Origin of the sequence: Rhodococcus sp. RD6.2 (assembly GCF_001040705.1) — a bacterium.
Lineage (GTDB): Bacteria > Actinomycetota > Actinomycetes > Mycobacteriales > Mycobacteriaceae > Rhodococcus_G.
The window spans coordinates 1-57,671 of record NZ_CVQP01000005.1; the positions used below are offsets into that span (position 1 = coordinate 1).

The following is a 57,671-nucleotide window of genomic DNA, read 5'->3' on the forward strand; positions in this document are numbered from 1 at the left end:
GCCGTAGCCGGTGACGACACCGTCGCCGGCGGGGCGGTTGTCGCCGAGACCGAAGTTCGTGGACCGGTGCCGCGCCAGCGCGTCCAGTTCGACGAACGATCCCTCGTCGAGCAGCGCCTCGATGCGTTCACGGGCCGTGAGCTTGCCCTTGGCGTGCACCCGCTCCACAGCGGCTTCGCCGGACGGGAAGTGTGCCTCGGCCTGGCGGCGGTGCAGATCCGCGAGCTTGCCCGCGGTGGTGTGGATATCGGGGACGTTCGACGCCGCGGTGGCGGCGGGTTCCTGGACGGTGGTCACGGGCAGAACCTCTCGACTTAACTCGGATGTGCGACTCGATTGTGGGTCACGATACATGGCCCCAGTTAGTTAACTAGGTTGTATTTGTTAGCTGATCAGGGGCCATATCTTCGCTGTACAACGTGCAGTCTGACGCAACAACGGCCCTGACCGCCGCACTTTCGGCAGTCCGGTCCGCTCACGAATCCACTACGTCGGACGAGCTCCGGGCTCGGGGCCCGCCGCGACGGGAATCTTGTACTGGAGCACCCGGTACGGCCATCCCACCTCGGTGTTCCACTGACTCAGCAGAATGTGGAATCCCCCGCCCGGCCGGGAACCGGGCACGATCGACGGCCCGTACAGCTGGGCGACCGCGTCATCTCCCTCCTGCCCCCAGGCGACTCCCCGGATCGGGGTGCTCGTGTGCACGTCGTAGAGGTTGTCGGTGATGTTCGGAAACACCCTGACGTCGATGTCGTACCCGTCGACGTCGGACGAATCGAAGTTGACGAGAACCCACACACCGTCGATACGGCGCAGGCACAGTTCCCCGAATTTGCCTGCGGCACCGCCCCCTTCGAGTACGGGTGTCGGCTCGTTGCCCCACGCCCACACGCCGTCACGCCACCCCCAGCCCTCGTAGGCCCCTGGGTCCGCGACCCGGCCCCTCGGGACCCGACGCAGGATCAGCGGTGCGTCGCGCTGAAAGCCGGTGGACATCACGTACACCCAGCCGTCCTCGGCGACGTCCCAGGTCCACAGCTGCGCCAGCCCTCGGTGCAGGCCGGCGTCGAACTTCGCTCCGGTGTGCTGCCAGGTGCGGCCGTCGTCGACCGACCGCCAGATCTCGGTCCACACGACGTTGCCGAGGCCCTTGTTGACCATCACGTGCAGATACATCGAATCCCCGACGGTGAGGACGTCGGACGGCAGCACGGTCGAGAACACCGGGTTGTCGTGCGGGTAGTCCCACAGCTGCCGGGCGTAACCGAGGTCGCTGCCCGCCGCCTCGCTCCACACGATGCCGTCGTCGAGATTCTTCGTGTCCGAGAACAGCGCGACCGGCGCGCGCCAGTCCCCGTCACCCACGGCGGGTCCGGTGAAGGTGTCGCCGAACACCGCCAGGATCCGCCCCGACGGGGTTCGCGCCATGACACCGAGATCCGTCGCCGCCATGCCGAACCGATCGGTGAGACCGGGACCGGTGACGGCCTTGACCCTCCTCGACTGTCCCACCGGCGGTCCCGGGTCGATGGGTGACGCCTGCGCCGGCGAGGGCAGCCTCCAGCCGTTCCGGACGACCTCGTTCCACTCGCCCTCGGCGACGTGTCCGGTGATCGGCCACCCGAACGCCCTCTGCATTCGGATGGCCGCGTCGCGGGTGGCCTCGTCGTAGATGCCCGAATGCGGAATGCACAGGGCCGCCTGCCACCGCGCGAGCGCGTCCTTCGAGTACTGGGGTTCGGTGCCGAAGGAGTTGGACCACGACTCGTTCGGACCGTCGAGCGGCCCCCAGTAGTGGCCGGGCGGTAGCGGGAACCCGTCCGGGTCGTCGAACATGGCCGCGTAGCGACGCGCGGCAGCCAGCACCACGTCGTACGGGAAGGTGTCCGGCACGTCCCAGTGCGTCCCGTCCTTGAACCCCTTCAGTGCCACCGATCCGTACGTGTAGTTGTTGTGACTGCTCACGCCGCGGCGGTTGGCGCCGACTCCCGCGACGTCCACTCGTTCGATCGGCACACCCCGTTCCCGTGCGACGGTGGCGATGACGAACGCCACCATGTCGAGCATCTTCTCGTGCTCGAGCCACTGCGCTCGGGACTTGGGCCGGTCCTCCCGGTTCGGGTTGGGACCACTCCAGTTCCCGACTGCGCCCGACGTACCCACCATCGCGATCTGCACGCTCACAGGGTTGTCGTCGAGCACACCCCACGCGGTGTTCCCGATGTCGACGGTGTTGACGATGTGCGAATCGTCGACGAGGTAGTGGTAGCTGCCGTCCCGCACGCGGGCCTGGTAGTCGGCGACGTCCTCGGCGCGGGTGATCCAGTCCTGATTCTCGGTGGTGTGCAGGTAGATCCGTAGGTACGGGCCGTGACCCGGCGTGTAGCCGGGCCCTGGATACCGGGTGATCGGGTATCCCTGCATGGTGACCTCGCCAGTCGGTCGGGGACGGTGTCCGAGTCGCGCTCCCATCATCCCCGCGGACACCGACACTGTAGAACCCGCGATCGGCTATCGGACCGGGTCGGGTGCCGCCTCGAACTGCTCCACACCGCCGCGTACGACTTGGTGAACGGCACCCGCGGCAACGAGGTCGTCGAGAATCGGCACGGCAAGTTCGGGACGGACGGATGTCTCGGCGAGCAATTGACCCAACTGCATCGATTCGCCGCCGAGCGCCCTCTCGACCGCCTTGCGGCGGGCCGCCGTGAGAGCCCTGTCGACGCTCAGACTGCCGGGCTTCGTGCCTGCGCCCGTGGCGATCGGCGACGCTGAGGCGATGAGGATGTCGCGGACCTCGCCTGCCGCCAGGTCGCGATCGGTCGCCCAGACCAGCATGGCTGCGACCGCGACGTAGAGCGCGGCGCACGTCGTGCCCTCCAACTCGAGTACGGGAGTGGCTGATTCCTTCGTACTGGTCCTCGGCGCGTACAGATACGACGTTCCTGTCGCGGTACGGCCACCGTCCCCGCGACCGAGGAACATCGGTGCATCGGGCTGATCCCCGGATTCGATGACAATCTTCCCGTTCGCCGCGGCCACCCGGACCAGCGCGTCGCCGTGGTCGGTCTGTTCGCTCTCGCCGTGATCGACGACGACGATGTCCGCACCGGCCTGCGAGGCGTCGCGCAGCAGACGATCGGCGTCGCATATTTCCTCGTCGTGGAACGCCTGCTCTGGCGGAACCAGCTCCCCCAGTGCAGATTCGCCGTGCCCTGTCGCCCCGGACACCACCACCCGCCCGGGCACACCCTGCGCGATGGCGCACTGGGTGACCACGGAGGCGATCTCGTCGTGACGGTCCGCCGTGTGCGGTCCAGCGACCGCCAGCCGAAGGGGACGCCGGAGCGCCGCCCCGTAGGCCTCACCACCCTTGGGCGTCGAGGCCGCCTCGTGCACGACATTCACACTGAAACGACGGACCAGTTCCCTCAGATCGTCCCCCCTGTCCAGATCGTCCTCGGAAACGGCGCCTGCCAGCCGCTCCCAGTCTTCGAGATGACGAATGTCGTCGTAGTACCGGCGCAGATCCGCTTCGCCGAATCGTGCGAGCGCGGGCAGGTTTCTCCGGATCCACTGCCACACCTCGGACCATGACAGCGGATCGAGCCGGATGATGCGGACCTCCGAATCCTTCATGCCCTTGGTGAGGCCCTCCAACTGCTGTGTCGCGACCACAGCCAGCCGGGCGCTGCCACGCCGGGAAGTCAGTACACCGAGCGCCTCCAGTACGTCCTTGCCGCCGGGTTCGCCACCCGCCAACAGGTCACCGTCGTCGATCACGATCGCCAGACGTACCTTGTCCAATCCCCCGACCACCCGGTCCCACCATTCACTCGAATCGCGGTCGCCCCGCGGCACGGTGGACACCCCCTTCATCTCCAGCACCTCGACGACGAGTTCGGCGAGTTTCGCCACCGGATCGGTTTTGTCGAGCAGGGTTCTGGAACTGATGAACAGGTACGCGATCGAGGGGTCGAACTCCTCGATCACCCGGTCCAGCAGCGCGCTCTTTCCCGTCGCGGGCATGCCGACGACGTGCAGCAGTCGCGCGGGGGTGCGCCCCGACAGGACGTCGACCGCCTCACGCAGCTCGGCGAGTCGAGAGATGAACCGCAACTCCCCTTGCCGGACTCCGAGCCGCAGTCCGACCTGCTCCCGCGGTGCCACGGGCGTCGCTGGAGCGTCCGGGTCCACGACCGGTCCGGGCGCGCTGCCACCGACCAAGAGGGAGGGCACCGCCCAGTTGAGCAGTGGGCCTCCGCAGTCCTCGTCGCCGTCGATCGCCAGCCGGGCGAGGCGCAACGACTCAGCCACCGAATGCCCCGCGGTCAGTGCCTGGTAAAAGAATCTGGTGAGCAGCCGCTCCGTCCCGAACGGCAGGACGGCCCGCATTCCGATCACCATCGGGCTGGCGTCCCGGACACACAGGTCGGCCGTGGACACCGGACCCGCCCACCCGTCGTCCGCCCCCGCCTTGTCCGGCGCTCGGGCGGTCTCGCAGCCGGCGAACACCGCGAGACGCAGATCCGGAAGTTGATGCAGCAGCATGGCGAACTCGCGGCCGTGTACCAACGTGCCCCGCCCGTTGGGCCGTTCCAATTTGAGCCCACTCGGGTTGGCGTGACCCAGGTAGTGAAGTAGGTGAAAACCGTTGCGCTGCTGACCCATCAACGCACGTAGACCCTCGACGGTCGGGCGGTCCTCGACCACGACACGCAACAGTCCCGCCTGTTCGAGCGGTTGGAGTTCACGGAGCAGACTGCGTTTCTCGGCGTACAGGTCGAAAGGCGTCTCCGAGTCCGCAGGCCCTTCCTTCGGAGGGCTCGACATGACCAGCAGCAGGTTCAGCGGTGGCGCAACGGGCTCTTGCCGGACCGGGTAGGTTCGCGATCGTCCCGATCGCACGACGTGCACATCGCGTGCCATCGTCAGGCACCGACCCGGCCGCTCGGGATCACGCATCAACTCCCACGGCCAGGCACTCACTTCGTGCGGTGCGGCGAGAACACGAACCAGCACCTGTGCACCCGAGGTCCCGGCCACCCCACGCGTGCGCTGAAGGAGCGCCCCGATCTCCGGTACACCGAAGACGAGGTCGGTCAGGGCCGTTCCAACCGACCGAGCGTCCTCCGCGAGCGTGGCGTCCTTGCGGGCGTATCGGACCGCGTCCCGCAACCAGCACGCAGGCGACGGCCTCCCGTCGACATGCAGGACACGGGCCCAGTTGGGTGGCCGGCAACGCACCGCAAACACGGAGCCGAGCCGCGACTGCGCCGACACCCAGACGTCACGGCCGGCGGAGAGGACGCTGATCTCGAGTTCCTCGAACCCCACCATCGCGAGTCACCTAGATCCCGACGGAATGCTCGACCTCGGCGAGGTCGACGACGCTGGCGACATCGGTGACCGGTCGCACGCCGTCACCGTGCACGGTGATCCGGTAATCCTGGGCGGCGAGCCCCTCGATCGTCGCCTCCTGCCACCCGTCGCCGTGCAGCGGAACCTGGCTTCGCTTTCCGGAGGCCCCCTCGACCGTCGCCGTCAGCGCGGCGCCGCCACCTTTGACCTTGGCCCGGACAACCATCGGTTCCATGGTCGTGACGTCGTCGACCTCGAGTGACACCGCGAGGTAGTCCGCGGGAAACACATCCGGGCCGGTGAAGTCCGCCGCTGTCAGCAGCCCACCGAGGTGATTGATCACCGCGTCGTCGTTCTGCAGTGACGCGTGCCGCTGCCCGACGAACGTCGCGTTGCGCCACCCGTCCATCGCCTCGTGCGGGATCGCGGAGACCTTCGGCACCGTCCCGTCACCCAAACTCTTGTCCGGGCCCATCGTGAACACCGACTCGATCGCGGTCCCGTCGAACCGGGCCGCCCACCTGGTGCGCTGGAAGTCCCCGATGACCGACCGGATGTCGTATCCGGGTTCGTCGGTCTGCAGTCGCTCGTCCACTCGGGCACGCAACTGCCGGTGCAGGGTCACGGCGTCACGCATCCTGGTGCCGTCCAGTGCGGTCCCGGCCCAGTCGATGCTCGGGTCGTCGAGATTGAGCCACGAACCGGCGGGCCCCTCGACGCAGCGGTACGACGGCAACAGTTGATAGATGGAGGTGAACGACCGGATCAGGTCGCCCAGGTCGATGCTGAGCGGACCCCAGCCCTTGCGGAAGCCGTTGACGAGGAACTCGAGCGCATTCACCGAGCCGGAGTACGGCGTCCCGAACGTGACGAGGGATTTCGTGTCGCGCCACCCGTCCAGCATCTCCAGGTACAACCGCGCGACGATCCCTCCCATCGAATGACCCACCAGGATCAACTTGGCATCGGAGTTGCCGGACTTCTCCCGCCATGCGGCGAGCCAGTCGCGGGACAGCCGGGCCAGGCGCCGTGCAGCGACTCGGTTGTCGCGACGCCAGTCGTAGGGGAACTCGAAGTAGTTCTCCCCCGGCACCGCACCGAACCTCTCCACGAGTTCGTTCCGGACCCTGGTGTAGCCGTCGATCTTCCAGTCCAGCCCGGGCAGGACGTGCAGGTCCGGGACCAGGCGGGGCGCGACGACGCCGTCGCCGAGGTCGTCGGCATCGGGGTCGTCCCCGTCGAGTTGCAGTTTCTTGATGCTTCCACCCAACGACAGCGCCGCTGCCAGCGCGGCGCCGGGCGTGGGCGCCCACACCTCCTTGCCATCCTTGGCGAGTACGGACCCGGTGATTCCGGGTATGAGGACCACGATGTCTTTCATGCGCGCTTCTCCGATCCCAGACGATCCCCCCATCGCTTTCCACTACCAGCGTCCGCCGCGTTGTCCGCGACCTCACGCGTAGCCGACTACTCGTTTCGTTCGTCCACCGGGGATCTGTTTCCGAGTGGCGACGACGCGCCGAATGACCGCGAAAAACCGCCCCAGCGTCGACACAAGCGTCGCAACCTGGCATTCTGTATGTGAGACCCGCTCTCCTCCTGAGGGCAGGCTCGCAGTAACAGGAGCAAAAAAGTGGCACAAGGCACCGTCAAGTGGTTCAACGCGGAAAAGGGATTCGGATTCATCGAGCAGGACGGTGACGGACCCGACGTCTTCGTCCACTACTCCGAGATCCAGACCAACGGCTTCAAGACCCTCGACGAGGGCGCACGTGTGGAGTTCGAGATCGGCCAGGGCCAGAAGGGCCCGCAGGCCACCGGAGTCCGCACCATCTAAAGCGACTTCCACCCGAAGGGCGTCTCCATCTGGAGGCGTCCTTCGGCGTGTCCGGACCGTTTGTGCGCGCCGTTATTGGACGGGCGTACATATTTTTCCCATTCCCCGGTGCCGGGGCGGGTCGACGTGCTGCAATCGCGGACAGTTTGTGCCCATCATTGACACGAAAGACCCGGTACACCGATGCATCGACCTTCCCTGCGCGGCAGCGTGGCGCCTATCAGCGCCGTAGCCCTGGCCGCGGGACTCGCCCTGATCGGCACTCCCGCCTCCGCAGGCACCGTGAACTTCCAGACGTCCTGCCAGGCCACCCCCTCGACCTCGCTGGCAGGCCCCCAGCACAAGGTCGTCGCGGCGTCCGCCATCGTCACCGCGCCGGCGACGGTCAACGCGGGGCAGACTTTCACCTACCGCATCCAGCCCGGACCCGGCTCCTACCCGGACTCCGAATCCGGCGGCACCACGGCAGGCCTGTCGCGGCTCAAGTTCGACTTCGAGATCCCCGCGAACACCACATTCGTCGACGCGACCGTCGTCGCGGGCACGGGCAGCAACCTCGCAGGCGTCGCCCCCAACGTGCTGCGGATCGGTACCTCGGGCAACGTCGACGCCGCAGGTCCCCTGCTGCGCCTGTCCGGCAACAACCAGGTCATCGGCAACAGCCCCACTTCGAGCGGCAACAGCGAGGGCGGCATCACCGCCCCCAAGCTCAAGAAGAACCTCGATGGCACCGCCAACTCGGGCGGCAACAGCATCTTCCAGTTGCCCGCCGTCGACGTCACCGTCGTCGCCGGGTCCGCAGGCACCATCACCCCGAAGCTCCGGGTGGCCGGGAACGCCGCGAGCTACAACTCGGACGAGAACTACAGCACCTCCCTCGCCAAGGCCAGCGCCCCCTTCGTCGGCACGGTGTGGGCTCCCACCCGCTGCTCCCCCAGGGACTCGAGCTCCGGCGCGCTGAACGCAGGTGGCGGCGCCCTGGCCACGATCGCCGTCTCCACCCCCGAGGTCTCCACCACCACCGCCGTCACCGTCCCCGCGACGGCGACCGCAGGCGCCCCGGTCACACTGTCCGCGACGGTGTCCCCCGCCCCGAACGGCGGCACCGTGCAGTTCAAGGACGGTGACGCGAACATCGGCGCCCCGGTGACGGTCACCGGCGGAACCGCGACCCTCAACCACACCTTCGCCACCGCGGGAGCGCGCTCCGTCAGCGCGGTCTTCGCCGGAGTGGCCGGGTTCACCGGATCGACGTCGGCCCCGCAGACCGTCGACGTGCAGCCGGCTGCCGTCGTCGCCGTACCGACGTCGACGACCGTCACCCTGCCCGCAACCGCGACCACCGGTTCCGCAGCAGGCCTGACCGCGACGATCGCACCGGTCCCGGCAGGCGGCACCGTCCAGTTCAAGTCCGACAACACGCCGATCGGCGCACCGGTCGACGTCGTCGGCGGGGTCGCCACGCTGGCCCACGCCTTCACCACCGCGGGACACCACAACATCACCGCGTCGTACAGCGGGGCGATCGGGTTCGCGCCCTCCCAGTCCGCTTCGGCGACTCTCTCCGTCGACGCCCCGGCGCCGTCCGATGTCGCGACCGTGACCACCGTGACCGCGCTGCCGAACGCGACCGCCGGCACCAAGGTCGACCTGTCCGCCACCGTCGCACCGAGCACCGCAAGTGGCACCGTGCAGTTCAAGGACGGCACCACCCCGATCGGTGGCCCGGTCACGCTGGTCAACGGCGTCGCCATCCTGCCGCACACCTTCACCGCCGAGGGTGGTCACTCGATCACCGCCGAGTACAGCGGGGCCAACGGCTACGTCGCGTCCACCTCGTCCGCGTTCGCCGTGACGGTCACCGGCGCATCCACTGGCGGCGGCAGCAGCAACCCGTTCGGTTCGTGACCGCTCGACCTCTTCGCACCACCACATTCGGCAGTTCCCCTATCCCACGTGAAGCCTGTGCTTTGAACAAGCCTTCGCTTCTCGTTGGTCGTTCCCATTGAGAGGTTCGAGAGAATGCAGAACAGAAAACTGCGTCGGCTGGCAGCCGCCGCGAGCACGGCAGCGATGGCGGCGGGTTTCGCCGCATCGTTGGGCGTCGGGGCGGCATCCGCTGCGCCCGTGAGCCAGTCGACGAACTCCGGTGACTGGACGTTCAACCGGACCATCAGTAACGGCACGCCGGCCCCGGGCGAGACGATCACCGTCACCAACAACATCCGTTGGAACGGCGGCCTCGCGCCGACCATCTCCTCCTTCAAGGACTACCACCCGGCCTGCCTGACCTACGTCGCAGGTTCCTCCCGAGTGACCGGCAAAACCGTCACCACCAACGTCACCAACACCACCCTGGTGACCATGACGGGATCGTGGATTCGTAGTGCCGTCGACCGGAACATCGACTACACCGTCCAGTACACCGTCGGCGCGGACTGTGGCCGTGACCTCGCCCTGACCACGGGCGCAGGCATCTCCGCGAACCAGGGCCTGAGCTCCGAGAATCAGACCGCCGGTCCGTCGCTCACGGTTCCGAAGTCCGCCTCGACCTCCAGCGTCGCGGTGTCCCCGGCCCCCAAGGCCGGTGCCGCCTCGACCCTGACGGCCACGGTCACCGCGGGCGCCACCGGCACCGTCGAATTCGCCGACAACGGCACCGTCCTCGGCACCGGCACCGTCAACAACGGCACCGCCACCTACGCCTGGACCCCCAGCGCCGCCCAGCCGTACTCCATCACCGCGAAGTACCTCGGCGACGCCGCCTACCTGCAGTCCACCTCGGCTCCGCAGACCGGCACCGTCTCCGCACCCGATGTTGCGACGGACACTGCCCTCGCCGCGCCGGAGACCGCGAACAACGGTGCGCCCGTCGACCTCACGGCCACCGTCAGCCCTGCCCCGGCCGGCGGCACGGTGCAGTTCAAGGACGGCGCGGCCAACATCGGAGCGCCCGTCGCCGTGACCGGCGGCAGCGCCACCCTCTCGCACGCGTTCAGCACCGACGGCGCGCACGAGGTGACCGCGGTGTACAGCGGCGCCGACGGATTCTCCGGATCCACCTCGGCGGCGCGCACGGTGACGGTGAGCACCCGTGCTGCCGACACCACGACCGCACTGACCGCGCCCAGCCACGCGAAGACCGGTGTCGCGGTGAGCATCGCGGCCACCGTCGACCCGGCGCCGAACGCGGGCACCGTCCAGTTCCTCGACGGCGGCACGCCGATCGGCGACCCGATCGCCGTCGCCGGCTCCGTCGCGGTCCTGGCCCACACCTTCGAGACCGCCGGATCGCACTCGATCACCGCAGTCTTCAGCGGCGCAAAGGGATTCGCGACGTCGACGGCCGCAGCCGCGACCGTCCAGGTCGCCGTCCCGGCACCGAACGAGGTGGCCACCACCACCGCGCTGGCGGCGCCGGCGACGGCAGGTGAGAACGAGGCGGTGACGCTGACCGCCACCGTGGATCCCGCGCAGAACGGCGGTACCGTCCAGTTCTTCGACGGCACCACCGCGATCGGTGGCCCGGTCGCCGTCAGCGGCGGCAGCGCGACCCTCTCGCATGCCTTCGCCAGCGCAGGCGCACACGGAGTGACCGCGGTCTACAGCGGCACACCGGGCGTTCTTGGATCGTCCTCGGACGCGCGCGTGGTCAACGTGTCCGCGCCGACCGATCCGGGCACCGGCGGCGGCACCGGATCGCTGGGCAACCTGTTCGGCTGACCTGCTCCGCAGTACAACGGCGGCGGGCACCTTCACACGAAGGTGCCCGCCGTCGTTTCGTTCTCCGCGCAGGTCGGAGGGGCATTTCCGGGCTATTCTGGACTGCGACCGCACGACGAAACGACCCATCATGACGACGGAACCCCTTGACACCGGGTCCGCGCAGGTCACCGCGGAAAGCCGGGGGCCGCGATGAACGCGGACGGCACGGGCGCGACCGGACGAGATGCCCTCGGCGGCGTCCCGGAAGACCTTCTCGCGGCCGGATTCGCCGATGCCGAGGAGATCGGCCGGGGCGGCTTCGGGGTCGTGTACCGGTGCGTCCAGCCGATGCTCGACCGAACGGTCGCGGTCAAGGTCCTCGGCGGCGATCTCGACGCGGACAGTCGCGAGCGGTTCCTCCGCGAACAGCGAGTGATGGGCGCCGTGTCGGGGCATCCGCACATCTGCAACATCCTGCAGGTCGGAACCACCGCGGCGGGGCGGCCCTACATCGTGATGCCGTATCACCGGCACAACTCCCTCCAGGAACTCATCCACTGCACCGGCCCCCTCGACTGGCCCGACGTCCTGGTGCTCGGAGCGAAGATGGCGGGTGCGTTGGAGACCGCCCACCGGTCTGGCACGCTCCACCGGGATGTGAAACCCGCGAACATCCTCCTCACCGAATACGGAGAACCCCAGCTCACGGATTTCGGGATCGCCCGCACCACAGGCGGATTCGAGACGGAGACCGGCCTCATCACCGGGTCGCCCGCATACACCGCACCCGAGGTCCTCGAAGGACGCTCGCCCAGCGTGCGCTCCGACGTCTACAGCCTCGGCGCAACCCTGTTCTGCGCGATGACCGGGCACGCCGCGTTCGAGCGACAAGAGGGAGAGCAGGTCGTCGCTCAATTCGTCCGCGTCACCACCGAACCCGTTCCGGACATTCGCGGCGGGGACGTTCCCGCCGACGTGTGCTCGGTGATCGAACAGGCGATGGCACCGGATCCCGCGGATCGACCGGCAAGCGCCGCAGACTTCGGCGTGCAACTGCAGGGCCTCGCCGCAGCACACGGACTCGACCCCCTCGACATGGCGCTCCCCTCGTCCGACGCGGGATCACCCGGCGTCACCGGAGCGCCGACCCTGACGCGCGGACGCACCGGGACGCGATCCGACGCGGTGCCATCGCCCCTCCGCGGTGCGCGATCCGGAACCACCGCCACGTCCAGCACCGGCGCCTCGTCCGGCACCGGCGGCACCGCCGCCCTCGGACCGCCGACCCCTGCCACCCGATTCCGCGCACCCGTGATCGGTCGCACACTCGTCACCCGGCAGCGGCTGGTCGACATGCTGCGGGCGGGAGAACGCCGTCGGCTCACCGTCATTCACGCTCCGGCAGGGTTCGGGAAGACGACTCTCGCCGCACAGTGGGGAGGCGCCCTCGTCGACGAGGGCGTCACCGTCACCTGGTTGACGGTCACCGCCGACGACGACAACGTCGTGTGGTTGCTCACCCATCTCGTCGAATCCGTTCGCCGGGCCGCCCCGGAATTGAGTGCCGAACTCGACCAGGTCCTCGAGGACCACGGCCGCGACGCGGCCGACTACGTGATGTCCACCCTCATCAATCGAATCCACGACGCACGGCGTCGCGTCGCCGTCATCATCGACGACTGGCATCGCGTCACCTCACCGGAATCCCGTGCAGCGCTCGACTACCTGCTCACCAACGGCTGCCACCACCTGCAGATCGTCGTGACCACCCGCACCACCACCGGCCTCCCGCTCGCCCGGATGCGCGTCCAGGACGAACTCGTCGAGATCGATTCGACCGCACTGCGATTCGAGGAGGACGAATCCCAGCAGTTGCTGGTGGGACTCGGCGGACTCCACCTCACGGACACCGACGTCGCGGGACTGTGCCGCTCGACGGAAGGTTGGGTCGCGGCACTTCAACTCGCCTCGTTGTCCCTGCGCAGCGGCGACCGCCCCGAAGACCTCATCGACACCCTCGTAGGCAGGCACGCGGTCGACGAGTTCCTCACCGAGAACGTCCTCGACACACTCGAACCCGACGTCCTCGACTTTCTGCTCGCCACCTCGATCACGGAGCGGATCACCGGGTCGCTGGCGTCCGCGCTCGCGGGCGTCACGAACGGTCGCGCACGACTCGAGGACGTCGCGGGCCGCGACCTGTTCCTGGTGAGACTCGGCGACGACGAGTCGACGCCTCTGTCCACGGGCCCGATCGACACCTGGTTCCGCTACCACCACCTGTTCGCCAAGTACCTGCGCCGACGCCTCCAACGCGACCATCCGGAGCGGTACCCCGCGCTGCACAGGATCGCGGCCGACTGGTTCGCCGACCGCCACCTGCTCAGCGAGGCCGTCGACCACTGCCTCGCCACGGGTGACGCCGACGCGGCGGTGAATCTCGTCGAACGTGACGGGGTCTTCCTCATCGAGCACTCCCGGATGACGACACTGCTCGGACTGGTCGACAAACTGCCCGCGACCACAGTCGTCGGACGCCCGCGACTCCAACTGATGCTGGCCTGGTGCAACGTCCTGCTGCAGCGTCCCGGCGCGGGCCGCCGCGCACTTGCCCTCGCGCGCGGCGCGCTCGAGGGCTCACCCGAGGGCGCCGACGGCGAACTGTCCGTGGAGGCCGATGTCGTCGAGGGTGTGGTCGCCGCCTTCACCGACCACCCCGCGGGCATCGAGCACTTCACCGAACGCTGCCTCGCGGCGCCGCAGCGACACAACCCGTGGGTGGTGACCGCCGCCGCGAACACGCGAACGTTCGCGGCGCTGTACCGATTCGACTTCGACGACGCACGCCGTTGGCAGAAATGGGCGACCCCGTACCACGAGGCGATGAGCGGCCCGTTCGCGACGATGTACAGCTACTGCATGGTCGGGATGGCCGCGAACGAGGAGCTCGCGACCGAATCCGCCGAGGACTGGTTCCGGCGGGGCCTCCGGGTGGCCCGCGAACTATCCGGTCCGCGTTCGCATTCCGCCCGTCTGGCCGCGGCGATGCTCGGCGAACTGCTGTACGAACGAAACGAACTCGTGGAGGCCGAGCGCCTTCTCGACGAGGGGTTCGAACTCGGCGGCGAAGGCGGGATCGTGGAGTTCATGATCGCGCGGTACGTCACCGGTGCGCGGCTGAAGGTGTGCCGCGGCGACCGGGAGGCCGCCGCGCAGCGCCTGGCGGAGGGCGCGAGAACCGCGGACAGCCTGGACATCCCGCGACTGCGCGCACGCATCGACAACGAACGGATCCGGCTCGGCTTCACCATCACGACCCGCACCCGGACGCCGCGCTACCCGACACTTCCTCCGGTCGATTCCGTCCCCGACGGGAGCGCCGAGATCACCGCGCAACTGGAGGATGCGACGACCGCGCGACTGCTGACGGGCACCGGAACGGGGGCGAACACCGCACAGGCCTGCGAGATCGCCCAGGCGTGGGTGGACCGGCTCGCCGAAACCGGCCGGGCTCGCGCCCTCCTCATGGCCGACCGACTGCTCATCGCCTGCCTGTTCGCGGCAGGACGGGACGAGGAGGCCCTGGTCGCGCTCGCGCGGCTGACGGCGCAGTGCGCTCGGCACGGACTGGTCAGGTACCTGCTCGACGGAGGTCCCGCTGTGGTCGCCGGCCTGGCCGTGCTGCAGGCCAGGGCGACAGCAGGCACCTGGGATCCGGGGTGGGAGCCTGAACCCGCCGGGTTCATCGACGACTGCCTCGAGGTCGCGAAGGCAGACGGCGCGATGTGACTCCCACCCGGTCCGGTGGGATCGAGAAGAAGTGCCCTAGCCTGCGAGCACCGGCATCGTGACGACCTGGCCCGCGTAGGCGAGGCCGGCACCGAACGCGAGGAGCAGGGCCGTGTCGCCCGGCTTCGCCTTGCCGGTGCGCAGCATCTCTTCCATCGCGAGCGGAATCGACGCGGCGGAGGTGTTGCCGGTCTCGGCGATGTCGTTGGACACCGCGACCGTCTCGGGCAAGTGCATGCTGCGGGCGATGACCTCGGTGATGCGGGCGTTGGCCTGGTGCGGGACGAACGCATCGATGTCGTTGACGGTCATTCCGGTCTTGTCGAGGATCCGCTGCGCGACCTTGCCCATCTCGAAGGCGGCCCACCGGAACACGGAGGTGCCCTCCATGACGATCCACGGGCGCTTCTGCGTCGGGTTGGTCGCGAAGTCGACCCAGTCGGGCTCCTGGCGGATGGCCCGGCCCTGGGCGCCGTCGGAACCCCAGACGACGGGACCGATACCGGCTTCCTCGCCGCGGCCGACGACGACGGCTCCTGCGCCGTCACCGAAGATGAATCGCACGGACCGATCGGTCGGCTCGGTGGAATCGCTCATCCGCTCGACGCCGACGACGAGGACGTACTCCTCGCTGCCGGAGCGGACGAGGTCGTTGGCGAGCCCCAGTGCGTAGCAGAAGCCCGCGCATCCGGCGGCGACATCGATCGCACCCGCACCACCCGTACCCAGTTCCTCCGCGACGAGCGCCGAGCACGCCGGGGTCTGCACGGGGTAGGTCGAGGTCGCGATGATGACGGTGCCGATCTGCTCACCGGTCAGGCCCGCGGCCTCGAGCGCCTTGCGCCCGGCCGAGATCGACATGGCCAGCACGCTCTCGTGCGGACCGGCGAAACGTCGGGTCTTGATTCCGGAGCGGGACTGGATCCACTCGTCGGTGGAGTCGATCTGCTGGCAGATCTCCTCGTTCGTCACGACACGCTCGGGCCGGTAGACACCGAGCCCGAGGATCGAGGTGTGCCGAAGCTCGGTGGGGTTCGTGATCGCTGCACCCATTGACCTTTGTTCTCCTTCTTTCTCCGGATGCTCGGGCGAATCCACGAACGCTCCTCGCCCGACACGGTACTGCGCGTCGGTCGGCCGTGGTGACGCCTTCGCAGATGAACTGGACGGTTCACCATTTCCGTGTGCAGTTTCCCGCCTGTCGGATGCGCGTTGTCGCACCCGAAGCGTGGGTCCGACGCGATCTGCGGATCGCCACACCCGTCACTCCAGTCGACACCCGTCTCACTCATCCCCACAAAGCACGAAGGAGTTCATTAGCATCGTGCTGCGGCGGGAGTCACATCCTCCAGTCCACGCTATTCGTGCAGCACGACCGAGAGCGACGCAAGTCGAAGGGTGAACGAGCATGGATCAACGTGTCATTGGCCACCGCATTGCGGCGCGTGCGGGCGCAGTCGGCGCCACCGCGACGCTGGTCGCGGGGACATTACTCGCAGTAGCCGCTCCTGCGGGCGCGAATCCGAACACCGTCAATCCGATTCCCGGCCTGAACGGAACCAGCGGCCTTCCGCAGCTCCCGGGCCCGGCCAACGCGGTCGCCCAGGCCACCGGGATGCTCAGCCCGAACCGGACGCAGGACGAGAACGTGCTCGGCACGGATCTCGGCATCATGTGGGACAACGGCAACGGTGAGATCCTCACCGCGTTCGGCGACTCCGCCGGTCTCGGAGTACCCAATCTCCTGGCGGGCAGCCTGTGGTCGTGGCGGAGCAACACCCTCTTCCGCAGTGCGGACCGGGACCTGTACGACGGGATGACGTTCGACAGCACCCCCAGGGACCTCCTCGGCCAGTCCAAGGAACTGATCTTCAGCCCGAAGATCCCGTACGTCGAGATCAGCCGCATTCCCACGGCAGGCGTGGCCGTCGACGGCGTGCAGTACATGTCGACGATGTCGGTGAAGAACTGGGGCGACCCCGGCAAGTGGGAGACGAACTTCGCGGACATCGCCGTCTCGACGGACAACGGCGAGAACTGGGTCGAGGCACCGGAGACGAGGCGTCCGAACGTGGAGGGCAACCGGAACTTCCAAATGGGTGCCTTCATGAAGGACGGCGGCTACGTCTACCAGTACGGCACCCCGCCCGGACGAGGACAGTTGGCGTACGTGGCGCGGGTGCCCGAGCGGGAGATCCGGAATCTCGGCGCGTACGAGTACTGGAACGGCGGGGAGTGGAAGAAGGGCGACGTGAATGCCGCCGCTCCGATCGTCTTCGGCGGCGTCGGGGAGCTGTCGGTCCAGTACAACCAGTACCTCGGCCAGTACCTGATGCTCACCACCGACAACCTCAACTCGGTGGTCATGCGCCGTTCTCCGACACCGACGGGCCCGTGGGGACCACCGGAGGTACTCGTGGACACCCGCGCCCTTCCGTCCGCGTACGGCGCGTACATCCACCCGTGGTCCAGCGGCCCCGACCTCTACTTCCTCACGACGGTGCACTCGAACTACAACGTCCTGCTGCTCCGCACCACCCTGAACCGCTGACGCGGACCGGGACGTCGGGGTCGCTACGGTCGCGGCATGGACGCACACGAGTGGGATCTGCGGTATCGCGAGGAAGTGCCGGCGCCCGGGTCGGCGCCCGACCCCGACGTCGTCGAGTTCGTGACCGCACTACCTGCGGGTCGGGCGCTCGACCTCGGTTGCGGCGCGGGAAGGCACGCGCTGTGGCTGGCGCTGCACGCGTGGCAGGTCCACGCGGTGGACTTCTCGACCTCGGCACTCGCCGCGGCGGTCAGGGCCGCCTCCCCGCTTCCGCGCGCAACGCGCGACCGGCTGACCTGGGTCGATGCGGACGTCACGACGGTCGAGTACCGCCCCGAGTACGACCTCGTCCTCGTATGTGACCTGCATTTGTTGCCGGAATCACGCCGGGGCCTTCTGCGCCGCGCGGCGGGCGCGCTCCGACCCGGCGGCACCCTGATCGCGCGGACCGAAACCATCCGGGAGGAGGAGACCGGCACCCACGGATCACCTTGCACCCCCGAGGAACTCGCGGACGACGTCCGCGACCTCGTGACGATCGTGGCATCCCGTCCGGCATCGGTGGAGACACCCGCCGGAATCGCCGGGACAGGCCCGCACCAGCCGCGGGCCGGTGCCCTGTTGGTCGCTTTTCGCCGATCTGTTGGCAGCTAACTGAATCGCGAGTAACATCGGCTAAGTTACCGACGAGTAGCCGCTAGGGCGGTACTACGCAGGCTGGACCAGACCAGAACGTGGTCACCCACCAAGGCTGGACCGCACCATCTCAGGGAGACAGAAGACATGGGGCATTACAAGAGCAACGTTCGTGACCTGGAGTTCAACCTTTTCGAGGTCCTCGACCTCGAGAAGCCGCTGAGCGAAGGAACGTGGGGCGACCTCGACGCCGACACCGTCAAGAACATGCTCAGCGAGGTCGCGCGGCTCGCCGAGGGACCGCTGGGCGAGTCCTACGCCGACGCCGACCGCAACCCGCCGGTCTTCGATCCGGAGACCCACGAGGCCACCCTCCCCGAGTCCTTCAAGAAGTCCTTCAAGGCGATGTGGGACGCCGAGTGGTACCGCATGGGCCTGAGCGAGGAGATCGGCGGCGTGCCGGTGCCCCGGTCGGTCGTGTGGGCCATCGCCGAGATGATGCTGGGTGCGCAGCCCGCCGCCTTCATGTACCAGGCAGGCCCCTCGTTCGCGGACGTGTTCTTCAAGAACGGCACCGACGAGCAGAAGAAGTGGGCCGAGACCTGCGTCGAGCGCGGCTGGGGCGCCACCATGGTCCTCACCGAGCCGGACGCCGGCTCCGACGTCGGCGCGGGCCGCACCAAGGCGATCAAGCAGGACGACGGCACCTGGCACATCGAGGGCGTCAAGCGGTTCATCACCTCCGCCACCTCGGACGACCTCTTCGAGAACATCTTCCACCTCGTGCTCGCGCGCCCCGAGGGTGCAGGCGCAGGCACCAAGGGCCTGTCCCTCTTCTTCGTCCCGAAGTACCACTTCAACTTCGAGACGAACGAGATCGGCGAGCACAACGGTGCGTTCGTCACCAACGTCGAGCACAAGATGGGCCTCAAGGCCTCCGCCACCTGTGAGCTCACCTTCGGTGGCCACGGTGTTCCCGCCGTCGGCTGGCTGGTCGGTGAGGTGCACAACGGCATTGCGCAGATGTTCGACGTTATCGAGCACGCCCGCATGATGGTCGGCACCAAGGCGATCTCCACCCTGTCCACCGGTTACCTCAACGCACTCGACTACGCCAAGCAGCGCGTCCAGGGCGCCGACCTGACCCAGATGACGGACAAGGCCGCCCCGCGCGTCACCATCACTCACCACCCCGACGTTCGCCGCTCGCTGGCAATGCAGAAGGCGTACGCCGAGGGCCTGCGCGCCGTGTACCTGTACACCGCCGCCCACCAGGACGTCGAGGTCGCTCAGCAGGTCTCCGGCGCCGACGGCGACCTCGCGCACCGCGTCAACGACCTGCTGCTCCCGATCGTCAAGGGTGTCGGCTCCGAGCGCGCGTACCAGTACCTGACGGACTCGCTGCAGACCTTCGGTGGCTCCGGCTTCCTGCAGGACTACCCGATCGAGCAGTACATCCGCGACGCCAAGATCGACTCGCTGTACGAGGGCACCACCGCGATCCAGGCGCAGGACTTCTTCTTCCGCAAGATCGCCCGTGACCGCGGCGTCGCCCTGGCGCACGTGGCCGGCCAGGTCAAGAAGTTCATCGACCTCGAGGGCGGCGACAACCGCCTGAAGACGGAGCGCGCCCTGCTCGCCACCGCGCTCGAGGACGTCCAGGCGATGGTCGCAACCCTCACCGGCTTCCTCATGGGCGCCCAGGAGCAGCCGACCGAGCTGTACAAGGTCGGCCTCGGATCCGTCCGCTTCCTCATGGCCGTCGGCGACCTGCTGATCGGCTGGAAGCTGCTGGAGCAGGCCGAGATCGCACTCGGCGCGCTCGACGCAGGCGCGTCGGACAAGGACAAGCCGTTCTACGAGGGCAAGGTCGCGACCGCGTCCTTCTTCGCCAAGAACGTGCTGCCCGAGCTGACCGCCTCGCGTGGCATCGTCGCGAACGTCGACAACGACATCATGGAGCTCGACGAGGCTGCTTTCTAAGAGCAACACCACAATTCGGGCAACAGACCCGAACAGAACCGTGGCCGACGATGCCGCCCACCGAATTTCGGTGGGCGGCATCGTCATTCCCGCGCCAACAGAATGCGAACGCCGCTCAGACCGCCCCCGAGGCGCCCGCGCCGGTGGGCTGGAGTGTCACAGGCGAGGCCAACCACGTCCTCGTCGACACCACCGCAGGCTCGCTCACGACCGAGGGCGATCACCTCGTCGTCCGCGACGGCGCGGGCAACCTCGTCGACTCCGTGCCGCTGACCTTCACCTTCGACGGCACGGCGCACCCGATCTCGGCTCAGGTCGACGGCACCCACGCGGCCCTCACGCCGAACCTCGACCCGGCTGCTGCCAAGCCGGTCGCACTGCCGGTGAAGGACATCGACCTGCCCGCCGCAGTCTCGGGCGTCAAGGACAACCTCAGCCTGACGGCGTCCGTCGGCGGATTCGTCGGTGGCGCTGCGGGTCTGGTGACCGGCTGCGTGCTCGGCGCCACCGCCGCCGGAGTGGTGTCGGCTCCCGCCGCACTGCTGTTCGGTGCGGGCCCCCTGGCCGGTTGTGTGGGTGGCGCACTGTTGCTCGGTTCCGGCGCCTCACTGCTCGGGACCGCGGTCGGCGGCCTCGGCGCCGTCGCGGCGAACGCCCAGCCGTTCATCACCCTGCTGAACGCGCCGCCTGCCGCGAAGAAGTAGTCGCAGCCGAAACCGGATCGGCCCGCCTCCCCTGTCAGGGAAGGCGGGCCGATCTGTGCGCAGGGACAGCCCCCGTCGTTCGTCAGTCTCCCGTCAGTGCCGCGTCGATCCGCTCGAGGTCGGCGTCGGTCATCCCCTCGGGCTGCAGGACGGCGTTCCAGCCGTCCACGTACTCGGTCGTGTAGTGATGCCCGTGCCCACCGGGGACGCCGGTGGAGAACGGAAGGTCCGCGGACACCTGCCAGAAGGTGACGAACGGCAGCCACACCATGTCCTCGAGGACGTCGTCCCCCGGCACCTCGCGAATCCAGTCGGGTTCGCTGAAGATCAGGTCCGGGCTCCACCACACGATGGGGTCGGACGGGTGCATCAGGTACAGGACGCGGGTGCCGTCCCAGGGCTTGTCGGCGGGCGGGATGTCGGCGGCCGCGTCGTTGGCGAAGCGGACCGTCCGGCCGTCCTTGTAGACGGGCTCGCTCGCGCGACTGCCCGCGTCACGCCCCTCCCGGAACTCTGCGAACAGGGTGTTGAAGTTGGGCGGGCCCGCGAAGAGCGTGCCCGACGTCCGGTTGCGCAGGTCGTACTCCCCGCTGAAGGCGGTCTCGCCACCGAAGGAGCCGAGCGACTCGCCCGCGACGTACAGGCGCGGGCGCTCGTCGGCAGGCAGTCGCAACCACCGGTCGTAGACGGCGTCGAACAGGTCCCGGCCCGCATCGCGCGCCTTCGACTGGTCGACGAGATACGAGATCCACGACGGCAGGTACGAGTACTGCATCGAGACCGTCGCGGAATCGCCCGCGGTGATGTACTCGAACGAGTCGACCGCCGCCGGGTCCACCCAGCCGCTGCCGGTCGTGGTCATCACGAGCAGGTTCTCGCGCTCGAAGCCGCCGGCGCGAGCGAGGTCGTCCACCGCGAGCGCGGCCCGCGCCTCGCTGTCGTCCGCCGATTCCAGGCCGGCGTACGCCCGAATCGGCTCGCTCGCCGGACGCCCGATCACCTCGGTGATCTCCTGCGCGGACGGACCTCCGGTGACGAACTTCTGCCCTTCGTAGCCGAGCGTGTCCCACGGCACGAGACTGTCGGGTCCACCGGATCGGAGCCCGGTCGTCGGAGCTTCGACTCCCTCGGCGGTCGTGTCGTTCTTCACCGAGAACGCGCTGTTCGCCATGTCGGACAGCGTGCTCAGGAGCACACCGGACACCACCAGCCAGACCGCGACGGCGACGGCGATCCACCCGACCACGGCTGCGGACCTGGCGCCGATCCACCGCTCGAGCAGCGTCGCGAGCCGGCGATACGCGCTGCGGATGCCGCGGCCGAGGGCCAGGAGGAGGCAGAACACGATCACGGCGATCACCGGAGACGCGACGACGAGAACGAGGTTGTACTCGGTGACGCCCATCAGGGCCCGGATCTCGTGCTGCCAGTACTGACCCGCCGCGAACGCCGCGACGACCGCCACGGACCCGACCACCACGAACACCAGCCACGACCGCGGCCTGGCCGGACGAGCCGGACGGTCCGCGAGCGCTCGCCACATCGCCGCGAACCACACGCCCAATCCGTACCCGATCGCGGCCGTGATGCCGCAGAGCAACCCCTGGAGGAATCCACCGCGAGGCAGCAGCGACGGGGTGAACGAGAAGCACGCGAGGATCAGCGCACCCCAGCACCCCGGCAACGTGAACCGTCCCACGTAGCGGCGCCACCAGGACGGGCGCGCCGCCGCATCCCCACTCCCCGGGCCATCTCCACCCGGACTGCCACCACTCGGACTTCCACCACTCGGACTTCCACCACCCGGATCGACACCGTCGACCCCGTCGTCACCCGGTGGCGCCACCTGAACCCCGACCGACCCGGTTCCGTCCATGCGTCCTCCTCGCGATCAGTACCGCCATCCAGATCTGGTACATGGTCGCGTGGAATCCCTTCGGACGCGCGGCAACATGCAGGAGTGTCGAGCATTCAGCGTGGATCACGTGCGGGTGGCGGGGTCAGCGTCCCGGTGGCCGGTAGTCCGCGGGGCGCTTGACCGCCTCGTCGATCTCGGCAGGTGTCAGTAGCGCGATCGTCTCGGTATGGGCTCCACCCGCCGCAGCGGTGCGGATGCTCATCGCCGCGGCCGCGACCGCGTCGGGTACGTCGCCGATGACGTACAGGTCGTCGGTGCCGAACGCGAAGTAGCAGCACTCGACGGTGCCTCCGACGCTCTCGACGGCGGTGCGTATCGCGTCGCGGCGGGCGGTCCCGCCCTCGGCGAGCAGTCCGCCCGCGCCTTCCGCGGTGTAGCCGACCCGCCACAGGTACTTGGGCATGATCCTCGACCTCCTCGGTTGCCGGAGATTCCATCGTGCTCCTCCGAGGCGCTCGCGGCAGTGACAACAGATGTTGTCAGTTGCGCGGCGAGATCGCGGACGTGGCACCGCTTCCGTCGGTCGATTCCCACCGACCGGAGCTACGTGCCGATGCGCACGCGGCGGGTCACTCGTCGTCCCGGTCGCGTTCCCGTTCGCGCTCCCGCTCCTGTGCCCGTTCCTGCCTGCGCTCGGCCGCGGACGGCTGCGAGGTGTTCGCGGCCGGCGCGGCGGGAGCGGCAGCCGCCGCGGGGGGCGCAGCCGGAGCGGGTGCGGGTTCGGGACTCACGCAGCGAACGATCGGCACCGGGTCGTACTTCACGGTCCGCGTGTCGCGGGACAGTTCCGCACCGGTCTCGGCGTCGGTGATCACCCGGGTGTCGCTGGTCGTGAAGCCCTGCGCACCACCGGAGGCGATGCAGTCGGACCCGGCGGGCAGTGTGATCGTGTTCGGCGACGTGGCCGCGTAGCGGTCCCCGGTGATCGACTCGACGTCGACACGCTTGGTCCCCCACAGCCTCACGGTGATGTCGGAACTCGTGCCGATCGTCTGGATGAGAACGCCTGTGTCCGTGTCGTTCTTGAACTTCAGATCGATCGCGCCCTCGAAGACCGTCGCCTCGCGCGCCTCCGGGTAACGCGAGATGTAGTAGCTGTGCTCGGTGTGATCCACGTCCTCCATGCCCGCGAAGTAGGAGGCGTTGTACAGGGTGGTCGCGAGCTGGCTGATGCCGCCACCGACGGCACGGTCCGGCCTGCCGTGGTTGATGATGCCCGACGCGACATAGCCTTCCGCCGTCCCACGCGGGCCCGTGTGGCCGTTGAGAGAGAACGTCGCACCCGGCTTGACCAGTGCACCGTCGATCTCGCTCGCCGCGAGGCGGATGTTGACTCCGGATGCGTATTCGAAACCGCCCGAGGTGAATTCGCCGATCACCTCGTTGATGCCGAGCTTGTTCGCGGCCTCCGTCGTCAGCTCCGGCTGCTTGGGCTCGTAGACCGCCGCGACCGTGCGTGGACCGGACTGCGCGAGCAGTGTCGGCAGCGATTCGAGCGTCTTGTGCCACTCGATCATCTCCCCTGCCACTGCAGGAACCACCGTCGGCGACCCACCGGCGAGAGTGAACGACGCATCCTTCGGTGCCACCTCGGTGCCCACCAACTGCGGGCCGAGCACACCTGCCGCCGCATCGACGTCGAACTGCGGCGCGAGGCCACCGTCGCCGTCGGGCGCGAAGGACAGCACGGTCCCGACCTGATCGCGCGCGAGTACTGCCTTCTTGTCGTCACGGCCCGTGACCGTCAGGTCGGCAGCGACCGCGGGTGTCGCCACGTCGTTCAGTGCGCGGTCCACGCCGGACTGGGTGACGGTCACGGACGCGACCGTCACCGGCACCTCGACGCCGTCGACCGCGGCCCAGCCATCGGCCAGCGCGTCGGCCGCGGCGCCTGCATCGAGCGCCTGCCCTGCCTGCGGGGCCACCCCGACCGGCTTCGCACCCTCGAACACGACGGTGCCCTCCACCGGCGACCGGTCGACCCGGGGCCGAAGCCCCTCGACCGCCGCCGAGAGGGCCGCGTCGTCACGCGTCGACGTGACACCCACCTCCTGGTGGGTGAAGTACGAGGTGAGTCGGGTGATCGGATTGAGCGGCTGGGATCCGACACGGTCCACGGTCGCCTGCCAGTCCACGGCGAGCCCCGCCTCGGCGGGAACCAGCTCCGTCGTCACGTCACCGGCCCGCACCGTCACCGGCTGCTGGGCGCGGGGATCGATCGCGGCGCGCAGGGTGGCCTCGGCGTCCGCATGGGACTGCCCGCCGACCGCGACACCGGCAACAGTGACACCGCGTGGCACCTGACCCGATGACGTTGCGAGGTCAACGACGTACCAGGCTGCCCCGACCGCGAGGACACCTGCAGCAGCGCCGATGGCGATCCGTCGCCGCTTGGCGGAGTCGACGCCGCCAGAACCATCGGAGCCGCCGGAACCATCAGAACCGGCGGAATCGGCGCCGGGCGCCGGGGGTGCGGGCGGAGGCGGGACCACCCCACCGGGCGGGGGCCCGGACGGTGCCGGTTGGCCGGTCGCGACCCGAGGAAGGACGGTGGTGGGCACGTCCTCGGGGCGGACGTCTTCGGCGGTGGGGGCCTCGACGGTGATCGCCTCGGTCACTCCATCCGAGCCGCTGGTCGCGGCGACGGGGGCGGGGGCGTCGGCCGGGGCGTTCGCGTCGACCTGGTGATCCGATTCGGCGAATTCGGCACCCTCGCGTTGCACGGCGTCCGAGGACTGCCCGTGCGGAAACCCCGGGCGCTGCTGGGCACCCGAATGCTTGCCGATTCCGCCTGACATTCGCGGACCTCCCGGTATCGTCGTTCTGCTGGGCCAGGACCCGCTTCGACTGCCAGGGTAGCCGGGCGACGGTCGGCGCGGCACCGAGGTGTGCGCCCGCAAAGCCGACGCGACGCCCACGAAACAAAGGTGTCCCGCGCTGCAACCGGGTCGGGGGTCTGGCTGCAACGCGGGACGACCTGACTATCGACACCCCCCAACGTGGCGTTACACCGCGTCCGAAGAAAATCCGTGCGCATCGTTACCGGTCCAGGTGAACCAGGGCCCACCTGGGCGAACGCTCGATTCGGTCGAGGGAAACGTGTCCTAGCTCACGTCGGTGGGCCGCACTCGAGGCAAGGGAAGGACCAGCGCCCCCGAGGCGCCTGCGGGCACAGCGGGCCGCCGCGGCGCGACCGGGTCGACCCTCCGGTAGGGCGCACCCGGCGCCGGCCGGACGTCCACATCACCCCGGTTGGGCCACAACGCGAAGGCACGCTCGGCGAGCGCGGTGATCGTCAGCGACGGGTTGACGCCGAGGTTCGCGCTCACCACCGACCCGTCCGAGACGTGCAGACCCGGATATCCATGGACGCGCTGGTACGGGTCGACGACACCGGACTCCGCGGTGTCCCCGATGGGACACCCGCCGAGGAAGTGCGCCGTCATCGGGATGTTCGCCAGATCAGCGAAGGATCCGCCGGGATCGCCGTCGATCTTGTCGGCGATCGACCGGATGACCGCGTGACCTTGCGGGATCCACGTCGGCGGCGGCTCACCGGGTCCACGGCGGCTCACGAGGCGGAACCCACCCCTCGGCCCCTTTTTCACACCGAGTTCGAGCGAGTTCTCACCGGTCTGCATGACCAGGGCGATCACTGTCCGCTCCGACCACCGACGCACGGACAGTCCCCGGGCGAACGTGACCGGATGCCGGACCACCGCGGCCAACGCCTTGAGCGGGCGCGGGACCCGACCCCCGCCGTCGACGAGCAGTGTCTGCAGCAGTCCGATCGCGTTGCTGCCCTTGCCGTACCGGACCGGTTCGATGTGGGTGTGGTCGTCGGGGTGGAACGACGACGTGATCGCGACACCACGGTGATAGCCCGCGGGTTCTCGTGCCGTCGCCGCGAGCACCGCCTCGGAGTTGGTCCGGACCTGGGTACCGAGCCGATCGGACAACGCAGGCAGCTCGCCTCTCACCTTGGTGCCGAGGAGCAACTTCTGGCTGCCGTACGTACCGGCCGACACGACCACCTGCGCGGCCGTCAGGACCGTCTCGCGCCTGCGCAGCGATCCGGTGCGCCGGGTGCGGACCTCGAAGCCGCCGCCGGGCAGTGGCCGCAACCCCGCGACCGTGGTCAGCGGGTGAATCCGCGCCCCCGCCCGCTCGGCGAGATGGAGGTAGTTCTTCACCAGGGTGTTCTTCGCACCGACCCGGCACCCCGTCATGCACGACCCGCATTCCGTGCACCCGATACGGTCCGGACCCGCGCCGCCGAAGAAAGGATCGGACACCGCCCGGCCCGGTTCGTCGAAGAACACGCCGACGGGTGTCGCCGTGAACGTGTCCTCGACCCCCATCTCCCGGGCGACGTCCCGGACGATCCGGTCGGCGGTGGTGACACCGGGATAGGTTCGGACGCCGAGCATCCGGGCCGCCTGGTCGTAGTAGGGGTCGAGTTCGTCCTCCCAGTCGGTGATGTGTCCCCACTGCGGGTCCTCGAAGAAGGGCCGCGGCGGGCGGTAGAGGGTGTTCGCGTAGTTGAGCGAACCGCCACCGACGCCCGCACCCGCCATCACCAGTACGTCCGCGAGGAGGTGGATGCGTTGAATTCCGAAGCAGCCCAGTGCCGGTGCCCACAGGTAGCGACGCAGACGCCAGCTGGTCTCGGGGAGCTCGTGGTCGGCGAATCGCCTACCCGCTTCGAGCACGCCGACCCGGTATCCCTTCTCCGTCAGCCTGAGTGCGGCGACGCTGCCACCGAATCCGGAACCGATCACGACGACGTCGTAGTCGCAGCCGCCGCCGGCGCTCGTGTCACCGCCGCCACCGGCGCTCGTGTCGCCGGTGCTCATGCGACCTCCTCCGCGGGTCGGGGCTCGATCGCACGGTAGTTCTCGGCATCGAAACTGCGTACCTGCGCGCGGTATCTCCAGGTGAAGGTCGGCCACATCACCGAGTTGCGGCCACGCTTGTCCATGTACCAACTCGAGCAGCCACCGCTGTTCCACACCGTCGTCGCGAGCGCACCCCCAACCCGGTCGGCGTAGCGTTCCTGCACCGCGGCGTCCACCTCGAGTGCGGGTACACCCCGAGATTCCATGTACCCCAGCGCCTTCCGTACATAAGATGCCTGGCTTTCGAGCATGTAGACGATCGAGCTGTGCCCGAGATTGGTGTTCGGCCCGTACATCAGGAACAGGTTCGGGAACCCGCTGACCGTGATCCCGCGATGAGCGCTGGGGCTGCCGTCCCACCGTTCCGCGAGGCTGCGCCCGTCCCTACCGCGCAGGAGCTTCGCGATCGGCGGCTCGGTGGGCGTGAAGCCGGTGCCGAAGATGATGGTGTCGACGTCGCGCTCGACTCCGTCGGAGCCGACGACGCCGGTGCGGGTGACGCGCTGCAGACCCGAGGCGACCAGGTCAACGTCATCGCGTGCGAGCGTCGGAAGCCACTCGTTGGACAGCAGCATCCGCTTGCATCCGATAGTGAACGCGGGTTTCAACTTTCGGCGCAGACGGGGATCGCGAACCTGCGTGTGCAGCTGCGCCTTCGACACGAGCGCGATCGCGGGCAGCAACCACGTCAGGTAGGCGAAGACCACCACGTATGCCTCTCGCATACCGTAGACGAGGCCGCGTACGACCTTCTGTGTGAGGGGAATTCGGCGATACAGCGACTTCTCGAACTTTCCGAGTGTCCGGTTCCGCCGCGGAATCACCCAGGAGGCGGTGCGCTGAAAGACGGTGACCCGCTGCGCCTTGTCGACGATCTGCGGCACGAACTGAATGGCGGACGCTCCGGTGCCGACGACCGCGATCCGCTCACCGGTCAGGTCGTGGTCGTGGTTCCAGGCCGCCGAATGGAAGACGGTGCCACCGAAGGTGTCCAGTCCGTCGATGTCGGGCAGGTTCGGCGTGGACAGTGCACCGCTCGCGGCGACCAGAGATTGCGCGGTGATCTCCCCCCGATTGGTCGTGACCCGCCACAGGGTGGAGCGCTCGTCCCAGCGGGCGCCGAGAAGTTCGCAGTCGAAGAGCGTGCGCGCACGGATGCCGCTACGCGTCGCCACGTCCTTGAGGTACTCGAACAGTTCGGACTGCGCGGCGAAGGTGTGACTCCACTCCGGGCTCGGGGCAAACGACAACGAGTACAGCGACGTGGGCACGTCGCAGGCACAGCCCGGGTAGGTGTTGTCTCGCCACGTGCCACCAACCTCACCTGCGCGTTCGATGATCACGACGTCCAGCGATCGTCCGTCGCGGACCAGGGCGCCCGCGGCCGCGAGGCCGCCGAAACCGGCTCCGACGACCAGGACCCGGGTGTGCGCGGGGAGTTCGGCCAGGGTCTGCGCACTCGGGTTCCGTGCGCTCATCGCGACGTCACCATCGCTTCCCATATGGGAAGCAGGCGTTCGCGGCGCTCCGCTTCCTCCTCCGGAGTGCGGAACAGCGCCGATACGGCGAAACCGCGAGCCAGTTCGATGCTGAGCTCGATGGAGTCAGGTCCGAAGCTCTCGCCCATCACCTCGGCGGCGCCGCCGGTGAGTGCGTCCGTGACGCGACGTTCGAGGGGCACCATCGCTTGGAACAGTTCGGCGTCGGTACGGGCCGCCACCCACAGTTCGAGCGCTGCGTAGAAGAGAGGGCCGGTGAACGCGCCGGCCAGCACCTCGAGTCCGCGTTCGGGGTCGGGGTTGGTCGCGAGGATCTCGGCGAGCCGTTTCTCGACGAGATGTTCGACGGCCGCCACGACGAGGGACACCTTGGTGGGGAACTGGTGGAGCTGGGCGCCGCGCGACACCCCGGCTCGTCGGGCGATGCCCTGCGTGCTCGTCCCTGCGTATCCGAGTTCGACAAGGGAGTCGATGGTCGCGTCGAGGAGCTTCTGTCGCGTCTCGGCGCTGCGTTGCGCCTGCGTCCGTGTCGGACGGTCCGTGTCCTGGGTCACACACTCACGGTAGCAACAAACAGTCTGGACTGCTTGTAAATCGCGAATTGGTCACCTCGGGCCACCGGCCGGGGACGTCAGGGATGCGCCAGGACGGCGAGCCCGCGAGCGAAGTTGTCCATCCGCTGAGCCAGCGCGTGATGACCGCCGTTGACGAGCTCCGACACCCGCACGATGCCCGGGCCGTCGGCGACATTGTTCAGATTCCGCGAGGTCCAGTACCAGACTGCCGTGGTGAAGGCGTTCTCCGGCGCGGCGACCAGTTCGGGGTGCGCGACGAAGTCGATACCGGTGAACCGGCTCACTTCCTCGTAGTTGTGCCGGCCGGTCACCTGGATCGCGCCGCGACCCTTGTAGCGCTCACCGTCGCCGGGCTGAGTGTTCCCGAGGTCCGAGCGGCCCTCGTAGGCCCGTCCGGAGGCGTACTCCTCGAAGGTGCGGAACGAGTCGGACTCGACCGCGAGCTGGGCGATGAACGCCGCCTGACGCACTGGGGTGTCGATGCCACCACGCACCATCGCGTCGTTGAGCGGTGCGACGAACTGCGCGATCTTGTCGCCGGGCATCTGCGGCACGATGCGGGCCAGCTCGTCGCCCGACACTGCAGGCTCCGGCGCAGGCGCAGGCGCAGGCGCAGGCTCGGGGGCGGGAGCAGGGGCCGGAGCGGGGGCGTCGACCGACTCCTCGGCAGGGGCCTCGGCCGCTTCCTCGGAGGTGGACCCGACGCTGGGCAGCTCGGGGAACTGCAGCGCCGTGAACAGGTCGCCCGCCTCCTGATAACGGGGCGCGACCGACGTGGACACCGGGTCTGCGTTCGCAGCGGATGCGGCGCCCACACCGGTGAGGGCGGTGCCGGTGGCGATCAGTACGGTCGAGGCGACGGCGGCACGGAAATGGCGCGACTGTGAAACGTGCAAGACTCTGCTCCAAGATTCGACCGAGAACATGGCTCGGCCTCCGAGGGGTGTCGTCAGCGTGATCAGAGGGAGGCTTCCGGCCCTCGTCGATCACTGCAACGCACCAATAAGGTCACAACCAGGTAACGCGGCAGGTCACGAAGTTTTCAACCGATCGTGACGAGCGCCACGTTGACAGCGTAAAAGTGACTCATGCCACATTTGCTGAAGGTTCGCCCAATTCGAGCCCGCGGACCCGGGCGGCGACGCACCGCCGACCCCCTGGCGCCTGAGTGCTACTACACGCGGTCACATACGGCGTGCAGCCACTGCCAATCATGTTGTAGCAGAATGATATTGACGGATACCGATCAAGAGCAAACTTCCGTCGCGTCAGGCTGGACATCGACCGGCGCGCCATCGTTTCCCTCACAGTTGCCGGACCGGACCCAGAGAGGGCACCCTCGCCCAGCCGTCCGAGCACACCGATCGGTTCGTGTTCCACGCAACACCTGGGGCCGACACCTTGCCGTGACCATCACGGCCCCGCGATAACGCTCCGGGGCCTGATTCGTGACCATTCGAACCGCGCGAACAGGCACCGGCGGCAGCCGGGCCGATGGCCGCCGCCCGGCGCCTCACGGCACCGGGCGGCGGAACACCACTCACTGTCCCGCCGGCATCACTCCCGGCCGAGGGAGACCCACGTCGGGTCGGCAGCGCGGGCGCCGACCGTGAGCTCGGCGAGCTCGTCGAGCCGTGACACCTGATCCGCCGTCAGGTCCAGTTCCAGCGCCGCGGCGTTCTCGCTGACCCGGCTCGCGAACCGCGTCCCCGGAATCGAGACGACGGGCAGCCCGAACTGCCTGCCCTTCGCGTCGAGCCACGCCAGGACGACCTGCGCAGGTGTGGCCTCGGCGTCGCCGGCGACGTCCTGGACCACCCCGAGCACCTTCGCGTTGCCTGCCAGCGCCTCGTCGGAGAACCGGGGGAAGCGGCGACGCAGGTCCGACTCACCGAGCACGGCCGGATCGAATGTGCCGGTCAGGTAACCGCGACCCACCGGCGAGTACGGGACGAACCCGACGCCGAGCTCGGCCGCCGCCGGAATCACGTGCCGCTCGACGTCGCGGCTCCACACACTCCATTCGCTCTGGATCGCGGCGATCGGATGCACCGCGTGCGCCCGGCGCAGTTCGTCGCCGGTGGCCTCCGACAGTCCGATGTGCCGCACCTTGCCCGCGGTCACCAGTTCGGCGATTGCGCCGACGGTGTCCTCGACTGGGACGTTCGGGTCGACGCGGTGCAGGTAGTAGAGGTCGACGCTGTCGACACCGAGACGACCCAGCGACGCGTCGAGGAATCCGGCGACGTGCTCGGGGCGCCCGTCGATGCCACGCTGGCCGGCGGCGATGTTGCCGACCAGTCCGAACTTGGTGGCGAGCTGCACCTCGTCGCGTCGGGTGCGGAGCACCTCACCGACGGCCCTCTCACTGGCACCGTCGCCGTACACGTTGGCGGTGTCGATGAAGGTGATGCCGATGTCGATCGCGTGGTGCAGGGTGGCGATGGCTTCGGCCGGGTCGACCGGCCCGTAGACGGGGGCCACCGACATGGCGCCGTATCCCTGGGCGCTGACGTCGAGGCCGGGTGCGAGTGTGGTGCTGCGAACGGTCATGTCCGCATTCTCGTCGGGCACGACAGACGACGCACGGCCTGGAATCAGTGTGATTCCAGGCCGTGCGAATACCGCTACCGCTTGCCGCTCCGTGCCGAGGCCTCGCTCATCGCTCGATGATCGCGGTGACGCCCTGGCCACCCGCCGCGCAGATGGAGATCAGGCCGCGGCCGGATCCCTTCTCCGCCAGCATCTTCGCGAGCGAGGCCACGATGCGTCCACCGGTCGCCGCGAACGGATGCCCTGCCGCCAACGACGAACCGTTGACGTTGAGCTTGCTGCGGTCGATCTTGCCGAGCGCACTGTCGAGGCCCAGTCGCTCCTTGCAGTACTCGTCGGACTCCCATGCCTGCAGCGTCGCGAGCACCACGGAGGCGAAGGCCTCGTGGATCTCGTAGTAGTCGAAGTCCTGCAGCGTCAACCCGTTTCGGGCCAACAGACGCGGCACCGCGTACGTCGGAGCCATCAGCAGACCGTCGTCACCGTGCACGTAGTCGACGGCGGCGGTCTCGGAGTCGACGAGGTGCGCGAGCACCGGCAGGTTCCGCTGCGCCGCCCACTCGTCGGTGGACAGCAACACCGCGGACGCACCATCGGTCAGCGGGGTGGAGTTGCCCGCCGTCATCGTCGCGTCGCCGAGCTTGGTACCGAACACCGGCTTGAGAGTCGCGAGCTTCTCCACCGTCGATCCGGGCCGCAGGTTGTCGTCGCGGGTGAGGCCGAGGAACGGGGTAACCAGGTCGTCGAAGAACCCGCGGTCGTAGGCGGCTGCCATGTTCTTGTGGCTGGCGGCCGCGAGCTCGTCCTGATCCTCACGGCGAACACCGAACTCCTTGGCGGTGATCGCGGCGTGATCACCCATCGACAGTCCCGTACGCGGCTCGCCGTTGCGGGGGATCTCGATGCCGACCATGGACGGTCGGACGTGGCCGAGCAGCTTGACGCGCTCACCGGTGGTCCGGGCACGGTTGATCGAGAGCAGGAACTCCCGCAGCTCGTTGTTCACGCCGATCGGTGCGTCCGACGTGGTGTCGGTGCCGCCGCCGATGCCGGCATCGATGCGTCCCGCTGCGATGGCGTCGCCGACCGCGACGATCGACTGCAGGCCGGTGCCGCACGCCTGCTGCAGGTCGTAGGCCGGGGTGTAGGGGCTCAGCGCGCTGCCGAGCACCGACTCGCGGATCAGGTTGAAGTCGCGTGCGTGCTTGAGGACGGCGCCGCCGACGACCATGCCAAGCTGCTCGCCCTGCAGGTTGAAGCGGCTCACCAGTCCGTCGAGCGTCGCGGTGAACATGTCCTGGTTGGATGCCTGCGCGTACGCCTTGTCGGAGCGCGCGAAGGGAATCCGGTTGCCGCCGACGATGGCGACGGGACGCAGCTGACGGCCGGTCGGTGCGGCCGGCTTCTTGGTGGTACGCGCTCTGGGGGTCACGGTGTCTCCATCTGGACGAGGTCTCCAAGTCGGCGTTTCCTGCCTCGACACCAAACTTACTTCAGAGTAAGTTAGTTTGTCGACACCGCATCCGCACCGGATGCACGAACACGCGACGAAGAAGGTGGACCGTGGCAGCCAGCAAGGGCGCTCCCGACCTCTACTCCCAGTTCCTCAACTCCGCGCCGGGCGCATTCATCGCCAAGCAGGCCGGTCTGCCGCAGCCGGAGAACCTCCGTCGGTACAAGGCAGGCGAACCCGCCCTCGCAGGCCCGATCGTCATCGGCGGCAGCGGCAGGCTCGTCGAACCGTTGCGCGAACTGCTCTCCGACTACCCCGCCGCCCTCCCCCACGACGACCGCTACGGCGCCCTCGTCTTCGACGCCACCGGCATCACCCAGGTCACCGAACTGGTCGAGCTGTTCGAGTTCTTCCAGCCGATCGTCCGCAAGCTCGCCCCGTCCGCCCGCGTCGTCGTCCTCGGCACCACCCCCGAAGAGACGTCCGGCATCGACGAGCACATCGCGCAGCGCAGCCTCGAAGGCTTCACCCGCAGCGTCGGCAAAGAGGTACAGCGCGGCGCCACCGCCCAACTCGTGTACGTCTCCCCGAACGCGTCGACCGGGCTCTCCGGGGTCGAGTCGACGCTGCGATTCCTGCTGTCCGCGAAGTCCGCGTTCGTCTCCGGCCAGGTGATCCGTGTCGGCGCCGCCGACTCCACCGCCCCGCAGTCGTGGGACAAGCCGCTCGACGGGAAGGTTGCCGTCGTGACCGGTGCCGCCCGCGGCATCGGTGCCACCATCGCCGAGGTCCTCTCCCGCGACGGCGCACACGTCGTGTGCGCGGACATCCCCGCCGCGGGTGAAGCACTGTCCGAGACCGCGAACAAGGTGGGCGGCACCTCCCTCGCGCTCGACGTCACCGCCGCGGACGCCGCGGACGTCCTCGCCACCCACCTGCTCGAGCGCCACGGCGGCGCCGACATCGTCGTCCACAACGCGGGCATCACCCGCGACAAGCTGCTCGCCAACATGGACGAGTCCCGCTGGAACATGGTGATCGGCGTGAACCTGCTCGCACCGCAGAAGATCACCGAACACCTCGTCGCCAAGGGCGCACTCAAGAACGGTGGACGCGTCGTCGACGTCTCGTCCATCGCAGGCATCGCGGGCAACCGCGGCCAGACCAACTACGGCACTTCCAAGGCAGGTGTCATCGGCCTCGTCCAGGCCACCGCACCCGTGCTCGCCGCGAACGACATCACCATCAACGCCGTCGCCCCCGGCTTCATCGAAACCGCGATGACCGCGGCGATCCCGTTCGCCACCCGCGAGGCAGGCCGCCGCATGTCGTCGCTGCTGCAGGGCGGGCAGACCGTCGACGTCGCCGAAACCGTGGCGTACTTCGCGAGCCCGGCGTCGAACGCGGTCACCGGTCAGATCGTCCGCGTCTGCGGCCAGTCCCTGATCGGCGCCTGATGGCCGGCCGCAAGGGCACGGTCGTGCAGCTGCGTGAGCAGCCCGGCACCCTCGACAACTACGCGCGCGCCGCGTTCGGCGCACTGCCGTTCGTGAAGCCGTCCGGCCGCCGCAGCCTCCCGAAGGACACGCTCTCACTGTCGGGCCTGCGAATCGACACCGACAACCTGGCGGCGTACGCGAGGGTGTGCGGGCTGCGCTTCGGCGACACACTGCCGATCACCTATCCGTTCACCCTCGTGTTTCCCACCGTCATGCGGTTGCTCACCGAACGCGAGTTCCCCTTCCCCGCAATCGGTTCCGTCCACGTCGAGAACGTGATCGAACAGCTGCGCCCGATCTCGGTGTCGGAACCGCTGGACATCGCGGTGCACGCGGAGAACCTGCGCCCACACCCGAAGGGCACCCAGGTCGACTTCGTCAGCGAGATCAGCGTCGGGCGGGAACTGGTGTGGCGTCAGGTCAGCACCTTCCTGAAGATGCATCCCACCGACGCACCGAAGGAACCGAAGCAGGTTCACGCGGACGAGGTGCCGCCGCGCCCGATGCGGACGCTGCGCGTCGACCAGAAGGCGATCAGCCGATACGCGGCCGTCTCGGGAGATCGCAACCCGATCCACGTGTCGTCCCTGGGCGCCAAGGCCTTCGGGTTTCCGGGCACCATCGCGCACGGCATGTGGAGCGCTGCGGCCGTGCTCGGCGCGGTCGAGGGACGCATCCCCGACGCCGTCACGTACAGCGTGAAGTTCGGCAAGCCGGTGGTCCTGCCCGCGACGGTGAACGTCTACGCGGACGCCGTCGCCGGTACGGAATCGGCACGCACCGGTAGCGGCTGGGACCTCGCCCTGCGGAACCCGAAGAAGGGCTACCCGCACCTCACGGCAACCCTGCGCCCGCTGTAGCGGCGCCGCACTCGGCGCTCCGGAGTCGCAGGACTCCGGGGCGCCGAGTGGTCTCGGTCCGGCAACTGTGGCCGTGAGGCCGTCATCTCAACCGGCGTTTCCAGACGACTGCCGCAGTACCCCCCACAGCGACAGCGACAGCGACGGCGGCGACGATGAGGTACCAGATCTCCGAGGTGGGCGAGTACGGCGTGCGGTCGACCGCATCGAGCCCGACGCGGACGACGACGCCGCCCGCCACCCAGCAGAGTGCGACGAGGCCCGCCGTACCGAGCCGACGTCTCACGTTCACTGCTACTTCTTCTTGCCCGCCAGACCGCGCCAGGCGAGATTCTCGAGCAGGTCCGCGGCCTTCTCCACATCGATCTCGCCGCCAGCGACCCGGTCCGCAACCGCCTCACCCGCGCCGACGAGCGCGACGGCCATGATGCCGAAGTCGGTGCCGGGATCGGGATCCTTCGTGCTCGATTCGAGCAGCTTCGCCGTCAGTTCGATCAGGCGGGCCCGACTGGTCCGAACCTGTGAGGCGAACGCCTGCTCGCCCATCGACTGCCGGTACAGCACCATCCACGACGGGCGGTGCTCGTCGACGAAACCGAGAAATCCAAGGAGTGCCGCGCGCAGCTGCTCGCGCGGAGTGAGGGTCGGATCGGCAGCGGGCGTGATGGCTTCGACGAACCGTTGACCCTCGCGGGCGATGCCTGCGGCGAACAGTTCGTCCTTCGAACCGTAGTAGAGATAGAGCATCGGCTTCGAGATCTCGGCTGCCGCGGCGATCGCGTCCATCGAGGTGTCGTGATAGCCCTTGGCGGAGAAAACCTCGACGGCCGCGTCGAGCATCTGCTGCTCGCGCACGGCCCGCGGGAGTCGTTTCGTTCCGCCTGCCATCGTTCCTCCAGAGTATGGGCACCGACCTCGGCCGAGTCCCCAGTGGTCGATCTTACTCTAGAGTAAGAATTGGTGTCTCACCTGGCATTGCGCCCGGAGCGTCACGACCATTCTGCCCGGAGCCTCGCGACCCCTGTGCACCGGAGCGTCGCGGCGACCCTGCACCGCACTGCCGTCAGCAGTGCACGACACCCTTCGCGGTCGCCACCCGCAGCACCGACGCATCCACCTGGGACTGCGGCAACCGCCCCGCGGCCATCTCCGCCTCCAGGTGATCCAGCACGTCGGGCACCTCATCCGTCGTCAACCACAACGCAACGTCCGCGCCCGCCGTCAACGCCGCCGCCACGGCCTGCGGAACATCCATCCGATCCGTGATCGCCCGCATCCCCGACAGGTCGTCCGTGAAGATCGGCCCCTCGAACGGCGGCGCCCCGTACCCGGTACCCGTCCGCAGCAACGACATCGCGGCCGGACTGATACTCGCCGGAACACCCGGCGCCGTGAGACCCGGCACGTCCAGATGGCCGACCATCACGCCGACGCCCGTCGTCACGAGCGTGCGGTACGGAACCAGGTCCGACGTCTGCAGCTCGTCGAGCGGCGGAGTCGTCACGGCACCGGTGTGCGAGTCCCCCGACGCCGAACCGTGCCCCGGGAAGTGCTTGATCACAGGGAACACCCCGGCGTCGCGCAGCCCGTCGGCGTACTCACCCGCATAGGCCGTCACCACCTGCGGATCATCGGAGAAGGAGCGGTCACCGATCACCGAGTCCGCGGGCTGCGCGCTGACGTCGACCACCGGGGCGAAATCGACGGTGATCCCGAGATCGCGCAGTCCGCGACCACGCTCGAGTGCCATCTCGTACGTTTCCTCGGGCGTCATGGTCTGCGCGACCGTCCGCGGCGCCGGGTCCGCCCCGAGCAGGTCCGACACCCGCGACACCCGCCCGCCCTCCTCGTCGATGCTCACCATCACCGGCACGGTCGCCACGGCCTGCACCTGCGGGACCTGACGGTTCGCGAGCATCGCCTCATCGGTCCAGCTTCCGACGAAGATCCCCCCGACCTGCTCGTCCCGGACAACCGCGACGGCGTCCGCGGTCCCGGCCACTCCCACGTTGAGCAGCTGCGCCAGCCGCTGCCTCGGCGTGAGCCTCGCGAGGAAGTCTGTGCCGCACATCGGAGCCGCCATCGACGCGATTTCGGTCGTCGGAGCGGGCTCCGTCGTGGTGGCCGTCGTCCCGGTCGTCGAGGTGTCGGGGACCTCACCCTCCCCCGACTCCGAGTTCGCGCACCCGGCCACCAATCCGAGACCGAACAGCAAGGCCAGAACACGGGTCGAACGGGTTGCAGTCACCCTGCCAGGGTAGGCCACGGCACCCGCCCGACCCAGCCCGGAACAGGTAGCCTGGCACCAGGATCGTTCCCCGGCACCAGGAGGTTTCGATGCCCGCAGATCTGATGCTCATCGCCTACGACGGAACCGAGAACTCCAGGCGCGCAGTCGAATACGCCGGCCGCTTCCTCAGCTCCGAACGCGCCGTCGTCATCACGGCCTGGGAACCGATGGTGCGCCAGGCGGCCCGCATGTCGGGACTGTCCGGTGTCATGCAGCCCGAATGGGTGCCCGACGAGGACACCGAGGACATCGCCCTCACCGACGCCAAGACCGTCAACAGCGAAGGCCTCGAACTCGCTCGCAGCGTCGGCCTCAATGCCGAAGGCCGCACGGTCGAATGCGTCACCACCATCTGGACGACTATCGTCGAGACCGCCGACGAACTCGACGCCGACATCATCGTCACGGGCACCCGGGGCACGACGGGACTCAAGTCGCTGCTGCAGTCGTCCGTCGCCGACCACGTCCTGCGGCACAGCCACCGACCGGTGCTCATCGTCCCGCCCGGACGCTGACGTCACGTTCACCGCGAATCGGGTGCACGGACCTGCGCCTGCCGACCCGAATCCGGGCCCGCAGGTGATACCTTGGCGCGAACGTTTCCGTCAGGCAGCAGCAATTGGGAGATCCGAGATGAAGTTCCTTGTCCCCGGTGTGGCAAGTGCAGTGATCGGCGCGGTCCTCGGACTGGCCGCGGTCTTCGGCGTCACCGCCGCCGCCTCGGACAACACCCGCCCCGACGTCGACCGGAGCGGCAACGCGAACTCCTCGCTGCTGAACCAGGTGGAGTACGGCAGCCGTTAACAGCAGTCCAGGGGAGAGCGGCCTGATCGCTCGCCCGTGACGAACGCGCACCATTCGACCGCCGAGGCGCCGAACACCGAACCGCTGACCAGGCGGTGGCTGTCCGGGGTCTCGGTGGTCGCGTTCGTTCTGGCCTTCTTCCAGGCGCCCGGCCTGCTCGTCGCCGACACCAAGTACGACCTGACGCAGAATCCGCTCGGATTCCTGGAGCGGGCGTCCCACCAGTGGTCGTCACTCGCACCGCTCGGCCAGGTGCAGAACCAGGCCTACGGATACTTCTTCCCGCACGGCGCGTTCTTCAGCATCGGCCACATCCTCCACATTCCGCCGTGGATCACCCAGCGGATCTGGTGGGCCCTGCTCCTGATCGCCGGGTTCTGGGGCATCGTGCGGCTCGCCGAGGCGCTCGGCGTCGGCAGTCGCAGTTCCCGCATCATCGCGGCGCTCGCCTTCGCCCTCTCCCCGCGCGTCCTGACCACCCTCGGGTCGATCTCGTCGGAAACCCTTCCGATGATGCTGGCGCCCTGGGTGCTGCTGCCGGTGGTCCTTGCGACGTCGTCGCACGTGCGCCTTTCCGGTGGCCCCCACAATCGAACAGGCACACAGGCGCGGCTTGCCGCGCAGTCCGCGGTCGCCGTCGCGTTGATGGGCGCCGTCAACGCCGTCGCGACCGCCGCGGCCTGCCTCGTCGCCGGACTCTGGTGGATCGCGCACCGCCCCAACCGGCGCTGGTGGGTCTTCACGGCCTGGTGGCTGCCGCTGTGCCTCGTCGCCGTCGCCTGGTGGATGGTTCCGCTACTGCTGCTCGGCCGCGTCAGCCCACCGTTCCTCGACTACATCGAATCGTCGGGCGTGACGACGCAGTGGACCAGCCTCACCGAGGTCCTGCGCGGCACCGACAGTTGGACACCGTTCGTGTCCCCCGAGCGGATTGCCGGCGCCGTCCTCGTCACCCAGCCCGCCGCCGTCGTCGCGACCGGTGCGCTCGCCGCCGCAGGCATGGCCGGACTGGCGATGCGCTCCATGCCCGCGAAGGGCCGCCTGGTCCTGATCCTGTTCGTCGGGCTCGCAGGCCTCGGCGCCGGCTACATCGGTGAACTCGGCTCGCCCATCGCCGACTCCGTTCGACTCTTCCTCGACTCCGGCGGCGCGCCCCTGCGCAACGTGCACAAGCTCGAACCGCTGGTCCGGCTCCCCCTCGTCCTGGGGCTCGCACACCTGCTCGCGAAGGTGCCGCTCCCCGGATCGGTGTCGTCGGCGCGGTGGCGCAGCGCGTTCGCTCACCCCGAACGCGAACCGATGGTCGCGCTGACCAGCCTGATCCTCGTCGCGCTCACCCTCGCGACCTCGCTCGCCTGGACGGGCAAGCTGGCACCGCGAGGCGCGTACGACGAGGTTCCCTCGTACTGGCACGAGGCCGCCGACTGGCTCGGGGACAACGCCGCCGGGAACTCGCCCGACGGCTCCGATGCCGTCCGAGCGCTCGTCGTGCCCGGCGCCCCCTTCGCGACGCAGATGTGGGGTCTGACCCGCGACGAACCGCTGCAGGCCCTGGCCACGACTCCGTGGGCGTCGCGCGACGCGGTCCCGTTGGTGCCGCCCGGCGCCATCCGCGCCCTCGACTCCGTCCAGCGCCTCATCGCCGACGGCAGCCCGTCGGACGGCCTCGCCGCGACCCTGCGCGGCCAGGGCATCGGATACGTGGTGATCCGCAACGACCTCGACCCCGAGACCTCACGCTCGACCCGTCCACTGCTCGTACACCGGGCCATCGAGGGATCACCGGGCCTGACACGGGTCGCGACGTTCGGCGACGACATCGGTCCCCCCAAGATGGACGACATCGTCACCGACGGCGACCTGGACCCCGACTACCCGGCGATCGAGATCTATCGCGTCGACACCGCCGAGACATCAGTCGGCACCGCCACTGAGACATCGGCCGGCACCGCCGGCGCCGCCGCCCCCACAGGCCCCTACACCGTCGACCTGGCGGACGTCCCACTCGTCCAGGGCGGCCCCGAGTCGGTACAGCGACTCGCCGCCCGCCGGGCTCGCGACGGTGACGGTGTCCCCGCCGGGCCGGTCCTCCTCGCCGCCGACGCCGCCCGCGCCGGGCTGCCCGTCGACGCCGTCACCGTCACCGACACACCGACCGACCGCGAAACCGACTTCGGTCAGGTCGACAACCACAGTTCGGCGCTGCGAGGACCCGACGACGCGCGGCGCACCCACAACCTCGTCGCCGACTATCCCGTCCCGGACACCGACCTCGTCACCGGCCGGTGGGAGGGCGCGCGGATCACGACGTCCAGCTCGGCGGCCGACGCCACGCAACTGGGCGGGACGGCACCGGGCAGCGGACCTGCCGCGATGGTCGACGGCGACCAGGCCACCGGCTGGTTCAGCAACGGCCTGGAAAGCGCGCTCGGCCAGTGGGTTCGCCTCGACTTCGACCAACCGGTCACGAGCGGGCTGCTCAACCTGCGCACCAGCGCGGCCGCACTCGGTGTTCCGGTCCGGCAACTCGAGGTCACGACCGCGAACGGCAGCACCGCCGTCCGGATCGGCGAGCCCGGCGAACCGGCCGTCGTGTCCCTGCCGCCGGGCCGCACCGACTGGGTGAAGGTCACCGCGACGCACACCGAGGACGGGTCCGTCGGAACCCAGTTCGGGATCAGCGAGATCTCCGTCGACGACTACAGCGACCGCGACAACCCGGTGACCATTCCGATCCGGCACCTCACCGTCCTGCCCCCCACCCCCGCGGGCGCAGCCGTGACGGGATGGGACCTCGGCCAGGAACTTCCCGGGCGCACCGCCTGCGTCGACGGCCCGGATCGCGTCCGCTGCCATCCCGGATTGGGATTGCAACCCGAGGAGCCCGGCACCTTCGAACGAACGCTGTCCGTGCCGGCCGACACCGCCGTCGCGCCGCGACTCCTGGTGCGGTCCCGGCAGAGCCCCGAACTCGACGACCTGCTCTCGGACCCGACACGTGCCCGTGCGAGCGGCGACGCCACCGTCGTGGACGTTCGCGGGTCCGCGGCAGCGACTGTCGACGGCGACGACCGCACCAGCTGGACCGCATCCCGCGACAGCATCACCGCACCTGGAGCGAAACCGACTGTGACGGTGACCCTTCCGGAGCCCACTCTGGTCTCTGGACTGGATCTGACGCCGAGCCTCGGCACCGTTCCCGCACACGCCACCCGGGTCGCGGTGAACCTCGGAACCGGTCCGCAGGTCCGCGACCTGGACTCGGACAACCGAATCGGCCTGACGCCCACCGTCACCGATCGCATCGTGATCAGCATCGTGGACTGGGACGACGTCCTCGACCGGACGGCTCTTGGGTTCGCCCAGCCGCACCCGCCCGGATTCGCCGAGATCGGCGTGCTCACCACCGGCGGCGCCACCGTTGCAGGCACCGGAATCGCCGAGGCCCCCGGCGACCGAGTCGTCACCGTCGGCTGCGACGCCGGACCCGTCATCTCGTTCGCCGGCTCGGTGGTCCGCACCACGATCACTGCGACCGTCGACGAACTGCGCTCCGGCGCCACGGTGACCGCGACGGTGTGCGATGCGGAGAACGCGCCCGGAACACAGGTGCCACTGCCCGCCGGCGAGCAGTCCGTCGTCGTCGCGCCCGGTCCCACGTTCACCGTCGACAGCCTCCGACTCGACGCCGCGACCGCGCCGTCGCAGGCACAGCACCTCGTGCCGACGTCGACGAGCGCCTGGACCGCCAACCACCGCGAACTGACCGTCGACGCGGCCGACGGCCAGTCGACCGACGGCGACCGCATGCTGGTCAACCCCGAATCGCAGAACGTCGGCTGGATCGCGACCGCGCCCGACGGCACCGAACTCACCCCTGTCGTCGTGAACGGGTGGCAGCAGGGCTGGATCGTGCCCGCAGGCACCGCGGGCACCGTCACGCTCGAGTTCCCCACCGACCGCTGGTATCGCCTCGGAATATTCGTTGGCCTGCTGGCACTGATTCCGCTCTTCGCGCTCGCGCTGTGGCCGCGCAGGCGTCGCACCGACTCCGATCCGGGTCCCGCACCGCGCACCTGGCACAGCACCGGTGTCGGCGCGGCGGGCGTGCTCGTCACCGCGACCGTCGTCGCGGGATGGGTCGGCACACTGGTCGCCGCCCTGACGGCCGTCGCGGTCGTGCTCGTCGGACGACGACGCGGAGCCCGCGTCGCGTCACGCGCCCTTGTCGCCGCGGCGGGAATCGGGACCGCCCTCGGCGCCGCCCTGCTCTCGACCGGGCCCTGGCGGTTCCCCGACGGCTACGTCGGGCACGCCTGGTTGGTTCAGCTGGCAGCGCTGATCGGCGTCGTCGCGGTCGGCTGGTCCGCGGTGCCTCTGTCCCGGACCGCCTCGCGGCTGCTGCGGCGACGGGCCTCCCACCGGGCCAACGCCACCCGCGACGGCTCCTCGACGAGCGCGTAACTCGCCGACGCCACCGCCAGGCTCAGCACCACCGTCACCACCAGCACGAACACGAAATCACCCTGGAACGGGACGATCCCGAAGACGGGGAACACGATCGACAGCACCAGCAGGTGCCAGATGAACACGCCGTACGACCAACGTCCAACCGCAAGTGCCAGCGGCGACCCGAGGTACCGATGCCGGCCGTGGTCCCCGAACACCAGCGGAGCGAGCAGGCCGAACGCGATGACCGCCCCCAACGCGATCTTCACCGCGTACTGCCATGGCTGCGCCCGCTGCAGGCCTTCCGGTCCCGCGAGATCGGTGCACGTGAGACCGAACGCAACCAGCACGATCAGCATCATCAGGCCGCGCCTGCGCAGGAACCGGTGCACCGGCCTCTCCGAGAGCATCGCCAGCTCGGCCAGCACCATGCCCGCCCCGAACCACGGCAGATAGCCGGGCAACCAGTTGTCGGCGTGGATGCCGTCCGGGGTCGACACCGGCACGAACCCCCATCCGAGGCTCACCGCCATCGCGCCGAGCAGCACCGGGATCCGCCATCGCGCCGCCGCACCCCGCAGCCGGACAAAGGTGAACGCCAGCAGCGGCAGCACCAGGTAGAACGCCACCTCCACCGACAGGCTCCACATCTGGGTCAGGCCGTCGGTCAGTGTCAGCGGAACGAAGACCTGCACCAACCCCAGATTCGACAGCCACACCCGCCAGCCGCCGCCCGCGCTCGGCAGGAACGTCAGCACCACCACCACGACCACCCAGTAGGCGGGCAGGATGCGGACCGCACGGTGCAGGAAGTACCGCCCGACGGCCGGCCGGGTGGCGAATCCGCGGGCAGTCGCAGCATGCGGACGCCACAGCAGGAACCCCGACAGCGCGAAGAACACGGCCACGGCCAGATCGAAACGCCCGAAGATCCGGCCCAGGACGGGAATCGACACGGCACCCGTCTGGAATGCGACATGAGTGACGAGGACGCCGAGCGCGGCGAGTCCACGCATCCCTTCGAGGGACGGCACGAACCCACGAACCGCCTGGTGAGGCAGCACCGAAGGCTGGTCGACGTGGTCTGCAGAGGTGGTCATATCGCGTCCAGTGTGCGCGCAGGTCGCCGATTCGACCTACCGGTGAGTTTTCTACGGTGCCCGATATTAGGCGTGCCAGCGCAATCGAACACCGGACACTGTTACTGTCTCGTCTCACTGGGTGTCTCAGGACACTCCGCGATCAGTGCGGCCACGCCGCCACGCTGATGGGGCCATCAGGAGACTAAGGAGATTCGGTATGGCGGAACGCTCAGGGCCGAGCAGGACACTCGCCTGCATTCTGGTGGGGCTCGGCGCTTTCCTACTGGCTGCCGCCCTACTGATCCCGACCTACACCGTCGGCAAGCTCAAGAAGACCCCGCTCGACCTCGAGGTCACCACCATCGCCGAAGGCACCGGTGACGTCCTCGACGCCAAGTCACTGACCTCGGGCAAGGCCGTCGTCAACACCGACGTTCCGCTCGTCGCGCAGCGCTACGTCACCGTCGTCGACCCCTCCGACGCCGACCGCATCACGGTCCAGGCCGGTCAGACGCTGCGTCGCACCGACAAGCAGGGCGACACCGGCCTGCTGACCGCGACGATCGACCGCGTCACCCTCGACCGCGTCACCTCGATGCCGATCCAGGACCCGATCGGCACCATCCAGACCGACGCCAGCAAGCCCGCCGAAGAGGTCGAGCACACCGGCCTGCAGTACAAGTGGCCGTTCGACGGCGAGCAGAAGGCGTACCCGTACTTCGACCTCAACGCCCGCTCCACGCAGGACATCGACTTCGTCGAAGAGACCGAGATCAACGGGATGAAGGTCTACCACTACAACCAGAAGGTCGGCCCCGTCGACCTGTCGAAGGTCGTGGCCTCGCCCACCAACAAGCTGTCCCTCCCCGCCGACACCTGGGGTGTCGAGGGTGGCGCCGCGCCGATCACCATGACCCGCTGGTACGAGAACGAGCGCGACGTGTGGGTCGATCCGGTCACCGGCGTCGTCGTCAAGGGCCAGGAGAAGCTGTTCCAGTACTACGCCCGGGCCGCAGGCAAGCCCGAGGTCACCGTCCTCAAGGCCACGCTGCCGTTCAACGAGGAGACCATCGAGTACCAGATCGGTCAGGCCAAGGACGGCGCAGACAAGCTGTCGACCTTCGGCCGCACCGTCCCGATCGTCGCCGGCATCCTCGGCGTCATCGCGCTGGCCGCGGGCATCTTCCTCGGCACCCGTGGTGGCCGTGGCCCCAAGGACGCTCCCGTTGACGGCGGCGCGCCGGTCACCCCGGCACCGGCCTACCAGGGCGACGCGGACACCGAACTGATCCCCCGTCACGACTACACCTCCGACGAGACCGTCGAGATCCCGCAGGTCCGCCCGGACCAGGATCCGCCGACGACGCGTCAGTAGTAGTTCCATACGACTGGGCCCCGCACTCGACTCGAGTGCGGGGCCCTTTCGCATGCCCGGACGGGTGGCGCCCAGCGCGGGGTCGGACAGCGTCGGTCAGGACGGGCTGCGTAGGGCCAGCAGGGCAGCAGCGGCCGCGGTGAAGGCAGCCACGGACGCTGCGACCGCGATCAGCTGCGCGATGGTGGACACCGCCCCGAGGATCAGTGCCACCTCCGCGGCGAGTCCGATCCACGCGACTGCCGCGAGCCGGGTGCGCTCGCTGGCGATCGCGGACAGCAGTGCTCCTTGAAGGACCGCGAGGCACGCCCCGTTCAGCGCGAACGCCCACAGCAGACCCTGCACGGGCGCGTACGACTCCCCGAGCAGGGCCGGTACGAGGGGCGCGGCAACGGCGGCAGCACCGACGGCGAGGGCGCCGATTCCCACGAGGACACCCAACGCGGACCGCACCGCCTGCCCCGAGTGCGCCGGATTGGCCATGCGCGGGTAGAGAACGACGCCGACCGCGGCGGGCAGCCAGAACGCAACCTTGGTGGCGACGGCGCCGAGAGCGTACTGCCCGGCAGCCTCGTCGCCGAGGACCACGCGGGACAGCAGGACGTCCACGGAAGACAGCACGATCAGCGCCAGCTGCACCTGCGATGCGCGCAGGACCGCGGCGACTCCGACGTCGGCGCGTGCGGAGTCGGCTGCGGGCACGCGACCGACGAACAGCCGGGCCGCGACGGCGACGACGCCCGTGCCGACGGCCGACGCGGTGAGCGCTGCGCCCGGACCCCCTCCGACTGCCAGCACCGCGACCGCGGGCGCGACCTTGCCGAGCCCGGCGACGGCGAGAACGACTGCAAGGGCCGCGAATCGGCCTGCCCCCTGCAGCAGACCCTGTTCGCCGGCCAGCAGCACAAGCATCGGCGCGGTGAGCAGCGCGGCCGCGGTCGCGGCGACGCTGGTGCCGAGGGCCGCGGAGATCGGTACGACGAGTAGTGCCGCGAGGGCGACGACGATGGCCGTGCACCGCCAGGCCAGCGCCCGGAGCGCGGCCGGGTCCCTTCCGAGGACCACCTCGCGCGCGACGACGGTCTGCAGGGCGAGGGCAGGGACGGCGAGGACGAGTTGTGCCGCGGTGAGGGCGGCGAACTCGCCGTATCCGGCGGGCCCGAGCCACCGCGCCGCGAGCAGCGCGAGGAGGTAGGACGCGATGTTCGCGGTCATCGACCCTGCGGTCACCATCGTCATCCCGGCCACGGCAGATGTCGTGGCGGGCCGCGGAGTCATCCGCCAATGATGACACCCATTAGTCTTCGGTCCATGATCGCGCGGCCCGCGGGGCTAACCCGGCTGGCCGAGCCCGCGTTCGGTCTTGCTCTCGCGTTGGTGATACTGGGGCCCCTGCTCGGGCCGGGTCACCTGCTGGTGCGGGATGCGGTGAGCACGCCTCGGTCGTACCTGACCGACTCGGCGTTGGGCCTGTCGGACGCCGCAGCGCGCGCGGTACCGCAGGATGCGGCGCTGGCGGTCGCGTCGACGGTGGTCGACGGCGGAGTGGTCGTGAAGGTCGTTCTGCTGCTCGCGCTGTGGGCGGCGGGGTGGGGCGCGGCGCGCATGGTCGCGGTGCTGCTGCCGACCGCCGCTCTGCCCGCCCGACTGCTGGCATCGACGGTGACGCTGTGGAATCCGTACGTCGCGGAACGTCTGCTGCAGGGGCACTGGAGTCTTCTGACGGGGTACGCGACGTTGCCGTGGATCGTGGTCGCGGTCGTCGCGATCAGGCGGTCGACGCCGGGAGTCCTGGTCTGGTGTCCGCTGGTGTTCGCGCTGGCCGCCGCCGGGTTGACCCCGACGGGCGCCGTCATGGCGTCACTGCTGGCGTTGCTGCTGCTCGCGACGCCGGGCGGTCGGTCGAGGCGCGGCGTTCGCGTCCTGGTCGGGGCGCTGATCGCGGCGGGGGTGTCGGCGCCGTGGCTCGCGGCGACCGCGCTGTCCGGGGCGGGCGCGCAGGGCGCGGACCCGGCGGGGGTCGCGGCGTTCGCGGCGCGCGCCGAACCGGGCCTGGCGACGGTGGGCAGTCTCGCCGGGTTGGGCGGGATCTGGAATGCGGACGCCGTCCCGGGCAGCCGAACGTCACTGTGGGCGTTGATCGCGACGGTGCTGCTGCTGACGCTGGTCGCGTGCGGGCTGCCCGCGCTGTGGCGCAGGCGCCGGAATCCGATACTGGTGGTGTTGGCCGCTCTTGCGGTGGTCGCCGTGGTGCTGCCTGCGCTCGGAGCGACCGGGTGGGGACTGACCGTCGCGGAGTGGGCGGTCGTGCACGTGCCGGGGTTCGGACTGCTGCGCGACGCCCAGAAGTGGGTCGCGCTCGCGGTGCCGTTCTACGCACTCGCGGCGGCGGTCGGAGTCGGAGTGCTCGCGGCGCTCGGCCGTCGCGTGTTCACCCCCGACCGGACCGACGCCGGCCCGCCTCGCGCCGCGGCAGGCGTCGCGATTGCCGTCGTTCTGCTGTCACTACCTGACCTGGCGTGGGGTGTCGGGGGCGCGCTGCGGCCGGTGCACTATCCGGACTCCTGGCAGCAGGTGGCGGCCGTACTCGACGGTGCCGACGGCGATGTCGCGGTGCTGCCCGCCGGGACGTTCCGCCGGTTCCCGTATTCGGGTTCCGCGCCGGTACTCGACCCGGCGCCGCGGATGCTGCCCCTCGACGTGCCACAGAGCGGGCGACTGCTGGTCGGCTCCTCCGAGCCCACGTTCGGCGGCGCCGGGTACACCGACATCGACGGCGAGAGTGAGCGCGCCGACATGATCGACGTCGTCCTGCACTTCGACGGAACGACCGACGACCTCGCAGACCTGGGTGTCGGCTGGGTGCTCGTCGAGCACGGCACGCCCGGGTTGCCGGCGAACCAGGACCTGCTCGACACCCTCGACCGGGTTCACGACGACGAGCATCTCACCCTGTACCGGGTTCCGGGTGATGTTGCGCCACAGCACTACTCGACGTTCCATCGAGGCGCCCTCGTGGCGGCGCACCTACTGTGGGCGATGCTGCTAACCGGCGGCGCGCTCGGCTGCGTAGTCGGCGCGGTCCGTCGTCGGGTCCGCCCCGATCAGTCCTGACACGTGCCGTCCCGCCGCCGATTCGGCGAGGACGGTGTGCACCCCGGCCGCGGTCTGCGCCCAGGAGAACTCGGCGGCCCGCACCCGCGCCTTCTCCCCCAGTTCGGTGCGACGCTCGGCGTCGAGCAGCAGTTCCTCGACGGCTCCGGTCAACGCGGCGACGTCCTCGCCGCCGCGGTCCGGGTCCGCGATCTCGGCGCCGACCACGACACCGGTGACGCCGTCCACGATCGAATCGGTCAGTCCGCGCGATGAGCGGTAGCCGACCGTCGGGACGCCGTGCTGTGCCGCTTCGATGACGGCGAGTCCCCAGCCTTCCTTGCGGGACGGCATCACGTGCACCCACGCCTGGGCGAGGAGTTCGTGCTTGCGCTGCTCGGGCACGTGCCCGTGGAACGTCACCGCGTCGGCGATGCCGAGTTCGGCGGCGCAGTCGCGCAGGTTCTGCTCCCACCAGCCGCCGCCGACGACGTCGAGGTGCAGCCCCGGGATTCGTGACCGCAGCGTCGCGACGGCGTTCAGCGCGTCCTCGATCTGCTTGTGGGGCACGAGACGTGACAGCACGCAGATGCTGGGGTGCGCGGTGCGGGTGGCGTCGTCACCGACGGGCGCGGTCGGCGGGACCGCGTCGACGCCGTTGCGGACCACGGCGACCCTGCCTCGGTCGACGCCGAGTGCGTCGAGTTCCTCCGCGGACGGCAGTGACACCGTCAGGTACTGGTTGCCGCGGTGCACGCGCGGCGACAGTTGGGATTCGACCCACCAGCCGATCCGGCCGACGAGCTTGCCCGCGACGGGCCACTGCTCGCGGTGGCAGTGGTGCACGAGGACGGTACTGGGTGCGCCTGCGACGAGCCGGGCGAAGAACGGGATGCCGTTCTGGGTGTCGACCACGGCGTCGGGCCTGATGCCCTTGAGCGGACCTAAACCGAGCCGACCTGCGGCGATCGCGGCGAGCGCCCGCGGATAGACCGTGAACCGTCCACCACCCCGGCTGATCCGGATGCCGTCGACGACCTCGTCGCGGGGCGCCCCCGGGTACGAGGCGGTGCGGAGAGTGACGGTGATTCCGCGTGCGGCGAGCCCGGCGCCGACCTGTTCCAGGTAGCGTTCGCTGCCGCCGCCCTGGGGATGCCCGGTGTCCCGCCAGCACAGCAACAGAACCTCGCGCACGGCACTACTCCTGGAACCCTCGGGTGTGTCGACCGCGGCGGCGGCCGTTGCACACCTTATCGGCTTTGTCCTGCCGCGTGGTGCGGGTCGGTGCCGACGTGACCGCGTCGTTGTACGTGTCGATAGGCTGGCTCGCCGTGACCGCGCTCCCCGTGACCCGCCTCTTCGCCCGTCGGGCCACCCTCCGCCGCTCGGTGCGGCTGCTGTCTGACTTCCGGTTCGAGCAGACCGATCCGGACCGCTTCTACGGTGCGCTGGCGACGGATTCTCTCGAACTGATCGGCGACCTGCACGCCGGTGCGACGGGCCGGACGTTGGAAGACCTGACGGTTCTCGATGTCGGCGGCGGTCCCGGCTACTTCGCGGACGCGTTCCGCGGCGCCGGTGCGACCTACGTTCCGGTGGAGCCGGACCCGACGGAGATGCACGCCGCAGGTCTGCCCGCACACGGCGGCATCCGCGGGTCGGGGATGGCGTTGCCGGTGCGGGACGCGTCCGTCGACATCTGCTTCTCGTCGAACGTCGCCGAGCACGTGCCGCAGCCGTGGACGATGGCCGACGAGATGCTGCGGGTGACCAAGCCGGGCGGGCTGATGGTGCTGTCGTACACGCTGTGGTGGGGCCCCTTCGGCGGGCACGAGACGGGTCCGTGGCACGCATTCGGCGGCGAGTACGCGGCGCGGCGCTACGCCCGCAAGCACGGCAGGGAGCCGAAGAACCGGTTCGGGGTGTCCCTGTTCGACGTCGGGGCCGCGGACGGTTTGACCTGGGCGCGTTCGACGACCGACGGCGACCTGCTCGCCGCGTTCCCCCGGTATCACCCACGCTGGGCGTGGTGGCTGGTCAGAGTCCCGCTGGTGCGCGAATTCCTGGTCTCGAACCTGGTTCTGGTGGTGCGTCGACGCTGACGCGCTCGTTCGCCTTTCCGGTGGCCGGAACGACGACACGGGCGCACGGGCGATAGCCTGCGGCGATGACCGCACTCGCCCTCGACATCGGCGGCACCAAGTTCGCGGCCGCGCGGGTCGAATCGGACGGGACGCCGGCCGGTGAACAGCAGGTCCCTACACCGGACGTAGGCGTGTGGGCGGCCGCCGAATCCCTGCTGGCCGCCGTGGCAGGCGGGCGCCGGGTCGATCGGGTCGGGATCGCGTCCGCCGGACCCGTCGACGCTCTGGCAGGCACTGTCGGCCCCCTCAACATCGCGGAGTGGCGTCACGGTTTCCCGCTCGTCGACGCGGTGCGCAGCCTGTTTCCGGGCGCGGACGTCACCCTCGCGATCGACGGCGCGTGCTGCACCCTCGCCGAGTACCGGTTCGGCGCGGGGCGCGGCATCGACAACCAGATCGGGATGATCGTGTCGACCGGCGTGGGCGGGGGGATCGTCCTGGAGGGTCGGATCCTCGGTGGGCGAACCGGCAACGCAGGCCACATCGGGCACGTCGTGGTCCCGGGAGCGGAGGACGTGCCCTGCGCGTGCGGCGGTTTCGGGTGTCTGGAGGCGGTCGCGTCGGGTCCGTCCGCGGTCCGGTGGGCGAACGCCAGGGGTTGGGTGGGGTCGACCGGAATGGAGCTGGCGCGGGCGGCGAAGTCCGGGGACGACGTCGCCGCGGCGGCGCTGAGCCGATCCGGGACGGCGATCGGCGCCGCGATCGCGTCGACGGCCGCCGTACTCGACCTCGATCTGGCCGTCGTCGGCGGCGGCTTCGGTCAGGCCGGGGCTCGGTTGTGGGATCCGATGAGGGAGGCGGCGCGGCGACACGCCGGGCTGTCGTTCAGCCGAGGCCTGCGGGTCGTCCCGGCGATGCTCGGCGCGCGGGCAACCCTGATTGGCGCCGGCCTTCTGACCTGCGGCGATTAATTTCGTTACAGGCCCAACCGAAATGGGTGATGATTTCACCCCCACGACTCTGTAACGTGTTCTAGTGTGCTTCTCACCACACTCAGCCTCGGAGGCCGGGATCGCCCCGCGGCTGCCGAGGACGACGGAACGAGGGCACTGTGAGCGCAACCGAGATCGCCGAGGGTGACAACCACGCCGAATTCTCGCGACCCAGCGAGTCCCGGCGCGACCCGGAACAGCTCCGCGATGCACTGCAGGCCTGGCTGGCCGGCCGCCTCCCTGCCGACGCGGCCCCGCAGATCCTCGAGGTTCGCCTCCCCGACGCGAACGGCATGTCCAGCGAGACCGTGCTCCTCGACGCCGAATGGACCGAGGACGGCACCCGCCGCGTACACGAGCTGGTCGCCCGGATCGAACCCGGTGCGTCGTCGATGCCGATCTTCCCGAGCTACGACATGGGCACCCAGTTCGATGTCATGAAGGCTGTCGGCGATCTGTCCGACGTCCCGGTCCCGACGGCGTACTGGTCCGAACCGGACCCGGCACCGCTCGGCGCGCCGTTCTTCGTCATGGAGCGCATCGAGGGCGTCGTCCCGCCGGACGTCATGCCCTACAACTTCGGGTCGTGGCTGTCGGAGGCGACGCCCGAGCAGCGCCGAACCCTGCAGGACGCGTCCGTCGGTGTCCTCGCTGCACTGCACGCGATCCCCGACGCTGCCGAGAACTTCGGTTTCCTGCACCTGCACGACGCGGGCCCGACCGCCGAGGACGCGTTCCGGGCGCACCTCGCCCGGCAGCGCGGCTACTACGGGTGGGCCACGTCCGACGGGCCGCGGTCGCCGCTGATCGAGCGCGCCCTCGACTGGCTCGAGGCGAACGTCCCCTCCGACCCGTCACCCGCGGTCCTGTGCTGGGGAGACTCCCGTATCGGCAACATCATGTTCCGCGACTTCACACCCGTCGCGGTCCTGGACTGGGAGATGGCTGCACTCGGCCCCCGCGAGATGGATGTCGCGTGGATGATCTTCCTGCACAGGTTCTTCGAGGACCTGGCCGCCGTCGCAGGGCTACCCGGACTTCCCGACTTCATGCGCCGCGACGACGTCGCCGCCACCTACGCGGACCTCACGGGGTACACCGCCGAGAATCTCGACTACTACAGCGTCTACGCCGCGCTTCGGCACGCAACGATCATGTTCCGCGTGCAGAGCCGGGCGATCGCGTTCGGGCACGCGACGCTGCCCGACGATCCCGACGACATGATCATGCACCGCAAGACACTCGAGGACATGATCGACGGCACCTACTGGGCCAGGGTTCCGTGACGCCCGCAACAGCGACTTCAACGACGCACGCACCGGGGGAGGCCAGCACCTGATCCCTCGTTCCACCGCATTCGACGACCCGCACGAGCCGAAATCCGCACCAGCAAGGAAGAACTCATGACCGACTACGACAAGCTCTACATCGGCGGACAGTGGACGCAGCCGTCCACGTCCGAACGCCTCGAGGTGTTCTCGCCCGCGACCGAGGAGCGGGTCGGCAGCGTGCCGGTCGCCGCCCCCGCGGACATCGACGCTGCGATCGGCGCCGCCCGCGCCGCCCTCGAGTCCGGCCCCTGGCCGCAGACCACCCCGACGCAGCGCGCCGAGATCCTCGTCAAGGCCGCGAAGCTGATCGAGGAGCGCGCCGACGAGCTGTGCACGCTGATCTCGGCCGAGATGGGCGCACCGCGCGCGGGTGTCGAGCTGATGCAGAAGACGCCGACGCTAGCGGTGCTGAACAGCTACGCGGCGCTGGCCGAGACGTTCACCTGGGAGGAAGAGCGCACCGGACCGTTCGGCGTCTGCAAGGTCCTGCGCGAGCCGGTCGGCGTCGTCGCCGCCGTCATCGCGTGGAACGTCCCGCTGTTCCTGCTGGTGAACAAGCTTGCGCCGGCGATCATCTCCGGCTGCACCCTGGTGCTCAAGCCCGCGCCCGAAACCCCGATGAACGCCAACCTCGTCGCCGAGATCTTCGCCGAGGCCGGCCTGCCCGAGGGCGTGTTGTCCATCGTCCCCGGTGGCGCGGAAACCGGCGAGTACCTGGTCTCGCACCCCGGTGTCGACAAGATCACCTTCACCGGCAGCAGCGCCGTCGGCCGCAAGATCGGCGCCATCGCCGCGCAGAACCTCAAGCGTTGTTCGCTCGAGCTCGGCGGCAAGTCCGCAGCAATCCTCCTCGAGGACATGGACGTCCCGGCGACGATGCCGATGCTGGTGCTCTCCGGCCTGATGAACTCCGGCCAGGCCTGCGTGGGCCAGACCCGCATCCTGGCCCCGCGGTCGCGCTACGACGAGATCGTCGAGGCGATGGCCACCTTCGCCGGCTTCATGCCGATGGGCATGCCCGACGACCCGGCCGCGCAGCTCGGCCCGATCATCACCGCCAAGCAGCGCGACAAGGTCCTCGGATACATCGAGAAGGGCAAGGAGGAAGGCGCCCGCCTCGTCGTCGGCGGCGGCGTGCCCGCCGGCCTCGAAAAGGGCTACTTCGTCGAACCGACCATCTTCGCGGACGTCGACAACTCGATGACCATCGCGCGCGAGGAGATCTTCGGACCCGTGCTGTCGGTGATCGCCTACGACACCGTCGACGAGGCCATCAAGATCGCCAACGATTCCGACTACGGCCTCGCCGGCTCGGTGTACACCACCGACATCGAGAAGGGCCTCGAGATCGCCAAGCAGATCCGCACCGGCACGTTCGGCATCAACTGGTACGCCTTTGATCCGGGTTCCCCGTTCGGCGGCTACAAGAACTCCGGCATCGGCCGCGAGAACGGCCCCGAGGGTCTGGACGAGTACTGCGAGCTCAAGTCGATCCTGATGCCCCCCGGCTACGGCGCCTGATCTCCCACTGACGCGAACGCGCGCCGCACCGAAAGGTGCGGCGCGCGTTCGCGTTCGTCGGTCGAGGGGTGTGGACCCCTCACATCCAGCCGCGGCGGATGAATAGCATCTTCGCGATCTGGGTCGTCGCGCAGTACGCCGCGAGGATTCCGATCAGCCACGGGAAGTAGCTCCACGGCAACGGAATCAGCCCGAGGGAACCGCCGAGGCCGGTGAACGGAAGCACGAGACCGAACACGCACGCGAGGGCCGTCGTCACGAGGAGTGGCACCGACGCCCGGGACTGCAGGAAGGGAATTCGCCGGGTGCGAATCACGTGGACGATCAGAGTCTGGGTGAGAAGTGATTCGACGAACCACCCGGACTGGAACAGGGCGGCGTGTTCCGGCGCGTTGGCGGCGAAAACGAACCACATCACGGCGAACGTCGCGATGTCGAAGATCGAGCTGATCGGGCCGAAAGACACGATGTACCGGGCCAGGCTGCGGGTCTCCCACTTGCGCGGCCTGGTCAGGTACTCACGATCGACGCGGTCCCAGGGAAGCGCAAGCATCGCGAGGTCGTACACCAGATTCTGCACCAGCAGGACCAGCGGGATCATCGGCAGAAACGGCAGCATGGCACTCGCAACCAGCACGGTGAACACGTTGCCGAAGTTCGAACTGGCGGTCATCTTGACGTACTTGAGCATGTTGCCGAACGTGCGGCGGCCCTCGAGAACACCGTGCTCGAGTACACCGAGGTCCTTCTCCAACAGGACGATGTCCGCGGACTCACGAGCGATGTCGGCAGCGCTGTGCACCGAGATGCCGACGTCTGCGGCGTGCAGTGCCGGTGCATCGTTCACCCCGTCGCCGAGAAACCCGACGGTGTTCCCGCATTGCTTGAGCGACCGTACGATTCGCGCCTTCTGCGTCGGATCGATCTTCACGAACACGGCCGTCTCCCCCACGAGCGCGGCGAGTTCCTGGTCGCTCGACCGGTCCACCCGGTCACCGTCGACGACGTTGCCGACCTCGATTCCCGCCTTGCGGCACACGGCCTCGGTGACCAGCTCGTTGTCCCCGGTGATCACCTTGACCGCGGTGCCGTGCGCCTGCAGCGCCGCGACGGCCGACGAGGCCGACGCCTTCGGCGGGTCGAGGAAGGTCAGGAACCCGACGAGGGTGAGGCCCGATTCATCCGCTCTGGTGTATTCACGGCGATCACCTACCTCCACTCGAATATGCCTGCGGGCCACAGCAAGTACTCGCTTGCCTTCGCCGTTGAGGCGTGCGACGAGCTCCTCGATCTCCGATCGGGACGTCGCGTTCAGGTCGCACGTCCGGTCGTTCGCCAGGACCGAATCACACAACATCAGAACCTCTTCCGCTGCCCCCTTGGTGACCATGAGGTCAAGGCCGCCGTCCTCGACCACGACCGACATGCGGCGACGGGTGAAGTCGAACGGGATCTCGTCGACGAGGCGGTGATGTCGCCCGATCCACTCGGACAACGGCTTTCCTGCCGCGGCCAGGACGGCCTCGTCGATCGAGTTACGCAGCCCCGTCTGGAAATGGGCGTTCACCGTCGCCAGACGCAGGGTCGACCTGCTGCGCTGCCCTGCCGGATCCAGGTGCTCGGCCAGCGCGATCCGGTCCTCCGTCAGGGTTCCCGTCTTGTCGGTGCAGAGCACATCCATCGCGCCGAAATTCTGAATCGCTCCCAGCCGCCTGACGATCACCTTGTGGCGCGACATGTGCATCGCACCCTTCGCGAGCGTCGCGGTGACGATCAGCGGCAGCATCTCCGGTGTCAGTCCGACCGCGGTGGCGACGCCGAACAGCAGAGCCTGGCTCCAGTCCTTGGTGAGGCCGTTGATCACGAAGACCGCCGGAACCATGACGACCATCAACCGGATCAGCAGATAGCTGACCTTTCGTACTCCGACGTCGAAGTCGGTGTCGGGCCGGGAGTTGTCGAGGCACTTCGCCATTGCGCCGAAGTAGGTGCGGCGTCCGGTGTTCACCACGACTGCCGTGGCCGAGCCCGAGACAACCGAGGTCCCCATGAAGGCGAGGTTGTCCGCGTCCAGGATTCGACGCGCGTCGGCCCCGTGGACGGCTGCTGCCGTCTTCTCGACCGGCGCCGACTCCCCGCTGAGCATCGACTGGTTCACCTGCAGGTGCGTCGCCCGCACCACCCGGACGTCGGCGGGGATCATGTCGCCCGCCGCCAGGGACACCACGTCGCCGGGTAGCAACTCGTCGATCGGGATCTCTCCGCTCACCACCTTGCCGTCGTGCCGCCGGGTGGTCGTGGAGGTGACGGTGACCATCTCCTCGAGTGCCGCCACGGCCCGACCCGACCGGTGCTCCTGCCAGAACCGCAACAGAACGCTGATCAGGACCATCGATCCCACCAGCACGATGCCGTCATAGGACGGCCCGTCGTCGGCCCACAGGACGTCCGTTGCGAACATGACGGCACAGAGGAAGACCAGGATGAGAACGAAGGGGTTCGTGAACGTCTTCAGCAGCTGGATGAACGCAGGTGGAGGTCCGTCCCGACGAATCCGGTTCGGACCGAACTCCTTGCGCAGCCGGTCCAGCTGGTCGGAGCGCAACCCCTGGAAGGTGGTGCCGAGATCGGCGTGAACGTCACGTGGCGCCCGCCCGGCGAGAGCGGTCAACCGACGGGCGTCGTCCGGTGCCAGCGAGGTGGTGTGCGAGCGTTCCGCCGCCTTCTCTCGCCGAGGCAACGTGAGCACAGTGGTGAATGACATGGCTGTGTCCTTCTCCGCGCCGGCTCCGAAACGTCAGGAGCGCAGCGCAAAACTTCTCCGCG

The 57,671-nt window shown here is 69.0% G+C and carries 39 protein-coding genes and 1 pseudogene; 19 read left to right on the forward strand and 21 right to left on the reverse strand.

The genetic code is table 11. From position 1 onward, the window contains the following. The 4 genes from RHCRD62_RS06560 to RHCRD62_RS06575 all read right to left on the reverse strand — a co-directional run. Positions 1-297: carboxyl transferase domain-containing protein (locus RHCRD62_RS06560; protein ID WP_301280717.1), on the reverse strand; the 297-nt coding region annotated here is incomplete at its 3' end. 189 nt (positions 298-486) lie between these two features. After that, positions 487-2,427, reverse strand: coding sequence for a DUF4185 domain-containing protein (locus RHCRD62_RS25370; RefSeq protein ID WP_253277226.1), 1,941 nt, complete (start codon positions 2,425-2,427; stop codon positions 487-489). An 87-nt stretch (positions 2,428-2,514) separates the two neighbouring features. Beyond that, a complete protein-coding gene (locus RHCRD62_RS06570; protein WP_050063914.1) occupies positions 2,515-5,343 on the reverse strand; it encodes a CHAT domain-containing protein in 2,829 nt (942 codons plus the stop codon). A gap of 10 nt (positions 5,344-5,353) precedes the next feature. Beyond that, on the reverse strand, positions 5,354-6,745 hold the full coding sequence (locus RHCRD62_RS06575) for a lipase/acyltransferase domain-containing protein (RefSeq protein WP_050063915.1): 1,392 nt from the start codon (positions 6,743-6,745) through the stop codon (positions 5,354-5,356). 252 nt (positions 6,746-6,997) lie between these two features. On the opposite strand from RHCRD62_RS06575, the gene RHCRD62_RS06580 reads away from it, so the two are divergent. The 4 genes from RHCRD62_RS06580 (at position 6,998) to RHCRD62_RS06595 (ending at position 14,695) form a co-directional block, all read left to right on the forward strand. Next, positions 6,998-7,201 carry a cold-shock protein gene (locus tag RHCRD62_RS06580; RefSeq protein ID WP_050063916.1) on the forward strand — a complete coding sequence of 68 codons (204 nt, stop codon included), beginning with the start codon at positions 6,998-7,000 and terminating at the stop codon, positions 7,199-7,201. Positions 7,202-7,384: 183 nt separating this feature from the next. Continuing rightward, positions 7,385-9,109, forward strand: a complete 1,725-nt coding sequence (locus tag RHCRD62_RS06585) for an Ig-like domain-containing protein (protein WP_050063917.1) — start codon at positions 7,385-7,387, stop codon at positions 9,107-9,109. A 114-nt stretch (positions 9,110-9,223) separates the two neighbouring features. After that, a complete protein-coding gene (locus tag RHCRD62_RS06590; RefSeq protein WP_050063918.1) occupies positions 9,224-10,924 on the forward strand; it encodes an Ig-like domain-containing protein in 1,701 nt (566 codons plus the stop codon). A gap of 192 nt (positions 10,925-11,116) precedes the next feature. Continuing rightward, positions 11,117-14,695 carry a serine/threonine-protein kinase gene (locus RHCRD62_RS06595; RefSeq protein WP_050063919.1) on the forward strand — a complete coding sequence of 1,193 codons (3,579 nt, stop codon included), beginning with the start codon at positions 11,117-11,119 and terminating at the stop codon, positions 14,693-14,695. A 36-nt stretch (positions 14,696-14,731) separates the two neighbouring features. Here the strand turns inward: RHCRD62_RS06595 and RHCRD62_RS06600 are convergent, their stop codons facing one another. Beyond that, positions 14,732-15,748 carry a beta-ketoacyl-ACP synthase III gene (locus tag RHCRD62_RS06600; protein WP_050063920.1) on the reverse strand — a complete coding sequence of 339 codons (1,017 nt, stop codon included), beginning with the start codon at positions 15,746-15,748 and terminating at the stop codon, positions 14,732-14,734. Positions 15,749-16,103: 355 nt separating this feature from the next. Between RHCRD62_RS06600 and RHCRD62_RS06605 the strand changes: the two genes are divergently transcribed. From RHCRD62_RS06605 to RHCRD62_RS06620, 4 genes are all read left to right on the forward strand, one after another. Then, entirely contained in the window at positions 16,104-17,246 is a 1,143-nt protein-coding gene (locus RHCRD62_RS06605; RefSeq protein WP_050063921.1) for a glycoside hydrolase family 183 protein, read from the forward strand. 36 nt (positions 17,247-17,282) lie between these two features. Continuing rightward, complete coding sequence (locus RHCRD62_RS06610; protein ID WP_050063922.1) at positions 17,283-17,900, forward strand: class I SAM-dependent methyltransferase; 618 nt, start codon at positions 17,283-17,285, stop codon at positions 17,898-17,900. A gap of 129 nt (positions 17,901-18,029) precedes the next feature. Continuing rightward, positions 18,030-19,865, forward strand: a complete 1,836-nt coding sequence (locus RHCRD62_RS06615) for an acyl-CoA dehydrogenase (protein WP_050063923.1) — start codon at positions 18,030-18,032, stop codon at positions 19,863-19,865. Between the two features lie 50 nt (positions 19,866-19,915). Then, positions 19,916-20,569: a DUF8020 domain-containing protein gene (locus RHCRD62_RS06620; protein WP_253277227.1), complete on the forward strand. Its 654-nt coding sequence runs from the start codon at positions 19,916-19,918 to the stop codon at positions 20,567-20,569. 82 nt (positions 20,570-20,651) lie between these two features. On the opposite strand, the gene RHCRD62_RS06625 is transcribed toward RHCRD62_RS06620, so the two are convergent. The 9 genes from RHCRD62_RS06625 to RHCRD62_RS06665 form a co-directional block, all read right to left on the reverse strand. Next, on the reverse strand, positions 20,652-22,445 hold the full coding sequence (locus RHCRD62_RS06625; protein WP_253277228.1) for an alpha/beta hydrolase: 1,794 nt from the start codon (positions 22,443-22,445) through the stop codon (positions 20,652-20,654). A gap of 124 nt (positions 22,446-22,569) precedes the next feature. Further along, positions 22,570-22,890: a GYD domain-containing protein gene (locus RHCRD62_RS06630; RefSeq protein ID WP_050063924.1), complete on the reverse strand. Its 321-nt coding sequence runs from the start codon at positions 22,888-22,890 to the stop codon at positions 22,570-22,572. Positions 22,891-23,056: 166 nt separating this feature from the next. Further along, positions 23,057-25,285 (reverse strand): VanW family protein, encoded by a 2,229-nt coding sequence (locus tag RHCRD62_RS06635; RefSeq protein ID WP_050063925.1) that lies wholly within the window; start codon positions 25,283-25,285, stop codon positions 23,057-23,059. Positions 25,286-25,591: 306 nt separating this feature from the next. After that, complete coding sequence (locus RHCRD62_RS06640) at positions 25,592-27,343, reverse strand: GMC oxidoreductase (protein WP_084734124.1); 1,752 nt, start codon at positions 27,341-27,343, stop codon at positions 25,592-25,594. Continuing rightward, the gene (locus RHCRD62_RS06645) at positions 27,340-28,863 is read right to left on the reverse strand and encodes a flavin-containing monooxygenase (protein WP_050064499.1); all 1,524 of its coding nucleotides are present in this window, start codon (positions 28,861-28,863) and stop codon (positions 27,340-27,342) included. Before RHCRD62_RS06645 ends, RHCRD62_RS06640 begins: the two co-directional genes overlap by 4 nt. Next, positions 28,860-29,438 (reverse strand): TetR/AcrR family transcriptional regulator, encoded by a 579-nt coding sequence (locus RHCRD62_RS06650; protein ID WP_050063926.1) that lies wholly within the window; start codon positions 29,436-29,438, stop codon positions 28,860-28,862. Before RHCRD62_RS06650 ends, RHCRD62_RS06645 begins: the two co-directional genes overlap by 4 nt. A gap of 77 nt (positions 29,439-29,515) precedes the next feature. Continuing rightward, on the reverse strand, positions 29,516-30,355 hold the full coding sequence (locus RHCRD62_RS06655) for a glycoside hydrolase family 19 protein (RefSeq protein ID WP_253277229.1): 840 nt from the start codon (positions 30,353-30,355) through the stop codon (positions 29,516-29,518). Positions 30,356-31,016: 661 nt separating this feature from the next. Next, positions 31,017-32,012 (reverse strand): aldo/keto reductase, encoded by a 996-nt coding sequence (locus RHCRD62_RS06660; RefSeq protein ID WP_050064500.1) that lies wholly within the window; start codon positions 32,010-32,012, stop codon positions 31,017-31,019. 106 nt (positions 32,013-32,118) lie between these two features. After that, a complete protein-coding gene (locus RHCRD62_RS06665; RefSeq protein ID WP_050063928.1) occupies positions 32,119-33,444 on the reverse strand; it encodes an acetyl-CoA C-acetyltransferase in 1,326 nt (441 codons plus the stop codon). A gap of 131 nt (positions 33,445-33,575) precedes the next feature. On the opposite strand from RHCRD62_RS06665, the gene RHCRD62_RS06670 reads away from it, so the two are divergent. Both RHCRD62_RS06670 and RHCRD62_RS06675 read left to right on the forward strand, forming a co-directional pair. Further along, positions 33,576-34,922 carry a 3-oxoacyl-ACP reductase gene (locus RHCRD62_RS06670; RefSeq protein ID WP_050063929.1) on the forward strand — a complete coding sequence of 449 codons (1,347 nt, stop codon included), beginning with the start codon at positions 33,576-33,578 and terminating at the stop codon, positions 34,920-34,922. After that, a complete protein-coding gene (locus RHCRD62_RS06675) occupies positions 34,922-35,824 on the forward strand; it encodes a MaoC/PaaZ C-terminal domain-containing protein (RefSeq protein ID WP_050063930.1) in 903 nt (300 codons plus the stop codon). Before RHCRD62_RS06670 ends, RHCRD62_RS06675 begins: the two co-directional genes overlap by 1 nt. Before the next feature lie 82 nt (positions 35,825-35,906). Here the strand turns inward: RHCRD62_RS06675 and RHCRD62_RS06680 are convergent, their stop codons facing one another. The 3 genes from RHCRD62_RS06680 to RHCRD62_RS06690 all read right to left on the reverse strand — a co-directional run bounded on the left by RHCRD62_RS06680 (position 35,907) and on the right by RHCRD62_RS06690 (position 38,072). Continuing rightward, entirely contained in the window at positions 35,907-36,116 is a 210-nt protein-coding gene (locus RHCRD62_RS06680) for a hypothetical protein (RefSeq protein WP_050063931.1), read from the reverse strand. Positions 36,117-36,118: 2 nt separating this feature from the next. Next, the gene (locus RHCRD62_RS06685) at positions 36,119-36,712 is read right to left on the reverse strand and encodes a TetR/AcrR family transcriptional regulator (protein ID WP_050063932.1); all 594 of its coding nucleotides are present in this window, start codon (positions 36,710-36,712) and stop codon (positions 36,119-36,121) included. Between the two features lie 175 nt (positions 36,713-36,887). Then, positions 36,888-38,072 (reverse strand): glycoside hydrolase family 3 N-terminal domain-containing protein, encoded by a 1,185-nt coding sequence (locus tag RHCRD62_RS06690; protein WP_050063933.1) that lies wholly within the window; start codon positions 38,070-38,072, stop codon positions 36,888-36,890. Between the two features lie 89 nt (positions 38,073-38,161). Between RHCRD62_RS06690 and RHCRD62_RS06695 the strand changes: the two genes are divergently transcribed. The 3 genes from RHCRD62_RS06695 (at position 38,162) to RHCRD62_RS26715 (ending at position 43,382) form a co-directional block, all read left to right on the forward strand. Further along, positions 38,162-38,629: a universal stress protein gene (locus tag RHCRD62_RS06695; RefSeq protein ID WP_050063934.1), complete on the forward strand. Its 468-nt coding sequence runs from the start codon at positions 38,162-38,164 to the stop codon at positions 38,627-38,629. Between the two features lie 118 nt (positions 38,630-38,747). Further along, positions 38,748-38,918 (forward strand): DUF2613 domain-containing protein, encoded by a 171-nt coding sequence (locus tag RHCRD62_RS25375; RefSeq protein WP_084734126.1) that lies wholly within the window; start codon positions 38,748-38,750, stop codon positions 38,916-38,918. 36 nt (positions 38,919-38,954) lie between these two features. Continuing rightward, positions 38,955-43,382 carry a DUF3367 domain-containing protein gene (locus RHCRD62_RS26715; protein ID WP_084734127.1) on the forward strand — a complete coding sequence of 1,476 codons (4,428 nt, stop codon included), beginning with the start codon at positions 38,955-38,957 and terminating at the stop codon, positions 43,380-43,382. Here the strand turns inward: RHCRD62_RS26715 and RHCRD62_RS25380 are convergent. Then, positions 43,319-44,467: pseudogene (locus tag RHCRD62_RS25380) on the reverse strand (acyltransferase family protein); the annotation flags it as partial. The gene RHCRD62_RS26715 and the pseudogene RHCRD62_RS25380 overlap by 64 nt on opposite strands. A gap of 199 nt (positions 44,468-44,666) precedes the next feature. On the opposite strand from RHCRD62_RS25380, the gene RHCRD62_RS06705 reads away from it, so the two are divergent. Continuing rightward, the gene (locus RHCRD62_RS06705; RefSeq protein WP_050063935.1) at positions 44,667-45,824 is read left to right on the forward strand and encodes a cell envelope lipid trafficking protein PgfA; all 1,158 of its coding nucleotides are present in this window, start codon (positions 44,667-44,669) and stop codon (positions 45,822-45,824) included. A 96-nt stretch (positions 45,825-45,920) separates the two neighbouring features. Here the strand turns inward: RHCRD62_RS06705 and RHCRD62_RS06710 are convergent, their stop codons facing one another. Further along, on the reverse strand, positions 45,921-47,102 hold the full coding sequence (locus tag RHCRD62_RS06710; protein ID WP_050063936.1) for a polysaccharide biosynthesis protein: 1,182 nt from the start codon (positions 47,100-47,102) through the stop codon (positions 45,921-45,923). Positions 47,103-47,135: 33 nt separating this feature from the next. Here RHCRD62_RS06710 and RHCRD62_RS06715 point away from each other — a divergent pair, with 33 nt between their 5' ends. After that, positions 47,136-48,938, forward strand: a complete 1,803-nt coding sequence (locus RHCRD62_RS06715; protein WP_050063937.1) for an MmpA family trehalose lipid delivery protein — start codon at positions 47,136-47,138, stop codon at positions 48,936-48,938. Here the strand turns inward: RHCRD62_RS06715 and RHCRD62_RS06720 are convergent. After that, positions 48,870-50,111, reverse strand: coding sequence for a glycosyltransferase family 4 protein (locus RHCRD62_RS06720; RefSeq protein WP_050063938.1), 1,242 nt, complete (start codon positions 50,109-50,111; stop codon positions 48,870-48,872). The two genes, RHCRD62_RS06715 and RHCRD62_RS06720, sit on opposite strands and share 69 nt — an antisense overlap. A gap of 152 nt (positions 50,112-50,263) precedes the next feature. Here RHCRD62_RS06720 and RHCRD62_RS06725 point away from each other — a divergent pair, with 152 nt between their 5' ends. The 4 genes from RHCRD62_RS06725 to RHCRD62_RS06740 all read left to right on the forward strand — a co-directional run bounded on the left by RHCRD62_RS06725 (position 50,264) and on the right by RHCRD62_RS06740 (position 54,845). Next, on the forward strand, positions 50,264-51,019 hold the full coding sequence (locus tag RHCRD62_RS06725) for a class I SAM-dependent methyltransferase (protein ID WP_050064502.1): 756 nt from the start codon (positions 50,264-50,266) through the stop codon (positions 51,017-51,019). 65 nt (positions 51,020-51,084) lie between these two features. Continuing rightward, positions 51,085-51,972, forward strand: coding sequence for an ROK family protein (locus tag RHCRD62_RS06730; RefSeq protein ID WP_050063939.1), 888 nt, complete (start codon positions 51,085-51,087; stop codon positions 51,970-51,972). 140 nt (positions 51,973-52,112) lie between these two features. Continuing rightward, positions 52,113-53,279: a phosphotransferase family protein gene (locus tag RHCRD62_RS06735; protein WP_050063940.1), complete on the forward strand. Its 1,167-nt coding sequence runs from the start codon at positions 52,113-52,115 to the stop codon at positions 53,277-53,279. 117 nt (positions 53,280-53,396) lie between these two features. Next, positions 53,397-54,845, forward strand: coding sequence for an aldehyde dehydrogenase (locus RHCRD62_RS06740; RefSeq protein WP_050063941.1), 1,449 nt, complete (start codon positions 53,397-53,399; stop codon positions 54,843-54,845). 79 nt (positions 54,846-54,924) lie between these two features. On the opposite strand, the gene mgtA is transcribed toward RHCRD62_RS06740, so the two are convergent. Further along, positions 54,925-57,609 carry a magnesium-translocating P-type ATPase gene (gene mgtA / locus RHCRD62_RS06745; RefSeq protein WP_050063942.1) on the reverse strand — a complete coding sequence of 895 codons (2,685 nt, stop codon included), beginning with the start codon at positions 57,607-57,609 and terminating at the stop codon, positions 54,925-54,927. Between the last annotated feature and the right edge of the window lie 62 nt (positions 57,610-57,671).

Bases quoted from the DNA above. Each gene is read 5' to 3' on its own strand.
- RHCRD62_RS25370 (WP_253277226.1), bottom strand. From the start codon at position 2,427: ATGCAGGGATACCCGATCACCCGGTATCCAGGGCCCGGCTACACGCCG.
- RHCRD62_RS06570 (WP_050063914.1), bottom strand. From the start codon at position 5,343: ATGGTGGGGTTCGAGGAACTCGAGATCAGCGTCCTCTCCGCCGGCCGT.
- RHCRD62_RS06575 (WP_050063915.1), bottom strand. From the start codon at position 6,745: ATGAAAGACATCGTGGTCCTCATACCCGGAATCACCGGGTCCGTACTC.
- RHCRD62_RS06585 (WP_050063917.1), top strand. From the start codon at position 7,385: ATGCATCGACCTTCCCTGCGCGGCAGCGTGGCGCCTATCAGCGCCGTA.
- RHCRD62_RS06590 (WP_050063918.1), top strand. From the start codon at position 9,224: ATGCAGAACAGAAAACTGCGTCGGCTGGCAGCCGCCGCGAGCACGGCA.
- RHCRD62_RS06595 (WP_050063919.1), top strand. From the start codon at position 11,117: ATGAACGCGGACGGCACGGGCGCGACCGGACGAGATGCCCTCGGCGGC.
- RHCRD62_RS06600 (WP_050063920.1), bottom strand. From the start codon at position 15,748: ATGGGTGCAGCGATCACGAACCCCACCGAGCTTCGGCACACCTCGATC.
- RHCRD62_RS06605 (WP_050063921.1), top strand. From the start codon at position 16,104: ATGGATCAACGTGTCATTGGCCACCGCATTGCGGCGCGTGCGGGCGCA.
- RHCRD62_RS06610 (WP_050063922.1), top strand. From the start codon at position 17,283: ATGGACGCACACGAGTGGGATCTGCGGTATCGCGAGGAAGTGCCGGCG.
- RHCRD62_RS06615 (WP_050063923.1), top strand. From the start codon at position 18,030: ATGGGGCATTACAAGAGCAACGTTCGTGACCTGGAGTTCAACCTTTTC.
- RHCRD62_RS06620 (WP_253277227.1), top strand. From the start codon at position 19,916: ATGCCGCCCACCGAATTTCGGTGGGCGGCATCGTCATTCCCGCGCCAA.
- RHCRD62_RS06625 (WP_253277228.1), bottom strand. From the start codon at position 22,445: ATGGACGGAACCGGGTCGGTCGGGGTTCAGGTGGCGCCACCGGGTGAC.
- RHCRD62_RS06630 (WP_050063924.1), bottom strand. From the start codon at position 22,890: ATGCCCAAGTACCTGTGGCGGGTCGGCTACACCGCGGAAGGCGCGGGC.
- RHCRD62_RS06635 (WP_050063925.1), bottom strand. From the start codon at position 25,285: ATGTCAGGCGGAATCGGCAAGCATTCGGGTGCCCAGCAGCGCCCGGGG.
- RHCRD62_RS06640 (WP_084734124.1), bottom strand. From the start codon at position 27,343: ATGAGCACCGGCGACACGAGCGCCGGTGGCGGCGGTGACACGAGCGCC.
- RHCRD62_RS06645 (WP_050064499.1), bottom strand. From the start codon at position 28,863: ATGAGCGCACGGAACCCGAGTGCGCAGACCCTGGCCGAACTCCCCGCG.
- RHCRD62_RS06660 (WP_050064500.1), bottom strand. From the start codon at position 32,012: ATGACCGTTCGCAGCACCACACTCGCACCCGGCCTCGACGTCAGCGCC.
- RHCRD62_RS06675 (WP_050063930.1), top strand. From the start codon at position 34,922: ATGGCCGGCCGCAAGGGCACGGTCGTGCAGCTGCGTGAGCAGCCCGGC.
- RHCRD62_RS06685 (WP_050063932.1), bottom strand. From the start codon at position 36,712: ATGGCAGGCGGAACGAAACGACTCCCGCGGGCCGTGCGCGAGCAGCAG.
- RHCRD62_RS06695 (WP_050063934.1), top strand. From the start codon at position 38,162: ATGCCCGCAGATCTGATGCTCATCGCCTACGACGGAACCGAGAACTCC.
- RHCRD62_RS25375 (WP_084734126.1), top strand. From the start codon at position 38,748: ATGAAGTTCCTTGTCCCCGGTGTGGCAAGTGCAGTGATCGGCGCGGTC.
- RHCRD62_RS06705 (WP_050063935.1), top strand. From the start codon at position 44,667: ATGGCGGAACGCTCAGGGCCGAGCAGGACACTCGCCTGCATTCTGGTG.
- RHCRD62_RS06710 (WP_050063936.1), bottom strand. From the start codon at position 47,102: ATGACTCCGCGGCCCGCCACGACATCTGCCGTGGCCGGGATGACGATG.
- RHCRD62_RS06715 (WP_050063937.1), top strand. From the start codon at position 47,136: ATGATCGCGCGGCCCGCGGGGCTAACCCGGCTGGCCGAGCCCGCGTTC.
- RHCRD62_RS06730 (WP_050063939.1), top strand. From the start codon at position 51,085: ATGACCGCACTCGCCCTCGACATCGGCGGCACCAAGTTCGCGGCCGCG.
- RHCRD62_RS06740 (WP_050063941.1), top strand. From the start codon at position 53,397: ATGACCGACTACGACAAGCTCTACATCGGCGGACAGTGGACGCAGCCG.
- mgtA (WP_050063942.1), bottom strand. From the start codon at position 57,609: ATGTCATTCACCACTGTGCTCACGTTGCCTCGGCGAGAGAAGGCGGCG.